Origin of the sequence: Corynebacterium sp. CCUG 51687 (assembly GCF_024453995.1) — a bacterium.
In the GTDB taxonomy this organism is placed as follows: Bacteria; Actinomycetota; Actinomycetes; order Mycobacteriales; family Mycobacteriaceae; genus Corynebacterium; species Corynebacterium pseudogenitalium.
Genome location: NZ_JAGPYT010000015.1, coordinates 1 through 41583 on the forward strand (window position 1 = coordinate 1; position 41583 = coordinate 41583).

The following is a 41583-nucleotide window of genomic DNA, read 5'->3' on the forward strand; positions in this document are numbered from 1 at the left end:
ATGCGGCAAGCAAGGATCGTATCCAGGCGGAGGGTGAGACGAATATCGCGGCGATTGTTGCTCCGATTGTGGTGCTGTTGCTGTTAATTGGTGGTGGTGTTGCTGCGGCGATGGCTGGTGGGCTGCACTTCTAGCCAGACTGTAGGCAGGGCTGTGGGGCTTGTGGTGCCGGGAGTGTTCCTGGTGGCACAGGCCCCTTTTCGTGTGGTGTGGGGTTCAGGATAGTTCCCCGAAGATCGGAACTATTTTTCGGTGGCGTGAGGGGTTGTGGGGCGGCGCACCAGATTCCGGGTTTTGCTCTCGCTGGCAATCGGAATCCCCAGGTCCGTGCCTTTCCGCGATGGGAATGTGGTGCCCAGCCAACATACAGGCAGATAGTACTGAAGCGCCCCATGGTTTGCGTGTGTCGCGTGTGAATAGTGTGACTGGTGTGCGCTAGAGTGTCGCGTATGTATGTAGCCCCTAGACTTCGCTCTGCAACCGCGGCTTTTGTAGCCGCGACGCTTGCCCTTGCGCTTACTGTTTTTGCACCTCAATCTTTGAGCTCCCACGCGGATGCTCAATCGATCCCTGGTCTGATCTCTGGCGTTGATGTGGCTGATCACCAGCGCCCTGGTGGTGCGCCAATCAACTGGAAGATGGCTGGAACGGTCGGTGGGCAGCACTTTGCGTTCGTCAAGGCGACTGAGGGAACGACGTACAAGAACTCGTTTTACGAAGAAGATGTCAAAGCTGCTGCAGATGCAGGTTTGAAGGTCGGTGCATATCACTATGCGCGACCGGGGATGGACCCTATTGCGCAGGCTCGCCACTTCGCAAACGTCATTAACGCTGGCCCTGCGCAGCAGCTGCCACCAGTTCTTGACCTTGAGGTCGATGAGGGGCTTGGTCCAACACAGCTCGCGGCGTGGACGCAGATCTTCCTCACTGAGTTGGAGCGTGCATCGGGCAAGCGGCCGATGCTCTATACCTACCGTTATTTCTGGTACGAGCGGATGAACAACACCAACGCGTTTACTAGCTACCCGCTGTGGCTTGCCGCATACCAGAACCAGCCGCCACGTCCGGTCGGTGGCTGGGACAAGTTGACGTTCTGGCAGCGTAGCGACTCCGGCCGGGTCGCTGGTATTCCGGCGACTGTCGATATGAACCTGTTCAACGGCACCGGTGCACAGTTCGGCGGTTTCGCCGCTGGCAATCTCGGTTCCGCAGGTGGCGTCCTTGAGACGTTCCAGGTGCCGGACTCCGATCAGCTTGAGGTACTGGAACAAAACAGCACGGCGCTGGTCGTCGCGATCCTCGCGTTGGCTGCCGGTGCCCTGGGTGCATCACAGGTTGCGTCGGAGGCTGCGAAATTCGGCTTCGATATTAAGGACGCAAACAACATCGCTGGCCTTGTCCAGCGCCTGGCTTCTCAGGGCGAACTGCCCGTGGATGACCTGCGTAACATGATGATTGGTGATTACCAGGTTGGCGACCTGCTGATCCTGCTAGATAACGCCGCGCACTAGGCATCGGTTGGCGCATCGTAGCGAGGGCTCGTAGCAAGGCTACGGGCCCATTTTTCGTGCTTGAACTGTGCAGGGACGGCGCCTTTGAGCAGTTCACGGTTTAGCGAAGGGCTGGCCTCGATTGGTGTGTTTGCGGCGATGAGGACGATGTTGCCGTAGCGTCGACCTTTCAGCATTGGTGGGTCCGCGATTGCGGCAACGTGTGGCCACACTTCGAGCATGCCAGCCAGTTCTTCCTTCGCTTCTTTGAGATCCGCGTGGCTGCCGCAGTTTGCCACATACATTCCTGACGGGCTCAGTGATCTCCGAGCCTGCTCGAAGAACTCCACCGTGGTCAGGTTTCGTGGAGTGATCGCTGATGAAAAGACATCGCGAATGATGATGTCCCGGGTGTTGGGTTTGAAGCTATCGGTGACTTCGCGGGCGTCACCGACTCGTATTTTAACGACCGGTGAACGGGGGATATCGAAAAGTTCGCGGGCGAGCTCGGCAAGTGACATGTCGATTTCTACGACGGTATTGCGCGAGCCGTTCCACTTGGACGCGAAGTAGCGGGGCAGTGTGCAGGCTGCCCCGCCCAGGTGCGTCAGGCGTGGTTTTGGCCAGCGGGGGACGTCGACAAGCTGTTGGTCGTTCAGAAAATCAGCGATCCACCTCATGTATTCGAAGTCCAGCCGTTCTGGGTCGCCGGGGACGATGTGGGAGCTCGGCACGCCGTTGACGAGGAGCACCATGGAGCCGTCCGGTTCGTGGAGAACCTCCGCAACGCCGGTATCGATTTCATGGAATTCACTTTTTGCTGCCATGCACAGTGACAGTACCTTACGCCCTCACGTCGACATGGCGCAGGTACACGACGGACGCAAGCCACGCTGTGACAGTAAGCAGCAGGGTGCTTGCGAGGACGCCGGACACCGCACTCCACTCGAGGACACCCGAGCCCGCGACTGCGTTACCGCCCATCCACAGCATCGTGGCCACGCCGACGGGAGGAAGCAGAAACTGCGCTACTGTGGCGCCGGCAGCAATTGCACCAAAAGCGACGAGGCTGGCCACCACGCCAAGGGCGACTGGCATGGCAAAGTTGCGGACCAGCATTGAAGCGAAGCTTTGCCACGCGGCCACTGCCATCGCAGGAACCACAGCGAGTAAGGACGATGCGAGTAGGGCCATCGGCGGCATGCCTGATAGGCCAGCGACCCAACCACCGATAGTGCTCAAGACGATGAACACGCACTGCATAATTGAGGTCATCGCGATGAGTACAGCAAGTTTTGCGGTGACCAGACTCGCCGCCGATCTGGACGAGGTAAGCAACGTGTTCCAGTTGCCGCCACGGTGCTCAACGCGCCACGTGGAGGACGCGAGAATCGAAATACCCGCCACCATGAACAGCATGCCGTAAAACAGCGTCGCCTGGGACCAATAGCTCGTCCACCCGGATTCCAAAGTCTCAGAGTTGGCGGCGTAGTTGCCAGCACCGAAGACGACGGAGACGAGTGGGATGGCGACGGCAACGATTGTGATGTAAGTGCGCCGAAGTTTACAAAACTCGTTAACGATCATGTCCATGATTAGATTTCTTTCCTGTCGAGTATTCGCGTTATTGCAACGAACCCTGTAGCGAGCAACACGACGTAGACACACCACGAAGCCCAACCTGGTTGCGTAGGAACTGCGCCTTCGTTAGCGAAGGTGTAGGGGAGTAGGACTGCAAAATAGCCGAAGGGGTTCATCTCAGCGAGCCACACAGGGGAAAGCAGCGAGGTGATGCCGAGGAAGCCTCCCGCCACGCCAAATGCCAGCACTCCTACTTGCGATTCAGTGACCGCTGCGAGCACGAACATGGCGCTGGTGATCGCTAGGCTAGTGACAACGGCTGCAACTCCGTACACTGCCCAGGCTCCAGCTGTGCTTCCGCTAGGCAGCGGCGCACCCAGCAATACTGGTAGCGCGATGCACGCCGTGAACTCCATCAGCTTGAGCGTGACGATGAGAGGCGCCACTACTCGGAACTTTCGTTGCAGCAGCGAGCCCTTGCGGACGCCAGCAACCGCGTTGAGCAGCCACCCGCCACTTGCATGCTCGTTATCGACGGCGCGACTGGCAATGAGCGCCAATTGCAGTGGGGTGAGAAATGCGAGCGACATCGCAACCGCAATCAGTTGGCCCGACCATGCTGCCTCCGGGGCAGCGGTGAACGCGTCGATTTGGCCGTCTGAGAACAAGCTCATACAAGCGAACAGTACGATGCCCAGGGAGAGCACGCCGCCCAGTAGCGAGATGTGCGTACGACGCAGCTTCAAGAATTCGATGCTCATGCGCTAAGCCCCTTGCGTCCTGTCATCCCAATAAAAATTTCTTCCAGGCTGCGGTGCTTTCGCAGAACCTGGTAGATCGGGACTCCGTGATGGACGAGCTGCGCGCATGCAGTAGCAACGGCCTCCTCGGTAAGTCCGGGTAGTTCTACGCCCCCGGAAACGATGCGTGGTTGCAAGTCTCGTAGAACTTCGGTGGCAACGGCTGCCTGTGGGGTTTGGACGTAGACGTCGGGGAGGTGGGCGTCGAAAAGCTGCTGCTTCGAGCCTTGAAATATGAGCTTGCCTTGGTTGATAATGCTGAAGCTGGTGGCCATCTTCTCCATTTCGGAGAGCAAGTGACTTGAAACGAGGACAGTACGGCCTTCGTCGCGTGCGAGACTGATGATAAGCTCGCGGATTTCTTCGATACCTGCAGGGTCGAGGCCGTTGGTTGGTTCATCGAGGATGAGCAATTGAGGGTCGCGTACGAGCGCGATTGCGATGCCGAGGCGTTGCTTCATGCCGAGCGAATAGTTCTTGACCTGTTTGTCCGTGTGCTTTTCCAAGCGAACAAGTCGTACCGCGCGCTGCGCGTTTGCAGAATCGGCTTTGAATAGACGCGTCACAATCTTCATGTTCTCCGCACCGGTGAGGTGCGGGTATGCCGCTGGCGACTCGATGAGTGAGCCGATGCTAGCGAGTACCTCGCCGCGTGTTGAGCGGGTCATCGGCTGCCCCAGCACGGTGATCTCCCCGGCAGTTGGTGTGGTCAGGCCGAGCAACATTTTCATTGTGGTTGATTTGCCGGAGCCGTTCGGCCCCAGGAGCCCGTGCACGGCGCCCTGCGGAACCTCAAGCGAAAGCTTGTCGACGACTGTGTGCGCACCGTAGACCTTCGTCAGGCCCTTCGTAGTAATGATTGGTGAGTTCATGGTGTTCACTATCGCCAAGTGAGGCTCCGAAAGCGTCGGAGCTTGGTACGATCTTGCAAGTCATACCGGGGGATGATGGTGCTTAGCCGTCGAGGAGATCGGAACGATCGACAAGGCCCGTGCGATAGGCGAAGAGCGCCGCATGCACGCGGTCGCGCGACTGGGTCTTGGACAAGATCCTCCCGACATGCGTCTTCACCGTTGGCATGGAAATGAACATGCGCTCAGAGATCTCCGAGTTTGACCAGCCGCGACCGATTGCGATGAGTACTTCGCGCTCGCGGGCAGTGAGCTCGCCAAGCGCCATGCGGTCAGTCGCAGAAATTGAAAGCTCCTCGTCGGCGTGTGCGGCTTGGCGCGTGCTGTGAGAGATCCGAGCAATGATGCGTTTGGTGGCGCGCGGAGAGATGACGGCATCGCCAGCAGCGACGGTACGGATGGCGTCGAGAAGTTCCTCGGGTTGTGTGTCCTTGAGCAAGAACCCACTGGCGCCGGCCCGCAGTGCGTCCACGACGTAATCCTCGTCATCGAACGTGGTGAGGATAATGACCTTGGTTTGCGGGAAACGGCTGGCGTACTCGGCTGTCGCGGCAATGCCGTCGAGGATGGGCATTTGCACATCCATCAGCACTACATCGACCGGGTGGGATGCCTGTTGCTCGAGTGCCTCAGCGCCGTTCGAGGCCAGCCAATCGACGCCCAAATCTGTCTGGGAGTCGATGACGAGCTGGATACCGTGGAGGAAGAGTGCCTGGTCGTCGACGATCCCTAAGCGAATTGTGCTCATGCATGCTCCAGCGTGTCGGGGTGTATCACTCCGGCGAGACCTTGCTCAACGTAGGGGATTCGCACTTGCGTGACCCACTCTGCACGCCCGTTGTTGGTGGGGGTGGGGCCTGCCTGCAAAGTTGCCCCGATAAGAGCGGCGCGCTCCCGCATCCCACGCAAGCCGTGGCCATTGACAAGGCTTGCTGCAGTGCCATCGAATCCATTGCTCACACGGATTACCACTTGTTTTTCCTCCCACGTCACATCAAGCAAAGCAGCGCCGTCGCCGTGTTTGAGCGCATTCGTGAGAGCCTCCTGGACCACGCGTCTGGCCGCAAGGGACGTAGCAAGTGGTAGCTGCTCTGGTGCAGATCCCGTTTGCGAGTAAGTGATATCCAGGCCGCCGAGTCGACTCGTACGAACCAGCTCTTCGAAATCTAGAGACACTGGTGAAGGTTCCACCGACCGCGACTCGGGCGCGCGAAGGAGCGCGACCACTTCGCGCATTTGCGCCAGGGATTCCCGTCCGACCTCTCCGATTACTCGAAGGGCTTTGTCGCAGTCCCCGCCGTAGCGTCCGCCATCGGCCTGCGCAACAATCACAGTGAGCGAATGGGTAACCACGTCGTGGATCTCGCGGGCAAGGAACGCGCGTTGCTCAGACATAGCCTGTTGAAGCTCGATCCGTTGCTGCCGCAGCGCCTGCTCGAGCTCGCGGGTTGCGGCTTCTTCGGTCCGCCTGCGTAGCTCGCCGAAGAGTCCAGCCGCCACTAGCAACGTGGCGCTCCACGCGAGGTAGGGAAGCTGCTGCTCAAAGGGCATGCTCCGAGGCGCGGGCGATACGAGTGAGAGTGCCACGAGGTCTCCTGTAACGAGCGCAATGGCAGCGAAGTCGCGAAGAACTGGGCGAACATTGCGACGGATGATGTAGGCAGTGAAGACCCCAACGACAATCACCGCTACCGTGAGGTTCGTGCTGAATGCACGCATCCCCAATAGGACGAATGCGGTGAGCACAGTTGCAGTTGGCCATCGCCAGCGGGAAAAAGGGGCGACGATAGACCACAGCAGGAGAGGTACGACCGCCCATGCAGATCTCGTGGCACTCAGGACACCAAGTGAAGCACACACGCCGAGGACAAAAGCGATGCTTGCGTCACGCATGCGGATCGGCATGCGGGCAGTAAAGGGAGGCATATCCATAACCTAATCGACCTGCGCAGGACTGTCGTCATGCCACGGTATGATTCGCCGGGCGCTTTCCTTCTCCTTCTACTCGCGGGTACACTTCCGCCACATGCGAGTTTTAGTGGCGATGAGTGGAGGCGTGGACAGCTCGGTGGCCGCAGCACGCCTTGTCCAGGCTGGCCACGACGTTGTGGGCGTGCACTTGGCGCTCTCACAGGACCCGCAGGCCACCAGAGAGTCGGCACGCGGGTGTTGCTCGCTGGAGGATTCTGCGGACGCTCGACGTGTGTGCGACAAACTCGGGATCCCATTTTATGTGTGGGACTTTTCCGATCGCTTTAAAGCCGAGGTTATTGATAATTTCGTGTGGTCGTACGAGCATGGTGAGACCCCGAATCCATGCCTGCGATGCAACGAGAAAATCAAGTTTGCGGCCCTGCTCGAACGCGCAATTGCACTTGGTTTCGACGCCATTGCAACCGGGCATTACGCAACTATCGACGAAGACGGGAACCTGCGGCGCTCGGTGGACCCGCTGAAAGACCAGTCTTATGTGTTGGGAGTGCTGACGCGTGATGAGCTTGACAAGTGCATCTTCCCAGTCGGTGATACGGAAAAACCTCAGATTCGTGAGGAGGCGGCAGCGTTCGGGTTCGCTACCGCGCAGAAGCCGGACTCCTACGATATTTGCTTTATCCCGGACGGCAACACCCAGGCATTTTTGGGTAGGTCCATCGGTATGCGCCCAGGAATCGTGCGTGATCAGGACGGCACCGAGCTCAAAGAGCACGACGGCGCGTTCCAGTACACCATCGGACAGCGCCGCGGCCTCAACCTTCGCGTGCCAGCCCAGGACGGAAAGCCGCGCTACGTCACCGATGTCGACGCCACCACGGGCACGGTTACTGTCGGGCCGCGCGAAGCGCTCAAAGTCTGGCAGATCGACGCAGACCGCCTGAAAGTACTGCATCCGGCGATGCAAGGTGAGTTCGCGGCCAATGTACAGATCCGTGCGCACGGCGGGGTCGTCGCCTGCCACGCACGCGTTGAGGGCAACAGCATGCATCTCGAGTTGGAGACGGCCCTGGAGGGAGTCGCGCGAGGGCAGGCTGCCGTGCTGTACTTGCCTGACCCGGACGGGCGCGGTGACGTGGTGCTGGGGTCCGGCACGATTTGTGAGACTTCGAGCGTGCAACCATGACGGCGTTCGGCCTCGGGGAGTTGCCCGGCACAGACCTCGTCACTGCCGCGGACGTTGTGCTTTCAGAATCACCGCTGCCACACATTCCACAGCTGCCAGAGCGTGGGATCGGGAGTGACCTGATTGGGCGAACAGCCGCGTTGCTCGACATTCCCATCGACCGCGGTCCGCGCGGATGGCGCGTTGGTACCCAGCACCGGGCGGTGCGTGACCAGATGGATCGCGACCTGGATGTCCTGGAATCGCTGTGGGCCGGCAAGCTCGATGCGATCAAAGTCCAGGTTGTCGGTCCTTGGACACTTGCAGCAGAAATTGAGATGCGCAATGGACACCGCATGATCACGGACACTGGTGCGCTGCGGGATGTGACCGAGGCGCTTGCACAGGCTATTGACGATCATCGAGAGGATGTGGGGCGTCGATTAGCGCCGACAGTGCTGCAAATCGACGAGCCAAGCCTCGACGCCGTGATGCGAGGCTCGCTGCGTGGTGCGACTGATGCCGAACGCATCCCGGCGTACCCAGAACCGGAGGAGCGCCTCGCAGGCTTTGGTAAGTACCTGCTCCACGCGCCAGTGATGATCAACGTCCCTTGGCAGACCGTAGACCTTGCGGACCTACAATCAACCGCGGAAAAAGACCGCTTTGCGCAACTGCTCGATCGCGGCAGCCGCTTCTCGCTTGCACCCATGCGGCCGAGGGACGTGTGGAACGTGCTCGACGAACTCCAAACCGACCCTGAGGCCTGCAGCTTCGACGTGTGGGCACGACCCGCGGATACGTTGAAACAGGCCGCTGCGAACTACCGTGAAGCCGCTGAAATGGCGGAAGGGCTGCGCTAACTCGCATCCCCGATCATCGGCCACGACGTCGTGAGGTTTGAGACATCACGCCCCTTCGACTCGAAGAACTCCCGCAACTCTGTTTGGAGTTTGTAGTACTCCACGGCCTGAAACTCCATCAACTCGTCCGTGCTCATCTGGGCGAGTTCAGGGTAGGTGGAGCGGACCTGCTTCCACGCAAGGCGCGCAGCGGCGGTCGCATCAGCCGTCGCATCGTGAGCGTTGTCGAGCTTCACTCCGTACAGCTCGCACAGAGCGCCGAGGTTGCGTTTCCCCTTCCTGTAGCGGTCCTTCGCCCGGTCGATGACGAGAGGGTCGAAAACCGGGCCGGTTACAGTGAAGTCTCCGGTGAGCTGTCGCAGCACAGAAAGGTCATACGGTGCGTTAAAAACGATGAGAGTGAGGCCGTCCTCCCAACCGCGCTTAATCATGTCAACTGTTTCTTGCAAGACCTCATCGTGCGGGCGGCCGTGCTCGCGCGCGTACTCCGTAGTGATGCCGTGGACTGCGGCAGCCTCTGCGGGTATCTCAACCCCTGGGTCCGCGAGCGCCTCGTGCGCGTTCGCCTGAGCACCGTCGATCGTGACAAGGGAGGACGTCACAATACGAGCAGTGCGTGGGTTCACAGAAGTCGTCTCGAGGTCGAAGGACATCATGCGGGATGCGTCGAAGAAAGCCATGCACATTACCTTACTAACCGTGTCGGACAGAGACGCTAGACTTGCACGTTATGAACGAAAATGTGAACGAATTGCCTGCTAATGACGTCGATGTGCGTCGACTCTGGGATGAGATTGCCAGCCAAGTTCGCCACCACCGAGACCTGTACTACAACAGCCAACCCGTTATTAGTGACGCCGAGTTTGATGAGCTTTTCCAGCGCTTGGTGCGACTTGAGGAAGAGCACCCCGAGCTCGCTGTTCCGGACTCACCGACGATGCAGGTCGGTGCGCCGACCGGCGGTGCGTTCGACGATGTCGAGCACCTCGAGCGGATGATGAGCCTAGATAATGTTTTCTCGGAGGCAGAGCTACGAGACTGGCTGGCAAAGGCGCCGGGCCCGTATCTGACAGAGCTCAAGATCGACGGGCTTTCGATCGACCTCGTGTATGAAAACGGCGAGCTGGTTCGCGCTGCTACGCGTGGTGACGGGCGCGTGGGCGAGGACATTACGGCCAATGCAAAGGTCATTGAAGATATTCCGCACCAGCTGCAGGGCGATGCCCCGGCGCTAGTCGAGGTGCGAGGGGAAGTTTTTATCCGGCCCGAGGACTTCCCAGATCTCAACGCTGCTCGCATCGAAGAGGGCGGGAAACCGTTCGCGAATCCGCGCAACGCGGCTGCCGGAGGCTTGCGTCAAAAGGATCCCGAGGATGTGAAAAAGCGCAAACTGCGGATGATTTGCCACGGCATCGGTGCGCGCGAGGGGTTTGCCCCGAAGACCCAGCACGAAGCCTACGAGCAGATGGCAGCCTGGGGGCTGCCAGTGTCTGAATACACAAAGCGCGCAGCAACTGCTGATGCGGTGGTGGATGCCGTTCGCTATTGGGAACAGCACCGCCACGACGCGATCCACGAGATGGATGGGCTCGTTGTAAAAGTCGATGCGGTTGAGGAACAGCGCCAACTAGGAGCGACGTCGCGGGCGCCACGGTGGGCGATCGCGTACAAGTACCCGCCGGAGGAGGTCACGACGAAACTGCTCGATATTGAGGTTTCCGTTGGGCGAACTGGCCGAGTAACACCGTACGCGGTAATGGAGCCGGTTTTCGTGTCTGGTACGACTGTCGCCATGGCGACGTTGCACAATCCGACCGAGGTCCGCCGCAAGGGCGTCCTCATTGGTGACACGGTCGTAGTGCGTAAAGCTGGCGAGATTATCCCTGAGGTGTTGGGTCCCGTCGCAGATCTTCGCACTGGAGAGGAGCGGGAGTTCGTGTTCCCCGCGGAGTGCCCAAGTTGCGGGGCAACGTTGGCGCCTGCGAAGGAAGGGGATGCGGACTGGCGCTGCCCGAATACGCGTTCATGCCCGGCCCAGCTGGCGCAACGTCTGAAGTACCTCGCCAGTCGCGGCGCCTTTGACATTGAGGCGCTGGGCGAAAAGGGCGCGCAGGACATGATTGACACTGGTGTGATCCAAGACGAGGGCGACCTGTTTGATCTCACAGAGGAAGACCTCAAGAAGTCACAGGTCTACACCACGAAGAAAGGTGCGGTAAATGCCTCTGGCCGGAAGCTGTTGGAGAACCTCGACACTGCGAAAAATGCCGATTTCTGGCGAGTCCTCGTTGCGCTTTCGATTCGACACGTCGGTCCGACCGCAGCTCGTGCGCTCGCCTCCCGTTACGGCAACATGGAAGCGCTTGTCGACGCCCCACTGGAGGACCTTGCGCAAACAGACGGAGTAGGCGCCATCATTGCGGAATCGTTCCAAGAGTGGTTCCGCGTTGACTGGCACCGCGAGATCGTCGAAAAGTGGACGGCTGCTGGCGTGACGATGGAAGTTGATGCCGACGATGTTGCTCCGCAAACCCTTGAGGGGATCACCGTGGTGGTGACGGGCACGCTCGAGGAATACACACGTGATGGCGCGAAAGAAGCGATCGTGTCGCGTGGTGGTAAGGCGTCGGGGTCTGTGTCAAAGAAGACGGACTTTGTGGTCGTCGGCGAAAATGCCGGTTCAAAAGAGCAAAAGGCGCGTGAGCTCGGCCTCAGGATTCTCAACGAGGAAGAGTTCACGCGCCTGCTCGAACAGGGGCCAGAAGGAGTTGAAGACTAGGAAATTATCGAACCGATGATGGTTCCCAAGTCTCCGATCTGAGCTACCTCTGATGCAAGGAAATCAGGGCCGCCGATGCGACCGACGACGAGAATGTACTCGGAGGCGCCGAGGGGAGTGATGGCAAGCGCGGTATCGAGTTGCCACCACGATTCTGGTGTCCACGTGTCGTTGTCCGGAACGAGCACCCGCGCATGCTCGAGCGGCGGCATGATTGGGTGGGATTGGTCATCTTCTGGTGCAGCCTGGGAGGCGCACAGGCGGTCGAGTCCTTCGGGGGTGTGCTTCAGCACCACGGCCCAGGAAGAGGTCATTGCCTGGGGGATCATCACGGTTAACTCGTCGAGTGCCTGCTTCGGATTGTTTGCAAGCTCGGCGATTTTCGCCAGCATCCGGATGTGCCCACTGCGGTCAACGCGCCCAGTGAACGGGCGGATCGAATCAACTTCAACGCCGTCGATGGCTGAAGCTGCTGTAATGAGTGCGTCGACCATCGTTCCGGTGGGCAGGCTGACGACAATGTCGTCAGTGACGGTACCGCTTGGATCAGTCTCGACGATGTCGACGGACTGAATATTTGCGTCGATTACGCCGAAGGCTTCCGCGAGTTCGCCAAGACTGCCGGGTAGGTCGGGCAAGGTCACTCGTACGAGGTAAGACATAGGCTCTTTTATAGCACTGCATACGGACAGCATGCTGCCAATTACATGAATATATGCATGCAATTGTAAAAATGAGGCGAAAAGGGATGGGGCGATGGTGTGGTGTTGCCTAGTGCGATGCGGGTTCTGGGGATAACGTAGAATGAACACGTTTTAGTGGCTAACCTACGGTAAAGATTGGACTTCACATTGGCTGAGATTTCACGCGATGAGGTCTCCCGCATCGCACGCCTTGCGCGAATTGCGTTGCAGGAGGATGAGCTTGACCAGATCGCCCAGCAGCTCGACACCATTGTTGACGCTGTTTCGAAGGTGCAACAGGTCGACACTGATGGGGTGGAGCCGATGAGCCACCCCCACTCGATTGACGCTGGCATGAGGCCGGACGTCGAGAAGAAGACGTTGACGCAGGCGCAGGCCCTTGACCAGGCCCCTGAAGTTGATGAAGAGCGCTTCGTAGTTCCACAGATCCTTGGAGAAAGTGAGTAGGCATGACTGAGTACACGCTTCCATCTGAAGGCATTGTGTCGCTTCCAGCTCACGTGCTTGCACAGAAGATCCAATCCGGCGAGCTGACGTCGCGCGAGGTTACCCAGGCATTCCTGGACCGCATTGCGGAGACTGATAACGAGCTTGGGGCATTCCTGCATGTCGGCGCCGAGGAGGCTCTTGCTGCGGCAGACGCGGTGGATGCCCAGGTTGCTGCTGGTAAGCCGCCGGCTTCAAAGCTGGCTGGTGTACCACTGGCGCTGAAGGATTTGCTGGTGACGACGGATGCTCCGACCACCGCTGCATCGAAGATGCTTGAGGGATACCGCAGCCCGTACGATGCTACGGTAGTCCGCAAGTTGCGCGAGGCCGGTATCCCAATTCTGGGCAAGACGAACCTCGACGAGTTTGCGATGGGTTCCTCCACTGAGAACTCCGCCTATCAGGTCACCCGTAACCCGCATGACCTCGAGCGTGTTCCGGGTGGATCTGGCGGTGGTACCGCTGCTGCACTTGCCTCTGGCCAGGCACCAATTGGTATTGGCACTGATACCGGTGGCTCTATTCGTCAGCCGGCATCGCTGACAGGCACCGTCGGTGTGAAGCCGACGTACGGCGGTGTTTCCCGCTACGGTGTGATCGCTTGTGCGTCGTCGCTGGATCAGGTTGGACCGTGTGCGAACAACGTCCTCGACACGGCGTTGCTGCACGAGATTATTGGCGGCCACGACGAGTTCGACGCCACAAGCGTTGACACTCCGGTACAGGAGCTCGCAGCTGCCGCTGAACAGGGCGCTTCGGGCGATCTGTCTGGCGTGAAGATCGGACGCGTGAAGCAGTTCTCGCGCCCAGGTACCCAGCCAGGCGTCACTGAGCGTATCGACGCCGCCTTTGCACAGTTCGAACGTCAGGGCGCAGAGATCGTCGAAGTGGACTGCCCGAGCTTCGACGACGTCATGGGCGCGTACTACATCATCCAGATGTCCGAGGTTTCGTCGAACCTCGCGCGTTTTGACGGTATGCGCTATGGCCTGCGCACGGGTGACGACGGCAAGCACTCTGCGGAAGAGGTTATGGCGTCGTCCCGTGGTGACGGCTTTGGTCCGGAGGTGAAGCGTCGCATCATCCTCGGCACGTATGCGTTGTCTGTTGGTTACTACGACGCCTACTACCTGCAGGCGCAGCGTGTGCGCACCCTCATCGCGCAGGATTTCCGTCGGGCGTTTGAGAAGGTGGATGTCATCGCTGGCCCTGCCGTTCCTCAGACTGCGTTCAAGATCGGGGAGAAAGTCGACGATCCGTTGGCAATGTACAACTTTGACCTCTTCACCTTGCCGTTGAACCTGGCAGGCCTCCCGGGCATGAGCGTACCTGCGGGGACGGCAAGCGATACTGGTCTTCCTGTTGGCCTGCAGATTATTGCTCCTGCTTTTGAAGATGAGCGCCTGTACCGTGTTGGTGCGGCGTTTGAGGCTGGACGCTAGCATTCTTATCTGGCATATTCACCACGACCCCGCAGGTTACTGCCGCGGGGTCGTTTTCATTTTGATAACACCTTAATCGTCTATGTCGTGGATTTGTGTGTGAATGGGAGCATCAATTTGATGCCTGTGACCAGGGGTAATTTGATTTTTGGGCATGCGGAATAAGCCCTTTTGCCTTGAAAGCGCTAGGGTTGTGTGTATGCGACTTGCCACTCTTACCTCCGGCGGCGACTGCCCAGGGCTGAACGCCGTCATTCGCGGAATCGTCCGAACTGCCAGCGCGGAATATGGCTCGACAGTTGTCGGGTACCTCGATGGCTGGGTCGGGCTGATGGAAGACCGCAGGATTGACCTGTACGACGATGCGTTTATCGATTCGATTTTGCTGCGCGGCGGCACCATCCTGGGGACCGGCCGTTTGCACCCCGACAAGTTCAAAGCCGGTATCGACACTATTAAGGCGAATATGGATGACGCCGGTATCGACGCCCTGATCGCCATTGGCGGCGAAGGTACCCTCAAAGGTGCCAAGTGGTTGTCCGATAATGGCATTCCGGTTGTCGGCGTTCCAAAGACCATTGACAACGACGTTGCCGCAACTGACTACACGTTCGGCTTTGACACCGCAGTATCGGTTGCTACCGACGCGATTGACCGCCTGCATACGACTGCGGAATCACACAACCGCATCTTGATCGTCGAAGTGATGGGCCGCCACGTCGGCTGGATTGCACTCCATGCCGGTATGGCAGGTGGTGCACACTACACGGTCATCCCTGAGGACCCATTCGACATTGCAGATATTTGCAAGGCAATGGAGCGCCGCTTCCAGATGGGAGAGAAGTACGGCATCATCGTTGTCGCCGAAGGCGCTATCCCGAAAGAGGGCACGATGGATGCAGGCCTCGGTGAGGAAGACGAGTTCGGCCACAAGACCTTCAACGGGATGGGGCAGATCATCGCTGACGAGATTAAGCGCCGCCTTGGTTACGATGTCCGAACTACGGTGCTGGGGCACATCCAGCGCGGTGGTACGCCAACGGCGTATGACCGAGTGCTTGCCACCCGTTACGGCGTGCACGCAGCCCGTGCCGCACACGAAGACAACTTTGATACCTGTGTAGCTCTGCACGGTGAGGATATCGACCTCGTGCCGCTCGAGTCCGCGGTGGCACACCTGAAGACGGTTCCGGAACACCGGTATAAAACTGCACGAAGCATGTTTGGATAAGAAATTTTTGGGTGGAGCGCCCGCGCCAGTGCAAAAGATTTTTGCGGAAACTGGCGCGGGCGCTCCTTTTGTGTGTCTATAGTCTGACCTATGACTGTTTCGGTAGGTGAGAAAAGAGAACCATCTAGCGGGACTGCCCAGGACCGCGCTGCATACCTCGCAACGCTGGGCTTCCCAGTGCTAGTACTGATTGGCTTCGCGCTTGGTGCAGCAGCACCTGGCGCGGTCGCCCCAATTTCTGGTTGGACTACGTGGCTCCTGGGCATTGTGATGTTCGGCATGGGGCTTACCTTGCGTCCAGTTGATTTTCGTCTCGTTTTTTCGCGTCCGCTCCCGGTACTCATCGGTGTGGTTGCGCAGTTCGTCATCATGCCTGCAATTGCAGTAGCTATCACTGTGGTGCTCGGTCTGCCGTCTGAAATCGCGGCAGGTGTGATCTTGGTTGGGTGCGCACCAGGCGGGACGTCATCCAACGTCGTTAGCTACCTTTCCCGTGGTGACGTAGCCTTGTCGGTCACTATGACGTCGGTATCGACGCTGCTTGCACCAATCATGACGCCGCTGTTGACTCTGTGGCTGGCAGATCAGCACATGCCAGTGAGTGCAGCAGCAATGGCGCTGTCGATCGTCAAGATGGTCATCGTTCCAATCGTGCTCGGTCTCGTCGTGCGCCTCGTGCTGCCTCAGCTTGTTGACGCCATCTTGCCTGCGCTGCCGTGGGTCTCTGTGATTGCGATCTCGATGATCGTGGCGATTGTCGTGCAGGGCTCCCGTGAGAAACTTGCAGAGGCTGGTCTCTTGGTGCTGCTGTGTGTAGCAATCCACAACATCCTGGGGTACCTGCTGGGCTACCTGACTGGAAAGGTCACGCGTCAGCCGGAAACCGCTTCTCGAACAATGGCTGTCGAGGTTGGGATGCAGAACTCCGGCCTAGCCGCCACACTTGCCGCACAGTACATGAACCCAGTCGCGGCACTTCCAGCGGCAGTGTTTTCTGTATGGCACAACCTCTCCGGTGCGGTATTTGCGTTCATCTGTCGCTCCGTAGACCAGCGGAAACGTGCTATTGGCGCGCCAAGCGACACGGAGAACTAGGAGAGCACTACACTAGAACACTATGACTGCGTACGACCTGATGGATTACGACGAAGTACTGAAAAAATTCGACCCGGTTATGGGGTTGGAGGTACACGTTGAGTTAGCAACCGAGACCAAGATGTTCTCGACATCTTCAGCCCACTTCGGTGCGGCGCCAAACACCAACGTCGACCCGGTGTCGCTTGGGTTGCCTGGCGCATTGCCCGTCGTTAATGCAAAGGGCGTTGAGTGGGCAATCAAGATCGGCCTTGCGCTGAACTGCAAGATTGCGGAAAGCTCGCGCTTCGCGCGTAAGAACTACTTTTACCCGGATCAGCCGAAGAACTACCAGATTTCGCAGTACGACGAGCCGATCGCGTACGACGGCTACCTGGATGTCCTGCTCGATGACGGTACTGAGTACCGCGTTGAAATTGAGCGCGCGCATATGGAAGAAGACACCGGTAAGCTGACGCACCTCGGGTCTGCCTCGGGGCGCATCACGGGTGCGACGGCCTCGTTGGTTGACTGTAACCGCGCTGGTGTTCCACTCATTGAGATCGTGACGAAGCCGATTATCGGTGCAGGGGAGCGTGCTCCCGAGGTCGCTCGTGCGTACGTTGGCGCGCTCCGCGAGCTTGTGAAGGCTCTCGGTGTCTCTGATGCACGCATGGACCAGGGGTCGATGCGCTGTGATGCGAACGTTTCGCTACGCCCGATTGGTCAGGAGAAGTTCGGTACCCGTACGGAGACGAAGAACATCAACTCCTTGAAGTCGGTTGAGCAGGCCGTCCGCTTCGAGATGATGCGTCAGGCACAGGCGCTCGTCAACGGCGAAGAGATTGTGCAGGAGACCCGCCACTACCAGGAGAAAGATGGCTCGACGTCGAAGGGGCGTCCAAAAGAAGAGGCCTCTGAGTACCGCTACTTCAACGACCCAGACCTGCCCCCAGTTATCGCGAAGCCTGAGTGGGTGGAGGAGATCCGCAAGACGCTTCCGGAGCTTCCGTGGGTGCGCCGGGCGCGAATCCAGGAAGAGTGGCAGTTGCCTGAGAAGGAGTTCCGCGATTTGGTGAACGCTGGCGCGTTGGATCTGGTTGTGGATACAGTCGAGGAAGGTACGACTCCTGACGAGGCGCGTGCTTGGTGGGTGTCGTACATTCAGAGCAAGGCAAACGAGCTCGGCAAGGATCTTGACGCGGTTGGAGTGACGCCAAAGGACGTTGCTCGTGTGGTCGAGTTGGTGAAAGAAGGCAAGCTGACGACCAAGCTGGGTCGCCAGGCTATCGACGGCGTGATTGCTGGCGAGGGCCATGTTGACGAGGTTGTCGCTGCTCGTGGCCTCGAGGTCGTGCGTGATGATGGCGCTATCGAAAAGGCTGTCGACGACGCGTTGGCTGCCAACCCGGACATCGTTGAGAAGTACCGAGCCGGCAACAAGAAGGTAACCGGCGCGATTGTCGGTGCCGTGATGAAGGCAACGCAGGGCAAGGCTGATCCTGGTCAGGTGAACAAGCTGATCGCGAAGAAGCTGTCCTAAGCTACACCGCATAAAGGAGCCCCCGCGCCGATTCGAACCGGTGCGGGGGCTCTTCCATGTACTGCAACGAAACGGATCTATTTGCCCTTCGATGCGTTCTTGACGTCCTCGTCGGTGACGGCTGGGAACGTGCCAGTTTCGTACATCTCTGAGTAGGCCTCCCAGTCGATTGGGTCGTCGTGTGAGTCGGCGTCACCAGGTGCACCGTCGTACTCCTCGGAGTCGGGGTCGAGTGCCGGTGCGTCGTCGAGCGAGAACTCATTCTCTGGATCAGCGTGGAGATCCGCAGCGACTTCCTCCTGGACGGATTGCCACAGGTGTGTGTCACCAACGTGAGACTCGGTGACCAGGTCTTCGACCTCTTCGCGCTCCTTCGCGGACAGTTCGCTTTCTGCTGGGTCCAGCGCGGTTTCTGCGAGCTCTGCGAGGCGCTCACGTCGTTTGGTCTCTGCCGCGATACGTCCACGATCCTTGAACCAGGAAATAATCATGACGATCGAGAGCACAAGTCCGAGATAGCCAACGACAGGGTAGACCCAACCAACGAGGGCCGAGAAACCGATGAAAGACAGCGCGAAGCCAATGCCGACCACGATGAAGTAGATCAGTCGGAACTTTTCCTGACGGCCATGAGCGAGACGCCGCGCCATGGCGTAGAACATGCCTACCGCGGTGTTGTAGATCATCAAGTAGATCAGCAGCGAGACGACGAAGCCGACCGCTGGGTGCATGTTGTCAAACACCATGAGCAGTGGGAAGTCGGCGCCGTAGACGCCTTCCATGTTCATGAAAATGATGAAATTCAGGATGACCAGTAGGGTTGCAAAGATGAACCCGCCAAGCAATCCGCCAATGCCAGCTTCGCGAGGGTTGAGCTGCGAGCCCGCAATGACGAGGATCATCGAAACAGCCATGATGATGCAAAGCGTTGCGTAGTTGACTGCAGAGAGCAACCAGTTGTTGCCCACACCTGTAGCAGGTGCGTTCTGCATGGAGAGCTCGTTGATCTGGCTGATGTTGTCTGGCATGTGCACCAGCGTGATCATCAGCGCCACGATCACCGCGACGATAAGAAATGGCGTGATGATGGAAATGACGTTCGTGAGCTTGTCGACGTCCAGGAACCCCGAAAGGACAAGCAGGACGGTCATGATGGCCGCGCCCACCCAAGTTGGGAGCCCGAACTGTTGGTCAAGGTTCGAGCCTGCACCGGCGACCATGACGAAGCCGATCGCAAAAAGGGTGAACATCGTGGCGACGTCCATAAATTTCGATACAAGTGGCTTTGATACGTTCTTAAAGACGGCGCTGTGGTCGTCAGCGAGGTAGAAAGAACCCAACTGGAAGAGCGTCGAGCCAACGACGACGATAATGATGCCAGCAACAATCGAGCCGACAAGGCCCCAGTACCCGTACGCGAGGAAGTACTGAATCACTTCCTGGCCGGATGCGAAGCCAGCTCCGACGAGCAACCCCACGAACGCGAGCGCCACACGGATAGATTTACGCATAAAACTTTGTCCCTATTGAATATGTAGAAATCGATATAAATATTTAGCGGTGGCGTTATTGCAACGTCCACCGAACGGGAGTTGATGGTATCAAAGGCATTTCTCCAGCGCACACCATAAAACGGACGGAACAGTAGTGTTAAAGGCTCTGGGGAGTGGCGCTGATAAGCGTTCGGCCGTGGTGGGCGTGGGTCGTGACTATCGAATAAACCGCCTGGTAGTAAGGGAGAAGTTGCCAGGTGGTCAGACGGGGGAGGTGCGGGGACGTGTGGAGGGAGAAGCTGGCGTCAAAAAGAATGAGATGCACGCCAAAGCGTTACGGAACTGTTACCTTGGCTAGGCTCGTGCCCTAATGGTCTGGTCCTGCCTTGGCGACGATCTTCTTCATGATTCGGTTGAGTTGGTCGGCCTCTTCCGGCGTAATGGAATCGAATACGAGCTCGCGGAGCTTCTGAAGGTAACCGGGCGTGGACCGCACGATGAATTCGACGCCGTCTTTGGTGAGCGTGGCGATGTTGGTGCGGCGGTCCGTCGAGTCTTGGCTTCGCGCCACGAGCCCACGTCTCTCTAAACGTGCGACGATATGGGACAAGCGTGATGCAGACATCTGTGTTGCCTTCGCGAGTTGGCTCATCGTGATCTTCTGATCGTCAGCTTGTGCGATCTCTACCAGTGCAAGGTAGTCAGACAGATTCATGCTCTCATTGGCCTTGAGTGCTTCGTCAAGGCGGGCAGGGATCCACGAGATCATTGCCCACATAGTGAGCCAAATTTCAGTGTCGTGTTCATCAAGCCAACTGAATCGATGCATGTGATGAGATGTTAGTAACTACAACAGATTTCAACCTAATTTTGTTCAGAGGCCCAGCTTCCGGGGCTACGTTAGAACGAAGGTGGCGTCTCTTAGTGCAAGAAGTTTTGTGGCGCGCCGACGTACAGCCTCGTAATCGGGCAGATTTGTTCTAGATTGCTAGGCATGACTGATAAAAACTTGCGCGATGCTACACCCGAGGATGTAAGTGGACTCGAAGGCGTTCCTGAGTTTCAGGGATCGGCTCGAGGCGACTCGGCTCAGGGAATCTATTCGATGACGGGGAAGGCTGCTCCCACTGAGGTGTTTCCAAACGCCGACGCTCCGGGCGGCTTCGATGCCACACCGGCGACCGAAACGGTTGTTGCCAACAACACGCTCGATTCGGTGCCGACGACCTATGCGCAACCAGATGTTGCCGCTGACTCTGACCTGGAAGAGGAGAAGGTTGAGCACGCAAAGCGCGGTACGCTCGACTTTGGCTTGCTGATTGCGCGCCTTACCATCGGGCTCGCGCTCATCCTGCAAGCGATTGCGGTGTTCTTCCGTCTAGGCGATTCGGCTGGTATCGGTGGGCTGGAAGCAGAATTTGCTGCGCAGGGCTACGCTTTTACCGACGGCCTGGCTATCATCCTGCCGACGTTGCAGCTCGCCGCAGGTGTTTTCTTGCTGCTAGGGCTGTTGACGCCAGCTGCAGCGATGGTGGGCATCGCAGTTACTGGCTTTGCCGTTTTACACAGCATTGTTGTGAGCGGAGTTGGTCTGAACGTGTTCGAGTGGGAACCAGCAACAGTCTTGGCAGCAGTGCTTTTCGGTGTGGTGCTCGCGCTGCAGTTTGCTGGCCCTGGCCTGTACGGCGTCGACGCGACCCGCTCGTGGGCGCGCCGACCACTGGCAAGCTCCTGGATTTTCGCAGTCCTTGGGCTAGCCGCAGCTGGTGCGCTGTGGTGGTTCGGCGCCGGGGTAAACCCGCTCGCCTAACCAGGACTGCCCGCTAGTCGAGCTGGCGGACGGCGCCCTTGTCGGCGGATGTTGCCATCTTTGCGTACACCTTGAGAGCCTTCGACACTTCGCGGACACGATTTGGTGTCCACGGGTGCTCAGAGGCTTCCATTGCTTCACGGCGCTTTTCCAGGACGTCTTCGTCGACATCGAGGGTGAGCTCGCGCCGAGATACTGAGATCGAAACGGTATCGCCGTTTTCGATCAGGCCGATGAGGCCACCGTGGGCAGCCTCGGGTGAGATGTGTCCGATGGAAAGTCCTGACGTGCCGCCGGAGAATCGGCCGTCGGTAATCAGGGCGCACTTCGTGCCCAGTCCGGCACCCTTCAAGAAGGAAGTGGGGTGAAGCATCTCCTGCATGCCTGGCCCACCCGCGGGTCCTTCGTAGCGGATCACGACAACCTCGCCCTCAAGTACTTCGTGTGCCAAGATCATCGACACCGCCTGCTCTTGCGAGTCCACAACATGCGCCGGTCCCGAGAACTCCCAGAGACCTTCTTCAACACCTGCAGTTTTGAGGATCGCGCCGTCCGGAGCAAGGTTGCCACGCAGGACGACCAAGCCGCCGTCAGAAGTAAACGGGTGGTCGACATCGTGGATCACGCCACGGATGGCATCGGTATCCAGGCTCGGCCACCGCGCTGACTGCGAGCATGCCTGCGTGGTTCGCTTGCCACCCGGCGCGGCGTGGAAGAGTTCGATGGCTTCTTCACATGCGCCGGTGCCACGGATATCCCAGTCCTTGAGCCACTCGTGGAGGGAGTCGTAGACAATTGAGTGCACGTCCTCGTGTAGCAGTCCGCCGCGGTGGAGCTCGCCGAGGATTGCTGGGATGCCTCCGGCGCGGTGGACATCTTCGACGTGGGCTGTGCCGTTTGGAGCAACCTTTGACAGGCACGGGATGTGGTGGGACAGGTCGTCGATATCCGCGAGTGAGAAGTTCACCTCGCCCTCTTGCGCGGCCGCAAGGATGTGCAGAATCGTGTTCGTCGATCCACCCATGGCCATGTCGAGGGCCATTGCGTTGCGGAACGCGTGCACGGTTGCGATCTCGCGCGGCAACACTGAGGTGTCGCCCTCTCCGTAGTAGCGGTTGCACAGGTCAACGATGGTGGCGCCAGCTTTTTCGAACAGCTCACGGCGCGCTGTGTGCGTGGCCAGAGTGGTGCCGTTGCCAGGCAGTGAAAGGCCGAGCGCTTCGGTAAGGCAGTTCATGGAGTTAGCGGTGAACATGCCGGAGCACGATCCACAGGTAGGGCAGGCGCCTTCGACGATGGCATCGAGTTCGTTATCGGAGACAGCATCGTTTGCGGAAAGCGCGATGGCGTCAACAAGGTCGGAGGCTGGCTTTTCGACGCCACCAACGTTAATTGGCTTGCCTGATTCCATCGGGCCGCCGGAGACGAAAACCGTAGGGATGTTGAGCCGCAAAGAAGCATTCAGCATGCCCGGTGTGATCTTGTCACAGTTGGAGATGCATACCATTGCGTCGACGGTGTGGGCGTTGACCATGTACTCCACCGAATCCGCGATGATCTCGCGGCTGGGCAGGGAGTAGAGCATACCGGAATGACCCATGGCGATACCGTCGTCGACGGCGATGGTGTTGAATTCTTTCGGCACACCGCCGGCGGCGCGTACAGCTTCCGCAACAATTTCCCCTACCTCTTTGAGGTGCACGTGGCCAGGAACGAACTGCGTGTATGAGTTGACGATGGCAACAATCGGCTTGCCGAACTCATTTTCTTCTGTACCGGTTGCTCGCCATAGTGCACGTGCGCCTGCAGCTTGGCGGCCAATGGTTGTGACTCGTGAGCGGAGAGGGATCACGGCTTACTCCTTTGTACGTGGCGCGGGCTCGGGCCGTGGCCCGGGCAGATCAGGGTGTGCCTTGACGTATTCGTCGTAGGCTTCTCGCGACATTAATACTTTATTGCCGTCTTTGTTGATGATTTCATATTTTCCGTCGGCGGCTTCCTGCGCCTGCGTGATGACGTCCGTGATTCGGCCCCGGGAAGCTTCTGCAAGTTCCGGTAGCATACTAAAGGTCACGCCGGGCATGGTGTGCGATGCCCCGTCAAGAGTTGTGGCCTTCGCCTTCGCGCCCTGAAATGCAATTCCCGCCAGGTCAGACCAGGCGATGGTCACGTTTGGCTTCACCATGTACCGCAGAGCAATGCCGCGTTCGCTGATCGTGGTGGAGGCGGTGAAGATCCAGAGCAACCACGCGAGCGGAATGAGCAGCAGCCAGCCAAGAATGAGCGGAGCCCAGGAAATTCCGATCAACGCGATGCCTGTCATGAGGACAACCGCAATGACGTGTTGTTTGCTAGGGCGAAAGGTGGTGGGCGAGTCAGTCATGCAAGTTATGCTAGCCAATCTTGTTACGGCTGCGGGAGTTGCTCTTTATCGACGTCCACTTCGTCCGTCGCCGTCTCTTCCTGAGTAGCTGGCGTGGCTGCCGGTTCCGGTGGTTCGTATGTAGATGTTTCGGACGTCCAATCAGATGATTCCGACTCGGTCGTTGTGGATGAAGGCGTGGTTGCTTCGGTGGTTGGTGTGGCTGTTGGAATAGTAGTGGTGACGTCGGACGTAGGGATCTCTTCTTGGGTGGCAGGCATGGGGGCGCTCGTGGATGCAACTGGTCGGGCAGGCGGCGCCCAAACACCGGAATTTGCGTTGCTTTCCTCCGCGGGTTGCAACATGAGGCCGCGGACAATGAGCAGAATCGCGAACCCCGCGAGGAGGAACGCTGTGGACATACGCATAATTCCGCGGAATACGCGCTTCGGTTCAGGTGCGTCGTCATCAGTAATCGTCAAGTCATCAACTGCTGCCGGATCTTGGGGCACTGGGTCTGTCGCGGGCAGCTTCTGCGTCTGAGGAAAGAACTCTGGAATACGCTCTGTGGGCGTTTGCACATCAAAGTGCCTGGTCGGTTGTTCCAAACCTTGCACCAGTGCGCCCTCGAATGTTGTTGCCGCGCCGTACTCGTTCCAAAACTCGTCGAGGATCGCCATGCGGATTGCGCGCTCCACCTTCCACTGCATCAATGGTTGAGTGCGAACCATCACGCGCATATCCACGGTCCATGAGCTTCCGACAGTTGCGGGGGCGTTTACCGCTACTGCGGGTTGTACTTCGACCTCGTCGATGGTGGCGTCGGCAATGTCGGGTTGCGCAATCGCGCGCTGCGCCGCGGTGAGGGTCCTCTTCAACGCCTCTTCCGCAGACGTTGAACCGAGCAGTGGGACAGGAATGACGACGACCGCGCTGGACCAGTAGTTGGATTGGTTGATGCATATGCGTGCCGTCGAGTTCGGAATAGAGATGGTCGATTGCTCGATGGTGCGGATTTGAGTTGCGCGCATTGTAATCTGAATGACCTCACCGGAGACGTCAATCCCGTTGCCCTGAAATGCGACGTAGTCGCCCACACCAAACTGCTTTTCGCTGAGGATGAAGAAACCCGCCAGGAAATCCGCGATGATGTTCTGTGCGCCAAAACCGATGGCTGCCGATACAACCGTTGCGGGGATGGCGGCACCGGCGAGTGAAAAGCCGAGTTGTTGCAGTGCAAAGACGAAAATCAAGAAGTAGGCAACCATCTGGGCGATGTATACACCGACGCCCACGATTGCTAGGCGGCCCTTCGATTCGTCCGTCTCACCAGACTCTTTGACCTGCCGCTCAGCGTGACGGTTCAGGAAACGGCCAGCTCGTGGCACTAAAAATGCGAGTGTGAGCAGGAGAGCGAGGTTGATCCCCGTCTCCGCGAACCAGCGCCAAATCTGTTCGGCAATGTATGACATCGGCATAGTTTTTGAATAATAATCCAAATCCCTCACATTCCCCTGTGGAATGTGTATGATTCAACTCATGATCATTTCGCACGTACTAGTCATTCTTATTCCGCACCGGCGCTTGCCGTAGCGGACTGCTTGCCTAGTCAGTCGCGAACTCAAGCGCCCTCGACAGCCACACGGCTTGGTCGGGGGCTTTTGTTTTAGATCTGATTCGATGGTTGTTGTTATTTGAAACACTAAGGAGCTCGACATCGTGGTTGCTTCACACAAGCCCCCGACGAATGCATCGACGCAGCCTGGTGATGAGCGCACCGCGCCGCTGATCACCGGAGCCGACGCTGTCGTTCGCAGTCTTGAGGAGCTAGGTACCGAGATTGTCTTTGGCCTCCCCGGTGGCGCGGTGCTTCCTCTCTACGACGCACTGTTCGCAGCAGAGAAGCTGCGGCATGTGCTGGTTCGCCATGAGCAAGGTGCAGGCCACGCCGCAGAAGGGTACGCGGTTGCTTCTGGAAAGGTTGGCGTGTGCATCGCCACTTCCGGGCCGGGGGCCACAAACCTTGTCACACCGATCGGTGACGCTTATCTGGACTCGGTCCCGATTGTTGCCATCACCGGCCAGGTAGGTTCGTCAATGATCGGAACCGACGCGTTCCAAGAGGCGGATATTCGTGGCATTACGATGCCAATCACTAAGCACAACATCATGGTCACGGACGTCAACGAGATCCCGAGTGTGATTGCAACTGCATTCCACATCGCATCTAGTGGCCGTCCGGGTCCGGTGCTTGTGGACATCCCGAAGGATGTTCAGGCACAGCTCATGGAGTTCTCGTGGCCGCCGAAACTGCTCGAGACTGGGTATGTTCCCGCTGACGAGCCGCTCAGCGAACAGGTAATGAAGGCTGCGGAGCGAATCTCGCAGGCGAAGCGGCCGGTGTTATATATCGGTGGTGGCGTCGTCAAGTCTGCTGCGAACAAGGAGCTGCTTGAGCTTGTCGAGGCCACTGGCATCCCAGTGGTGACTACCTTGATGGCGTTGGGCGCATTCCCGCAGGACCATCCGTGCTACATGGGCATGCCTGGCATGCACGGCACCGTGCCGGCGGTTGGTGCCCTGCAGGAAGCGGATCTCCTGATCGCAATCGGAACCAGGTTTGATGACCGCGTGACCGGCGACGTTGACACTTTCGCGCCTCACGCGGACACGATTCACGCTGACATCGACCCGGCAGAGATCGGGAAGATTCGTCCAGTTGATGTGCCGATCGTCGGTGATGCGAAGAAGGTGCTTGCTCAGCTCACTGCAGCGTTTACAGGCTCGCCGAATACTCCGGCGCCGAAGATAGACGCCTGGATGGAGCGGCTTCAGGATCTCCAGGAGCGGTTCCCGCGTGGGTACGACAAGCAAGACGATGGGAAGCTTTCTCCGCAGTTTGTGATCGAGATGCTGTCGAAGACCGTCGGAAAGGATGCGATTTACGCGTCCGGCGTTGGCCAGCACCAGATGTGGTCAGCGCAGTTCCTGGACTTCGATAAACCTCGTCACTGGTTGAGCTCCGGCGGTGCCGGCACCATGGGGTATGCGGTGCCAGCCGCTATGGGTGCGAAGGCCGCGATGCCCGATAAAGAGGTATGGGCCGTCGACGGTGATGGTTGTTTCCAGATGACGAACCAGGAGATCACCACCGCGGCGATGGAGGGCTTGCCAATCAAGGTCTGCCTGATTAACAACGGCAACCTCGGCATGGTCCGCCAGTGGCAAACGTTGTTCTATGAAGGCAACTACTCGCACACCAAGCTCGGTGGGGAAGAGGCATACGTCCCTGACTTTGTGAAGCTCTCTGAGGCACTCGGGGCGCAGGCTGTTCGCGTCACGAAGGAAGAGGACGTCGTCCCCGCGATTGAGTGGGCGCGCGGTATCAATGATCGGCCGGTCGTAGTTGAGTTCATCGTCGGCGAGGACGCACAGGTTTGGCCGATGGTCGCTGCGGGCGCTTCGAACTCAGACATGCAGTACGCGCTCGGGATGCGGCCGTTCTTCGACATGGAGGAATCCGCCGCGGAAACCCCAGAAGCAATTCACGAAGTGTTGACGACACTCGAAGATGAAACAGAGGGAGCGAAATAAGATGGCACCAGTGCAAACAATCACTCGGCATAGGCTGTCGGTGCTTGTGCAGGATGTCGATGGCATCATTACGCGCGTATCCGCTCTGTTTACGCGCCGTGGCTACAACATGGTCTCGCTTGTGTCGGCAAGCACTGAGACCGAAGGCATCAACCGGCTGACCATCGTGGTCGATGCGAGCGAGTACTCCGTTGGGCAGATCCAGAAGCAGCTCAACAAGCTCGTCCAGGTTATTAAAGTCCAGAGGCTTGACGACGACGCCACCGTCGCCCGATCAATGATGCTGGTCAAGGTGAGCGCGGACAACAGTAACAGGCCGCAGGTCGTGGATGCCGCGAACATCTTCCGCGCACGTGTCGTCGACGTCTCGCCCGAGTCCCTCGTGATTGAAGCGACGGGCACGCCCGCAAAGCTGCGGGCGTTGCTTGAAGTACTCGAGCCCTTCGGAATTCGCGAGCTTGCGAGTTCCGGTGATGTCGCGCTTTCGCGCGGCGCCGAAACAATGGCATCGCAATCCTAAGCGCGACGCTATTAACTCCGATATATTTCTCCATACGCATAAAGAAAGGTGAGCCGACTCATGGCTATTGAAGTTTTTTACGACCAGGATGCAGACCTGTCCATCATCCAGGGAAAGAAAGTTGCAGTAATCGGCTATGGATCGCAGGGCCACGCGCACGCGCAGAACTTGCGTGAATCCGGCGTCGATGTTGTGATCGGCCTGCGTGAGGGCTCGAAGAGCGCGGAAAAGGCCAAGGAGGCTGGCTTCGAGGTCAAGAGCAACGCTGATGCTTCCGCATGGGCGGACGTCATCATGTTGCTGGCACCGGATACTTCCCAGGCAGAAATCTTCCGCAACGATATTGAGCCAAACCTGAAGGCTGGCGACGCCCTGTTCTTCGGTCACGGCCTGAACATCCACTTCAACCTGATTGAACCAGCGGACGACATCATCGTGGGCATGGTTGCGCCGAAGGGCCCGGGCCATTTGGTGCGTCGTACGTTTACTGAGGGCAAGGGCGTGCCGTGCCTGATTGCTGTCGAGCAGGACCCGGAGGGCAATGGCCGCGACCTGGCACTCTCGTACGCTGCAGCAATCGGTGGTGCTCGTGCCGGTGTCATCCCGACGACCTTCGAGGCTGAAACCGTCACCGACCTGTTCGGAGAGCAGGCCGTTCTGTGCGGTGGCCTGGAGGATCTCATCATGACGGGCTTCGATGTCCTCGTCGAGGCTGGCTACGAGCCAGAAATGGCGTACTTCGAGTGCCTGCACGAGATGAAGCTGATCGTGGATCTGATCTACGAAGGTGGCATGGCGAACATGAACTACTCCATCTCCGATACCGCAGAGTTCGGTGGCTACCTGTCTGGTCCGCGCCTCATCGACGAGGGCGTTAAAGACCGCATGCGTGACGTGCTGCGTGATATCCAGGATGGCACCTTCACCAAGCGCCTCGTTGAGAACGTGAAGAACGGTAACAAGGAGCTGGAGGACCTGCGCGCCAAGGTCTCCTCGCACCCGATTGAGAAGACCGGCAAGGAACTGCGCTCGATGATGAGCTGGGTGCAGAACCCGCTGAATGAGACCGCCTAGGCTTTCTCATAACGTAAAAACTGGGAGCGACCCAACAGAAGGGCCGCTCCCAGTTTTGTTTGTGCTTTGCGCTATTGCGCTGGTGCCATCTCGGATTCGGGTGCGTCGCTAAGGACTTCGTCGAGATTCACTGTGGTAGTGACTTCTTCCGGCACTGTCGGTTCGGAAGCGTCAGTGTTCGTCTCGGTAGCAGGCTCAACCGTTTCCGTGGTGTCTTCTGTCATCGTGGTGGTGATATCGACGGTTTCAGTTGCCGTCACGCTGGGCTGGTTGTTGTTGAATTCTTCTTCACTTTGGCCGCCGGCGAACAGGGACCACAGTAGCCATGCGAGAAGGAGGAAGACGAGGATGCCAAGGAGCCACTTCCACCAACCGCCGTTCTGCGGAGTTGGCTCGGATGGAGCGGGAAGGTGGCGTCGCTCCTCTGGTATCTCGAGTGGGGGGTTGTTTGGGGTTTCGTGTGGTTGCTGAGTCACGTGTTTCCTTTCTTTTTGGTCCAGGCTAGCAAAAATCGTTCTGATTGCTTCCGAAGTTGCCCGCTTTGCCGATATTAAAAGGTGGATTAGAATTACGGCATGTCGCATAGCCAGGACCACGCTCACACTCACGACCACGATCACGTCGGCGACGCGCCACTGCGTGCCCTGCTGATCGCGCTGGGAGTCACCAGCGTGGTCTTTTTCGCAGAATTGATCGGTGGCTGGCTCACCGGTTCGATGGCGCTGATGGCCGATGCCATGCACATGCTGTCGGACGCTGCTGGACTGATCATTGCGGTGATCGCCGTGGTGATAGGGAAGCGGGCAGCCTCGATGAAGGCCACGTATGGATATCGGCGCGTTGAAGTACTGGCCGCGGCGACCAACGCGCTGACGGTGCTTGTGATTTCTGTCTGGATCGTGGTGCAGGCCATTCGTCGAATCTCTGCACCTACTGAGATTGACACGGCACCGATGATGGTGATCGCCCTCATCGGCTTGGTCGCAAACGCGGTATCTGCGTGGGTGCTGCATAGCCAAAGGGAAAACTCCGTCAACGTTGAGGGCGCGTTTTTGCACGTACTTGTGGACATGCTCGGTTCGGTTGCGGTGCTCGTCGCCGGTGCGGTGATTGCTTTTACTGGCAGCCAGCTGCCGGACGTTATCGCTTCCTTCTTGATCGCGGCGTTGGTGTTGCCACGGGCGTGGTCGCTGCTCCGTCACTCCCTCCAGGTGCTACTGGAGCAGGTCCCTCCGGGATTCGATGTTGAGAGCGTCGAACCGGCCCTGCGAGCAATTGCCGGTGTGGTGGATATCCATGACTTGCACCTGTGGTCGCTCGATGGGGTGTCCGTATTGGCGACGGTTCACGTGGTTAAGCACCCTGGTGAGCAAGGAGCCCGTGTTCTCGACGACGCCCAAGAAGTATTGCGTGAGCTGGGGATTGAGCATTCCACGATCCAGGTGGAGCTGCCCGAACACCGCGGCCACGAGAATGTTTGTTGATTCTGTTCTAAAGTATGACTTATGGGTTTTACTACGCCAAGCTATTCACTCAAGGATCTCTTCGCGCGGGCTGAGCGCGGAGAGCTGCAGCTACCCGATTTTCAGCGCGAGTATATCTGGGATGTTGACCGCATTCGCACCCTGGTTACCTCAGTCTTGCGCGGCTATCCAATCGGCTCGTTCCTCGCGTTGGATACACGCGGGACACCGATGCGATTTCGCCCGCGCCCGCTCGAAGGGCTCGAGCCGAGCGTCAAGGAACCGCAACCGGGGCTGTTGCTTCTCGACGGCCAGCAGCGCCTCACTTCGCTGTACCACGCATTTAAGGGCGACGGCATCGTCCCGACCGTAGACTTCCTTGGTCGACGCATTCACCGCCAGTTCTTTGTGGATGTGCGGACGGCCGTCTCTGCCGATCCAATGCCGGTTGAAGCAGTCTTCGCTGTTGACGAAGAAGGCCAGATCCGTTCGCACTTTGGACCGGATATTCCGGAGGGCATCCGGAACCGGGAGGACATGCTGAAGCACGGTGTCGTGCCGGTGTCGCTGTTGCTCTGGAAAGAGGGCAATGACCTGCTTTTAGACATGGCGGCGGATGCCGAGGATCATGAAATGCGCGACGCGGTCAAGCTCTTCCTGAACGAAGTCATGCGCTGGATGCCGGCCTACGATGTTCCAGTGATCCGCATTGACCGGGAGACCTCGCAGATTGGCGTTGGCCAAATCTTCGCCCACGCAAACTCGGCGGGTGTCCAGATGGATGTTTTCGAGTTGCTGACGGCCATGTTTGCTACGCAAGATCCTGACTTTTTGCTTGCTGAGCATTGGCGGGGCGTCGAAAAGCAGTTGCGCGAGTACCCAGCTTTGGATGACATTGGGCGCATTGAATTCCTCCGCGCGATGTCACTTTTGCTGACGAGTCGGCATGGACACGCTGTTGGACACCGCGGCGACATCTTGAACCTTTCCCTCGATGACTACCGCCAGCATGCGCAAGAAATGGCGGATGCGTTTAAGGCGGCGGCTGAGTTTATGGCTGAGCGTTGTATTCTCAGCGTGGATCAGGTCCCGTACACCTCGCAGATTGTGCCACTGGCTACGATTTTGGCGCGTTTGGCAGAGCATCCGCAGTGGGACCGTAGCCAGGAGTCGAAGGACCGTCTAAACCGCTGGTACTGGTCGGGGGTGTTTGGAGAGCTCTACGGTGCGCACGCACCGACGATCCGTGCGGGCCTCGACGTTACCGAGGTCACCCCGTGGGTGCTGCAAGAGACTGACGCGACGCCACGTACAGTGTCCGACGCCACGTTCTCGGAGTCTCGTTTGCTTACGGCGACGGAGGAAAGCGGTGTCTACCGCGGACTGTACGCACTGCTGATGGCACGCGGCGCGCTCGACTGGAGGACAGGAAAGCCGTTCAACCGGGAGACGTTTGCGGAGCTGCAGCCGTACTTCAACACTGTGTTCCCACCTGCGTTTTGTGATGACATTGGCGCTGACCCAGTCGTTGCACAGTCGGTGCTCAACCGCACGCCGATGGGTAAGCGCACGGATGTGCTGATTGAGGACAATCAGCCGAAGCGCTACATTCCGCGCCTGCAGTCGAAGTCGCTCATGGACGACGACGAGTTTGATGAAGTCCTCGAAGGCCATGAGATGACGCCAATTTTCTTGCTGAACTCTCAGTGGACGGAGTTCTTGGCGGATCGTCGCGAACGTTTCGTCGGGATTGTCGAGTATGCGCTTGATAAGGCCGTGATCCGCGATATTGATGGCCCACTTGAGTCAGAGGTTGATTTCTCTGAAGAGCCCGAGCCAGAAGTAGAACCTGCACCAGCTGCTGAAGAGCCTGAGTTTGAGGCGCCAGAAGTTGAGCAGGAAGAGCCGGAAGGCGAAGAGGATTAAGCAGGTTGGGATACGGCAGCGTTGCCTCGCATTGTTGTGCGTGGCAACGCTGCTTGTTGCTTGCTCGCCAGAGCAACAATTAGGCCCGCTGGGAGAGGCGAGGAAAGTCAACCAGTCGCGCCATGTATCAGCGATGTTTGAGCAGCATCCTGTCGTGTTAGCAGACCGGACGGGGCTTGCATCGTTGCAGTATTTCTTCCGTGCTTCCGAGACGCTAGTGGTGTCGGATCCTTCAGTAGAAGCACAGCTGCGAGCTGCCTCAATCGCCGTTGTTGCCCACGCCCCGATGTTGGTCTACGACCCGAACCGACACAACGAGATTCTGCAAGAAACCGAGCGTTTACATACCTATACGGTGCTTACGGTTGGTGATGTGCCACTGGCGCAAACCACTGGACGGATGCGTGTGTACCGCGACCCGGGTGGGCGGGGAGCTTTAGGCCCGATGACGTCGCTGATGTTTGAGGAACGATTGATATCCTCACCCGAGTCTGCTGCGCAGGAAGTGGCGAAGTTGCGCTCGCGTGAGCCGACCTGGCTGAGAGCCGCGTGGGCGGACCCTGCCGTGATGAAGGGGGCGCAGGCAAGACCATTCCCGATTCTCTCCCGCAGGGATGCCGATATGGCTCCGTTGGTTGTGGCGACGGCGAATACTTCGATTGCCGCGATCGCGAATGCGCGCAGCTTTGGGGCGAAGGTTGTCTTCGTGGACGAGCCGGACCCGAGAGCATCCTTTGAAACACTATTTGCTCTTGCAGGGTTAGCGGACGGCCCGCTCGTTGCACTTGGAACCGATTTCGGGACCAGCGACGAGCTATCGCGCAGGATTTCGCAAGCGGAAGAAAAGTATCAGGCTAACCGCAGGACAACCGGTAACTGACCTATTAAGGTGTTCGGGGTATCCACTCTGTTTGATTCTCAGGAGACCCCATTCTTATGTCGAAACCTGTTGTCCTCATCGCCGATAAACTTTCCCAGTCAACCGTTGACGCACTTGGCGACGCGGTGGAAGTCCAGTGGGTAGATGGCCCAAACCGTGAGGCGCTGCTCGCGGCAGTCCCCGCCGCGGACGCGCTGCTTGTTCGCTCAGCAACGACGGTCGATCGTGAGGTGATCGAAGCAGGTGCAAACCTTAAGATTATCGGCCGTGCTGGTGTCGGTCTTGACAACGTTGATATTCCGGCGGCAACCGAGCACGGTGTGATGGTTGCTAACGCCCCGACCTCGAATATTCACTCAGCCTGTGAGCACGCAATCGCATTGCTGCTTTCTACCGCTCGCCAGATTCCGGCAGCTGATTCCACGCTGCGTAATGGTGAGTGGAAGCGCTCGGCGTTTAAAGGCACCGAGATCTTCGGCAAGACCGTAGGCATTGTCGGCTTCGGGCACATTGGCCAGCTGTTCGCGCACCGTCTGTCTGCGTTCGAAACCACGATCGTCGCATACGACCCTTACGCGAACCCTGCGCGTGCAGCGCAGATGGGTGTCGAGCTCGTCGAGCTCGAGGAGCTGATGGCTCGTGCAGATTTTGTGACGATCCACTTGCCGAAGACGAAAGAAACTGCAGGCATGTTCAATGCGGAGCTGCTTTCGAAGGCCAAGCCGGGACAGATCATTATCAATGCGGCCCGCGGTGGCCTCGTTGATGAGCAGGCGCTTGCCGACGCCATCAAGTCTGGCCACATTCGTGGTGCAGGTTTCGACGTGTATGCAACCGAGCCGTGCACGGATTCGCCGCTGTTTGAACTCGAAGAGGTCGTCGTAACGCCGCACCTTGGCGCATCTACGGCTGAGGCGCAGGACCGCGCGGGTACTGACGTTGCGGATTCTGTGTTGAAGGCACTGGCCGGCGAGTTCGTCGCTGATGCTGTCAACGTTGCTGGTGGCAACGCGGGCGAGGAGGTAGCTCGTTGGCTCGACTTGTCGCGCAAGCTTGGGCTGCTTGCAGGCAAGCTACTGGAAGAGGCTCCGGTATCGCTGAAGGTGACGGCTCGCGGTGAGCTGTCCACGGAGGAAGTCAACCTGTTGGGCCTGTCTGCTGTGCGCGGTCTGTTCTCGGGCATCGTCGATGAGCCTGTGACGTTTGTGAACGCACCTGCTATCGCTGAGGCCCGCGGATTGAGCTATACGGTCGAGACAGAGACTGAAGCACTGACGCACCGCAGCGCGCTCGAGGTCCAGGCCGTTGGGGCAGAAGGGCAGACCGCTACGGTGACTGGCGCGCTGACGAGCCTGGAGGGCGTTGAGAAGATCGTTCGCATCAATGGTCGCGGTGTAGACATGCGTGCGGAAGGCCGCAACTTGTTCTTCCGCTACACCGATGTCCCTGGAGCGCTCGGAAAGGTGGGTTCGCAGCTTGGTGCGCACGATATCAATATCGATGCTGCCGCGCTGACTCGCACCACGAAGGGCGACGGTGCGGTGCTTATCCTGCGCGTGGATAAGGAAGTTCCAGAGCAGCTCGAGGAGCAGATCGCGCAGTCTATCGACGCCACTTCGATCCAGCTCGATTTGGATTCCTAAAGGCGGTTCCCTCACGGGCGGACAGTGTTACACTAAACGCACTGTCCGTCTGGTGAGAAAGGAATCCCAAAAATGAAGGTTGCTGTTATTGGTGGGGACGGCATCGGCCCTGAAGTGATGGCAGAGGGGCTCAAAGTTTTGAATGCTGTTCGCTCGGACGTAGATACCACGGATTTTGACCTCGGTGCGCGTCGATACCTGCGTAACGGCGAGCTACTCACGGACGGTGACCTCGAGGCGCTGTGTGAACATGACGCAATCCTGCTCGGCGCAGTCGGGGACCCGCGAAAGGTTCCCGCTGGTGTGCTTGAGCGCGGGCTCCTGTTGCCACTGCGCTTCAAGCTGGATCACTATGTCAACCTGCGCCCGTCGCGCCTGTACAAGAGTGTGACCTCGCCGCTGGCACGGCCGGGTGACATTGACTTTGTAGTTGTCCGCGAGGGAACCGAGGGGCTCTATGCCGGCAATGGTGGCACGCTGCGCGAAGGTACCGAGCATGAGGTTGCCTCCGAGGTTTCTCAAAACACTTATTACGGTGTTGAGCGCGTCGTGCGCTACGCCTTTGAACTTGCTCAGCAGCGCCGCAAGAAGTTGACTCTTGTGCACAAAACGAACGTCCTGGTCAACGCTGGTGGTTTGTGGCAGCGAGTCTTCGACGAGGTCGCGCAGGAGTTCCCGGAGGTGACCACGAACTACCACCACATCGACGCGACGACTATTTACATGGTCAGCGACCCTTCGCAGTACGACGTCATTGTGACGGATAACCTGTTCGGCGATATTTTGACTGACTTGGCCGGCGCAGTTGCGGGTGGTGTGGGCCTTGCGTGCTCGGGCAATATCAACGCGGCAAAGGTCACGCCTTCGATGTTTGAGCCAGTCCACGGTTCTGCACCGGATATTGCAGGTCAGGGGATCGCCGACCCGTGCGCGATGATTCTCTCCGTCGCGATGATGCTGCGCTTCCTCGGCGATGAAGACAATGCCCAGAAAATTGAAGCGGCCGTGGAAAAGGAAGTGACGGGCCGCGAAGGGGCTGAGATAGTGACGACTGAGGTTGGCGACCGGATTGCTGCCGCGCTGAGGTAACCACGTAGGGTTGAGGCCAGATTTAAACAGGACCTCCGTGTAGGAAAGGCGGGAGACATTGAAGATGGCTTCGACCCGGCATCGTGTTGGCAGCGTCATCGTTGCGCTCGGTGTCGCAACGGCAAGCTTGAGTGCGTGCGCAACTGGCGACGCCGAAAAAGGAGCGCAGGGCGCGCAAGCCTTGGAGATGTCCGGTGCCGAGGTTATTCAAGACCCAGACGGTACCGGTGCGGAAGTTTCGAAGCGGTTGTATCCAGCGTCGGACGCTGTGGTTGTCGCGGGTAAGGAGCGGGAGTCGCAACTGCTTGGTGCGGCAATCGCCCTGGAACGTGGCATCCCTTTGTTAGTGCGTTGGCCAGGTACAGACGAGACTGTTGATGTAGAGATTCAACGTCTAGGCGCCACCGAAGTCATCACGCCATCAGAGGAAGCGGGCGTGGAGCCGCTGCAAAGCGACAACCCTGAGCGTGATATCGCCGCAGTTGCGGCTACGCAGCCACAGCAACCTGGGGCACTCACACTGCCACCGGTCCTGGTGACAGAGGAGACGTCGCTTGGAGCCGCCGTGTCCGCGCGTGCAGCAGGTGCGGAACTCGAAGTCTTGCAGTTCCCGGATCCACGTGTCACCTCAGACGCTATGCGCACAGTGCTGGAGCAAGACACGCTCGCCCTTGGACTGCAATGGGGCAACACCGAAATGTACCGGGACAAGATCACGCTCGCGACCCACGGTGAATTACCTGGAGGTGGCGGTCTTGTCTTTCCCGGACGGCGCATGATTGCGCTGTACGGGCACCCGTCGGGCCCAGCACTCGGTGTTATGGGGGAGCAGCCTCCGGCTGAAGCGGCGCAGCTAGCAACATCGTATGCGCAACAGTACCAACCGTTGGACGGGCAGCCGGTGATCCCTGCGTTCGAGATTATTGTCACGGTGGCTTCGCAATCTCCCGGCCCTGACGGCGACTACTCCAACGAGACAGCGATCGAGGACCTCGTACCATACATCGATGCGATCACTGAGGCTGGTGGCTACGCAGTGCTCGACCTCCAACCCGGTCAGGGTGATTTCCTTCACCAGGCCCGCCTCTACGAAGAGCTCCTGCTTCGGCCGAACGTGGGGTTGGCCCTCGATGCCGAGTGGAAGCTGAATCCCGGCGAGCAGCCATTGTCCCGTATCGGGTCGGCAACTTCGGGCGAGATTAATGCTGTTGCTGATTGGCTTGCGGCCCTCGTTCGAGAGCACAAACTGCCACAAAAGATGCTCATCCTGCACCAGTTCAGGCTGGACATGTACCCGGATCGTGAAAATATCCGCACTGACCAGCCGGAATTGGCGTGGGTGCTCCATGCGGACGGCCACGGCGTGCCGGAGCAGAAGTTTGATACCTGGAACGTCCTGCGTCAAGGTTTGAGTCCTGATTACTTCATGGCGTGGAAGAACTTTATCGACGAGGACACCCCAACCTTTAGCCCGGAGCAGACATACAACGACGTCCAACCTCGGCCGTGGTTCGTGAGCTACCAATAAAGTGCGAGCAGCCTTCGGGGTTGTATGCTCGTCCCTATGCGTTTTGGACGAATTGCTACACCCGAAGGCATGACCTTCGCTGTCATTGATGAAGCGGCGACGACCGCGCGTGCCATTGCTGGTACACCATTCACCGACCCCGAGTTCACCGGCAAAGAGTGGAAGCTTGAAGACGTGAGGCTGCTTGCACCGACGCTGCCGTCGAAAATTGTGGCAGTCGGCCGCAACTACGCGGACCACGTCAAGGAAGTCTTTCAACAGACCGCGGATGATTTGCCGCCGACGATTTTCATCAAACCGCCGACAGCAGTTGTCGGTCCCGGCGCGCCAATTCGCATCCCCAAGTTCGCTACCCGCGTTGAGTTCGAGGGAGAGCTTGCACTCGTCATCGGCGTGCCGTGTAAGAACGTGAAAGCGGACCAGTGGAAGTCGGTAGTGCGTGGTGTCACCATTATTAACGACGTCAGCTCGCGCGATCTCCAGTTCTCCGATGGGCAGTGGGCACGCGCGAAGGGCATGGATACCTTCGCTCCGCTAGGGCCATGGATTGAGACAGATCTTGAGCGCTTCAATTTTGATTCGCTGCCGATCAAGGCGCACCTCACACATGAGGGGGAGACTGCGACAAAGCAGGATTCCAACTCGGACCAGATGATTAAGTCGATCGGCGAAATCGTCGAGTGGGTCAGCGAGTCATTCACGTTGCTTCCGGGCGATGTCATCGCAACTGGCTCACCTGCGGGGACCGCGGAAATGGTCCCGGGCGACGTGATTGAGATTGAGATCCCAGGTATCGGCTCGCTGACTAACCCGGTGGCGCGCGCCTAGTTGGGGCTAAAGGCCGAGCGCACGCATGATGGTGCGCAGTTTGGCTGTGGTCTCGTCGAGCTCATCTTGCGGGACGGAATCTGCGACGAGCCCGCCGCCAGCCCAGGCGCGAGCCTGAGTGCCCGCGGCGTTGACCTCCGCGCAGCGGATCGCAACCATGTATTCGCCATCGCCGCTCTTGTCGGTATAGCCGACGGTGCCAGCATAGAACCCTCGGTCGGTCTCTGCGGTGGTGATGAGCGCCTCCGCCGCGGCTTGCGGGGTACCGCAAACAGCTGGGGTGGGGTAGAGGCGAAGCGCAAGGTCGAGCGCTGTTGGCGCAGGGTCTTTCAGAACGCCGCGGATTGGGGTGGCAAGATGCCACATTTCTGAAGTCTTATCCAGTTGTGGTCCGTCTGGAATGTCGAGTTGGGAACACAGTGGCGCCAGAATCTCGCGGATGTGCTCGACCACGTACGCGTGCTCGTCGCGATCCTTGGCGGAAGCAAAGAGTGCCTGACCATTCGCCTCATCAGCCGCAGGGTCGTGTGGGACACGGGCAGCTGATCCTGCTAGCGGATACGAACTCACGATATTGCCTTTGCGGCGCACCAAAACCTCAGGTGATGAGCCCACGAAGAAGTGGCCGACACGCCCGCTCGGTGTGAGGTCTGCGATGAACCCGTCGCGGGTATAAGAAAGGTCAATCAGGCGCGCGGCGACCAGGCGAGGATCGACGGGTGGATCGAATGCGATGTCCACTGCACGAGCAAGGACCACCTTGTCCAACATGGACCCCTGGATCGTGGAGACCGCTGCTTCAACCCGGCGCAGGTGTTCTTCCGGGGTGGGATCGACGTCGATAAGCGACGCGTGCAGCTTTGAGCCTGGGCCGACTCGATAGTAAGGATGAGGCTCGAGCGTGCCAGATTCCCGGACTATGGATTCGGGCACTGTCAGCGCCGCGGGCGTGTCTTTATCGAATGGGAGAGCGCCTACCACCATCTCGACGTCGCCGGACTCGAGGGCGTCGATAGCTTTCCATGCGTCTGAGAACGTTTGATTGGTACCTTGCGTGCGCACTGAACCGGTGCTTCGGGAAAGCAGGAAGTCGGGCGCAGTGGTGGGGCGGGCTGAACACATGTGGTCATATTTTACTAGGCGCAGTCCCGTAGCCCGTACTAAGGGCCTGCCATATGCGCCTTGATGGGGCAGGGGCGCTACGATAAAGCACATGAATAAACCAGCAAAGATGCGTGTCCGATTTTGTCCGTCTCCAACAGGTACGCCCCATGTCGGTATGGTACGTACGGCCTTGTTCAACTGGGCACAGGCACGACACAGTGGCGGCACGCTGATTTTCCGCATTGAAGATACCGACGCCGCACGTGACTCGGAAGAGTCCTACCAGGCAATCATCGACTCCTTGAAGTGGCTGGGCCTGGATTGGGATGAAGGCGTTTTGGTAGGCGGCCCACACGAGCCTTACCGCCAGTCGCAGCGAATGGATATCTACAAGGAAGTCCTGGACAAGCTGATCGAAGCCGGGGAGGTCTACCCGGCGTACTCCACGAACGAGGAGGTTCAGGCGCGGCACAAGGCGGCAGGGCGGGACCCCCAGCTTGGCTACGACAACTTCGACCGCGACCTGACCGAAGAACAGATCGCTGCATACGAGGCTGAAGGCCGCAAGCCAGTTTGGCGTCTGCGCATGCCGGACAAGGACTGGACCTGGAACGACTTGGTGCGTGGCGAAGTGACGTTCAAGTCGCAGACGCAGCCAGACTACGTTGTTGCACGTTCGAACGGTGCGCCGCTGTACACGCTGGTCAACCCAGTTGATGACGCGCTGATGCAGGTCACGCACGTCCTGCGTGGTGAAGACTTGCTTTCCTCGACTCCGCGCCAGCTTGCTCTGTATGAGGCGCTCCAGCGTATCGGCGTCGCTGAGTTCACTCCTGAGTTTGCGCATCTGCCGTTCGTGATGGGGCAGGGCAATAAGAAGCTTTCCAAGCGCGATCCGGAATCGAACCTGTTTAATCACCGCGACAACGGCATCATCCCGGAGGGCATGATCAATTACCTCGCGCTGCTGGGCTGGTCGCTGTCTTCTGATGAAGACATCTTCAGCGTTGATCAGCTTGTCGAGGCGTTCGATGTTTCTGATGTGCTTGGTAACCCTGCGCGCTTCGACCAGAAGAAGCTAGAGGCGATCAACGCTGACCACATCCGCTTGCTTGAGCCAAAGGACTTCGAACAGCGCCTGCGTGATTACCTGACCGAGTTCACCGACTTCCCAGTCGACTACCCGGCTGACAAGTTCGCACTCGCCGCCGAGTTGGTTCAGACCCGTATCAAGGTCCTGTCAGATGCGTATGGACTGCTGAAGTTCCTTGTTACTCCGGATGCAGATCTTGTCCTCAACGAGAAAGCGGCGAAGAAGAACCTCAAGGACACTGCTGTCCAGCCTCTCGACGCCGGCATTGCGGCACTCGACGCCATTGCTGAAGATGACTGGACTACTGAGTCCATTGAGAAGGCTCTGCACACCGCGCTGATCGAAGAACTGGAGTTGAAGCCACGCGTTGCGTTCGGTGCGCTCCGTGTTGGAATCTCCGGGGAGCAGGTTTCTCCACCACTCTTCGAGTCGATGGAGCTGCTGGGTAAGCAGTCCACGATGGCGCGCTTGCGCGCTGCGCGTGAGGTTACTCCGTACACTGCGCCGGAGGCTTAACGGGCCTAACGAGCATTGGCGAAGTCGAAGAGGTATCGCATGGTTTGCGATACCTCTTTTTCTATTATGACCAGGCGATTTGTTTCGTATTGGGCTTTATGGTTATAGTAGTCATCGTTGTTCAGAGCGAGCAAGGCAAAACGAAAGAAACAGTTTAGTCTTGTGAGTGAAGAAAAACAATGGCCTATGGTGTAATTGGCAACACAACGGTTTCTGGTACCGTCATTCTTGGTTCGAGTCCAGGTAGGCCAGCTACAGAACTTTGGTTCTGTGTCCTAATGCCCCGTTCGTCTAGCGGCCTAGGACGTCGCCCTCTCACGGCGGTAACACGGGTTCAAATCCCGTACGGGGTACAAGTAACAGCCAGTGCGTTGCACTGGCTGTTTTGCTTTGTTTACCTTGGTCGGTCCGTCAGTATGGTTGGTACAGTTTCCCTATGCCGATCCCTGTACGAAAACGCTGTGTCCTAGCAGTCTCGGTGGTAGTACCGCTTGCCCAAGCTCAGGTACCGCCAGCTGAAGCGGAGGCCAGTTCAGCCCAGAACAATCCGCTGTCGTCGATCTTCACAGGCGAGCCTTCGGGTTAAGCGACAAAATGTGTGCTTTTCTCGGCGTGTCGACTTAAGTGACAAAATGTGTGCTTTTTCAGGGGTTGGG

Annotated in this window: 36 protein-coding genes and 2 tRNA genes; 23 read left to right on the forward strand and 15 right to left on the reverse strand. The window is 58.5% G+C overall.

Annotated elements, in window-relative coordinates; all coding sequences use genetic code 11:
* The first annotated feature begins 449 nt into the window (after positions 1-449).
* Complete coding sequence (locus KBX13_RS10615; protein WP_070479191.1) at positions 450-1511, forward strand: glycoside hydrolase family 25 protein; 1062 nt, start codon at positions 450-452, stop codon at positions 1509-1511.
* Here KBX13_RS10615 and KBX13_RS10620 read toward each other — a convergent pair.
* From KBX13_RS10620 to KBX13_RS10645, 6 genes are all read right to left on the reverse strand, one after another.
* A complete protein-coding gene (locus KBX13_RS10620) occupies positions 1508-2317 on the reverse strand; it encodes a spermidine synthase (RefSeq protein ID WP_256022125.1) in 810 nt (269 codons plus the stop codon). The two genes, KBX13_RS10615 and KBX13_RS10620, sit on opposite strands and share 4 nt — an antisense overlap.
* Positions 2318-2333: 16 nt before the next feature.
* The gene (locus tag KBX13_RS10625) at positions 2334-3083 is read right to left on the reverse strand and encodes an ABC transporter permease (protein ID WP_256022126.1); all 750 of its coding nucleotides are present in this window, start codon (positions 3081-3083) and stop codon (positions 2334-2336) included.
* A gap of 2 nt (positions 3084-3085) precedes the next feature.
* The gene (locus KBX13_RS10630; protein WP_256022129.1) at positions 3086-3832 is read right to left on the reverse strand and encodes an ABC transporter permease; all 747 of its coding nucleotides are present in this window, start codon (positions 3830-3832) and stop codon (positions 3086-3088) included.
* A complete protein-coding gene (locus KBX13_RS10635; RefSeq protein ID WP_256022130.1) occupies positions 3829-4743 on the reverse strand; it encodes an ABC transporter ATP-binding protein in 915 nt (304 codons plus the stop codon). The genes KBX13_RS10630 and KBX13_RS10635 overlap by 4 nt, the downstream gene beginning before the upstream one ends.
* Before the next feature lie 82 nt (positions 4744-4825).
* On the reverse strand, positions 4826-5530 hold the full coding sequence (locus KBX13_RS10640; protein ID WP_070362596.1) for a response regulator transcription factor: 705 nt from the start codon (positions 5528-5530) through the stop codon (positions 4826-4828).
* The gene (locus KBX13_RS10645; RefSeq protein ID WP_256022132.1) at positions 5527-6714 is read right to left on the reverse strand and encodes a sensor histidine kinase; all 1188 of its coding nucleotides are present in this window, start codon (positions 6712-6714) and stop codon (positions 5527-5529) included. The genes KBX13_RS10640 and KBX13_RS10645 overlap by 4 nt, the downstream gene beginning before the upstream one ends.
* A 94-nt stretch (positions 6715-6808) precedes the next feature.
* Between KBX13_RS10645 and mnmA the strand changes: the two genes are divergently transcribed.
* Together mnmA and KBX13_RS10655 are read left to right on the forward strand one after the other, a co-directional pair.
* Complete coding sequence (gene mnmA, locus KBX13_RS10650; RefSeq protein WP_256022133.1) at positions 6809-7900, forward strand: tRNA 2-thiouridine(34) synthase MnmA; 1092 nt, start codon at positions 6809-6811, stop codon at positions 7898-7900.
* Positions 7897-8742: a methionine synthase gene (locus KBX13_RS10655; RefSeq protein ID WP_256022135.1), complete on the forward strand. Its 846-nt coding sequence runs from the start codon at positions 7897-7899 to the stop codon at positions 8740-8742. Before mnmA ends, KBX13_RS10655 begins: the two co-directional genes overlap by 4 nt.
* On the opposite strand, the gene KBX13_RS10660 is transcribed toward KBX13_RS10655, so the two are convergent.
* Positions 8739-9422 (reverse strand): 3'-5' exonuclease, encoded by a 684-nt coding sequence (locus KBX13_RS10660; protein WP_256022137.1) that lies wholly within the window; start codon positions 9420-9422, stop codon positions 8739-8741. The two genes, KBX13_RS10655 and KBX13_RS10660, sit on opposite strands and share 4 nt — an antisense overlap.
* A gap of 50 nt (positions 9423-9472) precedes the next feature.
* Between KBX13_RS10660 and ligA the strand changes: the two genes are divergently transcribed.
* Entirely contained in the window at positions 9473-11521 is a 2049-nt protein-coding gene (gene ligA, locus KBX13_RS10665) for an NAD-dependent DNA ligase LigA (RefSeq protein ID WP_256022140.1), read from the forward strand.
* Here the strand turns inward: ligA and KBX13_RS10670 are convergent.
* Complete coding sequence (locus KBX13_RS10670; protein ID WP_252931501.1) at positions 11518-12183, reverse strand: amino acid-binding ACT domain protein; 666 nt, start codon at positions 12181-12183, stop codon at positions 11518-11520. The two genes, ligA and KBX13_RS10670, sit on opposite strands and share 4 nt — an antisense overlap.
* A 189-nt stretch (positions 12184-12372) precedes the next feature.
* On the opposite strand from KBX13_RS10670, the gene gatC reads away from it, so the two are divergent.
* From gatC to gatB, 5 genes are all read left to right on the forward strand, one after another.
* Positions 12373-12672: an Asp-tRNA(Asn)/Glu-tRNA(Gln) amidotransferase subunit GatC gene (gene gatC / locus KBX13_RS10675; RefSeq protein ID WP_070362590.1), complete on the forward strand. Its 300-nt coding sequence runs from the start codon at positions 12373-12375 to the stop codon at positions 12670-12672.
* A 2-nt stretch (positions 12673-12674) separates the two neighbouring features.
* Complete coding sequence (gene gatA, locus KBX13_RS10680; RefSeq protein ID WP_252931502.1) at positions 12675-14156, forward strand: Asp-tRNA(Asn)/Glu-tRNA(Gln) amidotransferase subunit GatA; 1482 nt, start codon at positions 12675-12677, stop codon at positions 14154-14156.
* A gap of 199 nt (positions 14157-14355) precedes the next feature.
* Entirely contained in the window at positions 14356-15387 is a 1032-nt protein-coding gene (locus KBX13_RS10685; protein WP_256022142.1) for a 6-phosphofructokinase, read from the forward strand.
* Between the two features lie 90 nt (positions 15388-15477).
* Positions 15478-16482: a bile acid:sodium symporter family protein gene (locus KBX13_RS10690; protein ID WP_256022144.1), complete on the forward strand. Its 1005-nt coding sequence runs from the start codon at positions 15478-15480 to the stop codon at positions 16480-16482.
* 22 nt (positions 16483-16504) lie between these two features.
* The gene (gene gatB / locus KBX13_RS10695) at positions 16505-18004 is read left to right on the forward strand and encodes an Asp-tRNA(Asn)/Glu-tRNA(Gln) amidotransferase subunit GatB (RefSeq protein ID WP_252931504.1); all 1500 of its coding nucleotides are present in this window, start codon (positions 16505-16507) and stop codon (positions 18002-18004) included.
* A 77-nt stretch (positions 18005-18081) separates the two neighbouring features.
* Here the strand turns inward: gatB and KBX13_RS10700 are convergent, their stop codons facing one another.
* Positions 18082-19515 (reverse strand): hypothetical protein, encoded by a 1434-nt coding sequence (locus KBX13_RS10700; RefSeq protein ID WP_256022146.1) that lies wholly within the window; start codon positions 19513-19515, stop codon positions 18082-18084.
* Positions 19516-19864: 349 nt separating this feature from the next.
* Positions 19865-20326: a MarR family winged helix-turn-helix transcriptional regulator gene (locus tag KBX13_RS10705; protein ID WP_070362584.1), complete on the reverse strand. Its 462-nt coding sequence runs from the start codon at positions 20324-20326 to the stop codon at positions 19865-19867.
* A gap of 165 nt (positions 20327-20491) precedes the next feature.
* Between KBX13_RS10705 and KBX13_RS10710 the strand changes: the two genes are divergently transcribed.
* Positions 20492-21307, forward strand: coding sequence for a DoxX family protein (locus KBX13_RS10710; protein ID WP_256022147.1), 816 nt, complete (start codon positions 20492-20494; stop codon positions 21305-21307).
* Positions 21308-21320: 13 nt separating this feature from the next.
* Here the strand turns inward: KBX13_RS10710 and ilvD are convergent, their stop codons facing one another.
* Genes ilvD through KBX13_RS10725 form a run of 3 tightly spaced genes read right to left on the reverse strand, consistent with a single transcriptional unit; the run spans position 21321 to position 25141 of the window.
* Complete coding sequence (gene ilvD / locus KBX13_RS10715) at positions 21321-23159, reverse strand: dihydroxy-acid dehydratase (RefSeq protein ID WP_070976369.1); 1839 nt, start codon at positions 23157-23159, stop codon at positions 21321-21323.
* 3 nt (positions 23160-23162) lie between these two features.
* On the reverse strand, positions 23163-23690 hold the full coding sequence (locus tag KBX13_RS10720; RefSeq protein ID WP_070976371.1) for a PH domain-containing protein: 528 nt from the start codon (positions 23688-23690) through the stop codon (positions 23163-23165).
* Positions 23691-23713: 23 nt separating this feature from the next.
* On the reverse strand, positions 23714-25141 hold the full coding sequence (locus KBX13_RS10725; protein WP_256022149.1) for a mechanosensitive ion channel family protein: 1428 nt from the start codon (positions 25139-25141) through the stop codon (positions 23714-23716).
* A 247-nt stretch (positions 25142-25388) separates the two neighbouring features.
* On the opposite strand from KBX13_RS10725, the gene KBX13_RS10730 reads away from it, so the two are divergent.
* The 3 genes from KBX13_RS10730 to ilvC are packed head-to-tail and all read left to right on the forward strand — an operon-like array spanning position 25389 to position 28857.
* Positions 25389-27263, forward strand: a complete 1875-nt coding sequence (locus KBX13_RS10730) for an acetolactate synthase large subunit (protein ID WP_070479167.1) — start codon at positions 25389-25391, stop codon at positions 27261-27263.
* Position 27264: 1 nt separating this feature from the next.
* Positions 27265-27783: an acetolactate synthase small subunit gene (gene ilvN, locus KBX13_RS10735; RefSeq protein WP_070362578.1), complete on the forward strand. Its 519-nt coding sequence runs from the start codon at positions 27265-27267 to the stop codon at positions 27781-27783.
* Positions 27784-27843: 60 nt separating this feature from the next.
* Positions 27844-28857 carry a ketol-acid reductoisomerase gene (gene ilvC / locus KBX13_RS10740; RefSeq protein WP_070362577.1) on the forward strand — a complete coding sequence of 338 codons (1014 nt, stop codon included), beginning with the start codon at positions 27844-27846 and terminating at the stop codon, positions 28855-28857.
* 71 nt (positions 28858-28928) lie between these two features.
* Here the strand turns inward: ilvC and KBX13_RS10745 are convergent, their stop codons facing one another.
* Positions 28929-29333 (reverse strand): hypothetical protein, encoded by a 405-nt coding sequence (locus tag KBX13_RS10745; RefSeq protein WP_256006525.1) that lies wholly within the window; start codon positions 29331-29333, stop codon positions 28929-28931.
* A 99-nt stretch (positions 29334-29432) separates the two neighbouring features.
* On the opposite strand from KBX13_RS10745, the gene KBX13_RS10750 reads away from it, so the two are divergent.
* The 7 genes from KBX13_RS10750 (at position 29433) to KBX13_RS10780 (ending at position 38214) form a co-directional block, all read left to right on the forward strand.
* Entirely contained in the window at positions 29433-30341 is a 909-nt protein-coding gene (locus KBX13_RS10750; RefSeq protein ID WP_070362575.1) for a cation diffusion facilitator family transporter, read from the forward strand.
* A gap of 21 nt (positions 30342-30362) precedes the next feature.
* A complete protein-coding gene (locus tag KBX13_RS10755) occupies positions 30363-32246 on the forward strand; it encodes a DUF262 domain-containing protein (RefSeq protein WP_070479163.1) in 1884 nt (627 codons plus the stop codon).
* A 40-nt stretch (positions 32247-32286) separates the two neighbouring features.
* Positions 32287-33126: a hypothetical protein gene (locus tag KBX13_RS10760; RefSeq protein WP_240492716.1), complete on the forward strand. Its 840-nt coding sequence runs from the start codon at positions 32287-32289 to the stop codon at positions 33124-33126.
* Between the two features lie 56 nt (positions 33127-33182).
* The gene (gene serA / locus KBX13_RS10765) at positions 33183-34769 is read left to right on the forward strand and encodes a phosphoglycerate dehydrogenase (protein WP_070362573.1); all 1587 of its coding nucleotides are present in this window, start codon (positions 33183-33185) and stop codon (positions 34767-34769) included.
* A gap of 72 nt (positions 34770-34841) precedes the next feature.
* On the forward strand, positions 34842-35858 hold the full coding sequence (locus KBX13_RS10770; protein ID WP_256022151.1) for a 3-isopropylmalate dehydrogenase: 1017 nt from the start codon (positions 34842-34844) through the stop codon (positions 35856-35858).
* A gap of 64 nt (positions 35859-35922) precedes the next feature.
* Positions 35923-37386, forward strand: coding sequence for a cell wall-binding repeat-containing protein (locus tag KBX13_RS10775; RefSeq protein ID WP_256022152.1), 1464 nt, complete (start codon positions 35923-35925; stop codon positions 37384-37386).
* A 36-nt stretch (positions 37387-37422) separates the two neighbouring features.
* Positions 37423-38214 (forward strand): fumarylacetoacetate hydrolase family protein, encoded by a 792-nt coding sequence (locus KBX13_RS10780; RefSeq protein WP_083290949.1) that lies wholly within the window; start codon positions 37423-37425, stop codon positions 38212-38214.
* Positions 38215-38220: 6 nt separating this feature from the next.
* Here KBX13_RS10780 and KBX13_RS10785 read toward each other — a convergent pair whose 3' ends face one another.
* Positions 38221-39336: an isochorismate synthase MenF gene (locus tag KBX13_RS10785; protein WP_256022154.1), complete on the reverse strand. Its 1116-nt coding sequence runs from the start codon at positions 39334-39336 to the stop codon at positions 38221-38223.
* Between the two features lie 91 nt (positions 39337-39427).
* On the opposite strand from KBX13_RS10785, the gene gltX reads away from it, so the two are divergent.
* The 3 genes from gltX (at position 39428) to KBX13_RS10800 (ending at position 41280) form a co-directional block, all read left to right on the forward strand.
* Positions 39428-40927 carry a glutamate--tRNA ligase gene (gene gltX, locus KBX13_RS10790; RefSeq protein ID WP_256006533.1) on the forward strand — a complete coding sequence of 500 codons (1500 nt, stop codon included), beginning with the start codon at positions 39428-39430 and terminating at the stop codon, positions 40925-40927.
* A gap of 180 nt (positions 40928-41107) precedes the next feature.
* Positions 41108-41179: transfer RNA gene (locus tag KBX13_RS10795), tRNA-Gln, on the forward strand.
* A 28-nt stretch (positions 41180-41207) separates the two neighbouring features.
* Positions 41208-41280 (forward strand) — tRNA-Glu (locus tag KBX13_RS10800).
* The last annotated feature ends 303 nt before the right edge of the window (positions 41281-41583 follow it).

What these genes read in the sequence shown, in the direction of transcription:
- KBX13_RS10770 (WP_256022151.1), top strand. Translation starts at nt 34,842, where the DNA reads ATGAAGGTTGCTGTTATTGGTGGGGACGGCATCGGCCCTGAAGTGATG.
- KBX13_RS10725 (WP_256022149.1), bottom strand. Translation starts at nt 25,141, where the DNA reads ATGTCATACATTGCCGAACAGATTTGGCGCTGGTTCGCGGAGACGGGG.
- KBX13_RS10750 (WP_070362575.1), top strand. Translation starts at nt 29,433, where the DNA reads ATGTCGCATAGCCAGGACCACGCTCACACTCACGACCACGATCACGTC.
- KBX13_RS10630 (WP_256022129.1), bottom strand. Translation starts at nt 3,832, where the DNA reads ATGAGCATCGAATTCTTGAAGCTGCGTCGTACGCACATCTCGCTACTG.
- gatA (WP_252931502.1), top strand. Translation starts at nt 12,675, where the DNA reads ATGACTGAGTACACGCTTCCATCTGAAGGCATTGTGTCGCTTCCAGCT.
- KBX13_RS10780 (WP_083290949.1), top strand. Translation starts at nt 37,423, where the DNA reads ATGCGTTTTGGACGAATTGCTACACCCGAAGGCATGACCTTCGCTGTC.
- ligA (WP_256022140.1), top strand. Translation starts at nt 9,473, where the DNA reads ATGAACGAAAATGTGAACGAATTGCCTGCTAATGACGTCGATGTGCGT.
- KBX13_RS10775 (WP_256022152.1), top strand. Translation starts at nt 35,923, where the DNA reads ATGGCTTCGACCCGGCATCGTGTTGGCAGCGTCATCGTTGCGCTCGGT.
- ilvN (WP_070362578.1), top strand. Translation starts at nt 27,265, where the DNA reads ATGGCACCAGTGCAAACAATCACTCGGCATAGGCTGTCGGTGCTTGTG.
- ilvC (WP_070362577.1), top strand. Translation starts at nt 27,844, where the DNA reads ATGGCTATTGAAGTTTTTTACGACCAGGATGCAGACCTGTCCATCATC.
- KBX13_RS10660 (WP_256022137.1), bottom strand. Translation starts at nt 9,422, where the DNA reads ATGGCTTTCTTCGACGCATCCCGCATGATGTCCTTCGACCTCGAGACG.
- KBX13_RS10710 (WP_256022147.1), top strand. Translation starts at nt 20,492, where the DNA reads ATGACTGATAAAAACTTGCGCGATGCTACACCCGAGGATGTAAGTGGA.
- KBX13_RS10635 (WP_256022130.1), bottom strand. Translation starts at nt 4,743, where the DNA reads ATGAACTCACCAATCATTACTACGAAGGGCCTGACGAAGGTCTACGGT.
- KBX13_RS10720 (WP_070976371.1), bottom strand. Translation starts at nt 23,690, where the DNA reads ATGACTGACTCGCCCACCACCTTTCGCCCTAGCAAACAACACGTCATT.
- KBX13_RS10685 (WP_256022142.1), top strand. Translation starts at nt 14,356, where the DNA reads ATGCGACTTGCCACTCTTACCTCCGGCGGCGACTGCCCAGGGCTGAAC.
- KBX13_RS10670 (WP_252931501.1), bottom strand. Translation starts at nt 12,183, where the DNA reads ATGTCTTACCTCGTACGAGTGACCTTGCCCGACCTACCCGGCAGTCTT.
- KBX13_RS10705 (WP_070362584.1), bottom strand. Translation starts at nt 20,326, where the DNA reads ATGCATCGATTCAGTTGGCTTGATGAACACGACACTGAAATTTGGCTC.
- KBX13_RS10690 (WP_256022144.1), top strand. Translation starts at nt 15,478, where the DNA reads ATGACTGTTTCGGTAGGTGAGAAAAGAGAACCATCTAGCGGGACTGCC.
- mnmA (WP_256022133.1), top strand. Translation starts at nt 6,809, where the DNA reads ATGCGAGTTTTAGTGGCGATGAGTGGAGGCGTGGACAGCTCGGTGGCC.
- KBX13_RS10620 (WP_256022125.1), bottom strand. Translation starts at nt 2,317, where the DNA reads ATGGCAGCAAAAAGTGAATTCCATGAAATCGATACCGGCGTTGCGGAG.
- KBX13_RS10700 (WP_256022146.1), bottom strand. Translation starts at nt 19,515, where the DNA reads ATGCGTAAATCTATCCGTGTGGCGCTCGCGTTCGTGGGGTTGCTCGTC.
- KBX13_RS10785 (WP_256022154.1), bottom strand. Translation starts at nt 39,336, where the DNA reads ATGTGTTCAGCCCGCCCCACCACTGCGCCCGACTTCCTGCTTTCCCGA.
- KBX13_RS10645 (WP_256022132.1), bottom strand. Translation starts at nt 6,714, where the DNA reads ATGGATATGCCTCCCTTTACTGCCCGCATGCCGATCCGCATGCGTGAC.
- serA (WP_070362573.1), top strand. Translation starts at nt 33,183, where the DNA reads ATGTCGAAACCTGTTGTCCTCATCGCCGATAAACTTTCCCAGTCAACC.
- gltX (WP_256006533.1), top strand. Translation starts at nt 39,428, where the DNA reads ATGAATAAACCAGCAAAGATGCGTGTCCGATTTTGTCCGTCTCCAACA.
- KBX13_RS10755 (WP_070479163.1), top strand. Translation starts at nt 30,363, where the DNA reads ATGGGTTTTACTACGCCAAGCTATTCACTCAAGGATCTCTTCGCGCGG.
- gatB (WP_252931504.1), top strand. Translation starts at nt 16,505, where the DNA reads ATGACTGCGTACGACCTGATGGATTACGACGAAGTACTGAAAAAATTC.
- KBX13_RS10640 (WP_070362596.1), bottom strand. Translation starts at nt 5,530, where the DNA reads ATGAGCACAATTCGCTTAGGGATCGTCGACGACCAGGCACTCTTCCTC.
- KBX13_RS10625 (WP_256022126.1), bottom strand. Translation starts at nt 3,083, where the DNA reads ATGGACATGATCGTTAACGAGTTTTGTAAACTTCGGCGCACTTACATC.
- KBX13_RS10655 (WP_256022135.1), top strand. Translation starts at nt 7,897, where the DNA reads ATGACGGCGTTCGGCCTCGGGGAGTTGCCCGGCACAGACCTCGTCACT.
- KBX13_RS10615 (WP_070479191.1), top strand. Translation starts at nt 450, where the DNA reads ATGTATGTAGCCCCTAGACTTCGCTCTGCAACCGCGGCTTTTGTAGCC.